We start from the raw sequence: 55,702 nt of genomic DNA, 5'->3' as shown, positions 1-55,702 counted from the left end.
CGCGAACAAGGCCAGGCCGTGGTCACGGTGGGCGCCCTGCGCCTGGACTTCAGTGCCCGCGAAGTCACCCTCGACGGGCGCCGCCTGGCGCTGACGCCGCGGGAATATGCGGTGCTCTGTCAATTGGCCCGGCACCCGGGGCGGGTGGTCACCCAACGCCAGCTGCTGGCCGAGATCTGGGGCGCGACGCATCAGGACGACACCCATTACCTGCGCGTGGTGGTCGGCCACCTGCGGCAGAAACTCGGCGATGCATCGGCGGCGCCACGCTACCTGCATACCGAGGCGGGAGTGGGGTATCGGTTGGGCGATGGCGAGGCATCATGCTGAAAGGCGGGCACTAAAAAGCCGGCTTGTGGCCGGCTTTCGGCGGTGGTCCTGACCTACTTTTGGTAAGCCACGGCCACCTGCAAAGGGTGATCGGCCATCAAGGCCTCAGGGGGCGTGCCGCGAAGTGCGCGGTGGCCCGGTCGCTGCCTGGGCAGAAGCCGACAGTGACGCAAAGCAGGCGCCAGGATACCTGCCCCCGTCGCCGTTGCCCAGTGGCAATTGTCACGTCTTGTCCTGCCGTGCGCCATCGAGGTGCGACCACCAGAACACGCGGCCGATCACCTCGATGCCATGGATGCGCCGCTGGGTCAGGCTGTAGTACTCGCTCGGGTATTCGTCGGCGTCGTGGTTGTGCAGGCACAGGACGTTGTCCCGGTCCAGGGTGACCAGGTGCACCCGCAGGAGGCCCAGGTGAAACAGGGCATAGAGACCGCCATCGACGATCCGGGCCTGGCGGCGGTCGACCGCCAGGGTAGCGCCCGCGGCCAGGCGCGGCTGCAGGTTGTTGCCCGGCAAGGTGAGGCAGATCGCCTGCGCCAGGTCGACGCCCTGCGCGTCGAGCAGGGGGCGCGGCAAGGCCAGGAAGCGTTCGGGTGTCGGCTGCAACTTGCCCTCGCAGACCGTCTGGTGGGGCAGGCGCACGATCTCGTCGTCTTGCGCGACCAGCTCCGGCGACGGCGGGGGCGGTCGCTGAGGGTGGCTGAGGCCAGGCGCGGGCTGGACCAGGCGTGGGTGCTTGCGCCCCTGGCCCGACAGCAGCCAGCGACGATTGACCGACAGCAGCTGGGCGAACTCGTCGAGACGGGCCAGGGGAACACCGCGCTTGAACCAGTTATGGACGTGCTGGGGCGTGACGTCGCGGTGCGCCGCGAAGTCGGCAGCGGTCAGGTTGTATTCTTGCAGGAGAGCCTTGAGGCGGTCGCCGGATGTCTTCATGGCGCCGAGTCTAGCGAGCAGGCGAGGGCGGGGAAATAAACGCGGTGTTTAAGACGAATGACAGGCCGTAGGACGCGTCTGAACGGCGTGCAGCGCTGGCCGAAGGAATCGGGGCCAGGCGGCCCCGATCGTCGCACGCAGGGCCAGGGCTCGCCTGGCCACTGCATCAGCCCTTGTAGGCCGCTGCCGACTTGGTGATCGCTTCACGGGCGGCGTCAGCGCCGGCCCAGCCTTCGATCTTGACCCACTTGCCCTTCTCCAGATCCTTGTAGTTGGCGAAGAAGTGCTCGATCTGCTGGATCAGCAGCGGCGGCAGGTCGGTGTATTCCTTCACGTCGACGTACAGCTGCGACAGCTTGTCGTGTGGCACGGCGATGACCTTGGCGTCGCCGCCGCCGTCGTCGGTCATGTTCAGCACGCCAACCGGACGGGCACGGATCACCGAGCCTGGCGCGACCGGGTACGGGGTGACGACCAGCACGTCCAGGGGATCACCGTCGTCGGCCAGGGTGTTGGGGATGAAGCCGTAGTTGGCCGGGTAGAACATCGGGGTGGCCATGAAACGGTCGACGAACAGGGTGTCGCTGTCCTTGTCGATCTCGTATTTGATCGGCGCGTGGTTGGCCGGGATCTCGATGGCAACGTAGATGTCGTTCGGCAGGTCTTTGCCCGCCGGAATCTTGCTGTAGCTCATTGGGCTGTGCCCCCATGTTTGACCAGAAAAATTGGCCGCGATTATAGGCACATTCCCACAGGCCATGCCACGCCCGCCAGGCCGGGGACGGGCTCAGGCCGGGTCTGGGCGATAGTGAGGGTGCGCGGCCTGGAGCCGATCCAGGCGGGCGAGCGGATCCTGCCGGTAGAACCGCTGCAATTGTCGGTACACCTGAGGGTAGGCTTCGTGCAGCAGGTCCGGCGCGCTGAAGAAGTACTCGCTGGTCACGGCGAAGAACTCGGCCGGGTTTTCGGCGGCGTAGGGGTCGAGGGCGGTCTGTGCCTCAGGGTCGGCGTCCAGCTGGCGGTTCAGGTCGTCGTAGGCGCCCTGCATGGCCTGGGCCCAGTCTTCGACCGACATGTCGCGGTGCAGCGGCGGCAGGCCGTTGGCGTCGCCGTTGAGCATGTCGAGCTTGTGCGCCAGTTCATGGATGACCAGGTTGTAGCCATCCCAGCCACCGCTGGCCAGCACCCCTTGCCAGGCCAGGATCACCGGCCCCTGCACCCAGGCCTCGCCACTGTGCTCGCCCTCCCACGCATGCTCCACGCCACTGGCGTCGCGGTGCCGCTGCGGGCTGCGAAAGTCGTCGGGGTAGAGGATCAGCTCGTGAAAGCCCTGGTACCAGTTCAGCTCGCCCAGGTGCAGCAGCGGCAACTGCGCCTGGGCCGCCAGGAACAGACGCTGGTCGGCGTCCAGCTCGAGCCCGGACAGGCTGGTCAGGTGCTTGTCGTGGAGGAACAGCACGCTGGCTTCGCGCAGCCAGAGGTCTTCCTCGTCGCTCAAGCCGTCGAGCAACGGCAGGCGTTCACGCACTGCCTGCCACCGCGAAGCGTCGAGGGGATAGCGGGCCAGGGTGCGCTGGCGCCGCCAGGCGCGCAAGGACCACATGGGCGTGTCAGTGCGCCTTGGCCGCGCGCGCGCCGCGGCCACGCACCAGGCCGATGATCATCGGCACCAGCGACACCAGGATGACCACCACGACCATCAGCGACAGGTGCTGCTTGATGAACGGCACGTTGCCGAAGAAGTAGCCGAGCGTCACCAGGCTGCCGACCCACAGCACCGAACCGGCGACACTGAAGCCGAGGAAGCGCGGGTAGTTCATGTGCGCGATGCCGGCCACGAAGGGGGCGAAGGTGCGCAGGATCGGCAGGAACCGCGCCAGGGTGACGGTCTTGCCGCCATGGCGAGCGTAGAAATTGTGGGTCTGGGCCAGGTAGTCACGGCGGAAGATCTTCGAATTCGGGTTACGGAACAGCCGCTCGCCCGCGGTACGACCGATCACGTAGTTGGTGCTGTCGCCGAGAATCGCCGCCGCCATCAGCAGGCCACCGAGCAGGACCGGGTCCATGCCACCCCCGGCGGCCACGGCACCCGCGATGAACAGCAACGAGTCGCCCGGCAGGAACGGCATCACCACCAGGCCGGTTTCACAGAAGATCACCGCGAACAGGATGGCGTAGATCCAGGGGCCGTAGTTGTTGACCAGCAGGTCGAGGTAGGCATCGAGATGCAGGATGAGATCCAGCGGGTTGAAATCCATGTACAGCACCTGTTCTGGAGCCACGTCGGAGCGACTCGCGATGACGGAAAGGGCCTCGGTGTAGGCAGGTATACCCAGGGGTGGGTAATTTTTCACACAAGACAAACGGCATTATACGGTCAGATGACGTTTATGCCCGGAGAGATTGTAGCGAGGGATTACCGGGCGGGACGGCGGGGTCAGCGAGCTGCAGGCGAAAGCGAGGTGCGCTGATTCTACGGGTCCTGCGGACCCGATCGCGGGCGAGCCCGCTCCCACTCAGATCTCTGCAGTCTGTTGGTGTAGGCATGGCTGCGCGAACAGCTTGTGGGAGCGGGCTTGCCCGCGATGGCGCCCGGTCCGTCGCCGCCTGCATCGCGGGTAAGACCGCTCTCACAAACGAGTGCGGCGGTCTGCCAGACCAGCCATGCAGTCCAGGCTATCGGGCCGCTGCTGAGGCAATCGGGTCCGCGGGCACCCTGAATGCGCCCGCCCTTACGCCCGTTCACTCCAGTAGAAAATTCCCGGCCGTCCGGGTCGCGTCCCCCTCGACCTGCTGCAACTGCGCTTCATCCTTCAGCTTCACCCCCGACAGCTGGCGCACACAGGCCTCGCGCATCAGGTACAGCAGTCGGTGCGCGGCCAGCCCGTAGCTCAGCCCTTCCAGGCGCACATTGGAAATGCAGTTGCGGTAGGCATCGGTCAGCCCCACCCGGGGACCATAGGTGAAATAGATCCCCAGGCTGTCAGGCGAGCTGAGGCCCGGCCGCTCGCCGATCAGCATCACGGTCATGCGCGCCCGCAGGCGTTCGCCGATCTCGTCGGCCACGGCCACGCGGCCTTGTTCCACCAGCGCCACCGGCGCCATCGACCAGCCCTCGCTCGCCGCCTGCTCCTCGAACCGGGCCAGCAGGGGCAGGGCATGACGATGCACGGCCAGGGCCGACAGGCCGTCGGCGATCACCACCGCCAGGTCGACGGTGTCCGGGTGTGCGCCGACGTACTCCTCCAGTGTGGCTATCGAGGCCTCGTCCAGCCGCCTGCCCAGGTCCGGGCGTTGCAGGTACTGGTCGCGGTCATGGGCGGCGCTGTGCAGCGACAGGCTGGGCCGCCCCTGCTGCGCCAGGGCGTCGCGCAAGGTGGTGTGGTCGAAGGCCAGGTGCACCGCGTCGCGTGCCTGGGCGTGGGCGAACTGGAAGTCCAGTTGCGCCTGGGTCGGCAGGCTGGTGCCGACCCGGCCCAGGGCGATGCGCGCCGAGGTCAGATTGCGCAGCGATGACCAGGGGTTTGCAGGGGTGTTGTCCATGTCCAGCTCCTATCCCAGTTGCGCCAGGGCCTGGCGGAAGGCCGGCGGCAGCTGCTCGCCGAAGCGCACCCGGCCATCGGCCTGGGTGAAGATCCCGGTACGCGCCAGCCACGCCTCGAACTCCGGCGCGGGTCGCAGGCCGAGGGTCTGGCGTGCGTAGAGCGCATCGTGGAACGACGTGGTCTGGTAGTTGAGCATGATGTCGTCCGACCCCGGGATGCCCATGATGAAGTTGATGCCCGCCACCCCCAGCAGGGTCAGCAGGGTGTCCATGTCGTCCTGGTCGGCCTCGGCATGGTTGGTGTAGCAGATGTCGCAACCCATCGGCACGCCCAGCAGCTTGCCGCAGAAGTGGTCCTCCAGGCCGGCGCGGATGATCTGCTTGCCGTTGTAGAGGTACTCCGGGCCGATGAAACCGACCACCGTGTTGACTAGGAACGGCTTGAAGTGCCGGGCCACGGCATAGGCGCGTGCCTCGCAGGTCTGCTGGTCGACGCCATGGTGGGCGTTGGCCGACAGCGCGCTGCCCTGGCCGGTCTCGAAATACATCAGGTTCTGCCCCAGCGTGCCGCGCTTGAGGCTCAGCCCGGCCTCGTAGCCCTCCTGCAGCAGGCTCAGGCTGATGCCGAACCCGGCGTTGGCGGCCTCGGTGCCGGCGATCGACTGGAACACCAGGTCCAGCGGCACGCCCCGGTTGATCGCCTCGATCGAGGTGGTGACGTGGGTCAGCACGCAGGACTGGGTCGGGATCTCGTAGCGCTGGATGATCGCGTCGAGCATCTCCAGCAACGTGCAGATCGACGCCGTGCTGTCGGTGGCCGGGTTGATGCCGATCATCGCGTCGCCGTTGCCGTACAGCAGGCCATCGAGAATGCTCGCGGCGATCCCGGCCGGGTCGTCCGTGGGGTGGTTGGGCTGCAGCCGGGTCGACAGTCGGCCGCGCAGGCCCAGGGTGCCGCGAAACTGGGTGACCACGCGGATCTTCTGCGCGACCAGCACCAGGTCCTGCACACGCATGATCTTCGAGACCGCGGCCGCCATCTCCGGGGTCAGCCCCGGCGCCAGGGCGCGCAGGCTGCGCTCGTCGGCCTGCTCGCCCAGCAGCCAGTCGCGCAAGCCACCCACGGTGAGGTGGCTGACCGGCGCGAAGGCCTGGGCATCATGGGTGTCGACGATCAGACGAGTGACTTCGTCCTCCTCGTACGGGATCAGCGCCTCGTTCAGAAAGTGCTTGAGCGGAATGTCGGCCAGCGCCATCTGCGCCGCCACGCGCTCGCCGTCGTTACGGGCGGCCACCTCTGCCAGGAAGTCGCCCGAGCGGGCCGGGCTGGCCTTGGCCATGACGTCCTTGAGGCTGTCGAAACGGTATGACTGGTTACCCACCGTGTGTACGAAAGATGCCATCTACAACCTCCAAAGCGGCACCACCTGGGCGCCGCGTGGCTTCCGGCGCTCCGCCAGGCGAGGCGCTCGCACGTCAGTCAATGCAAGGTCTGCTCGGCCTGCTGGATCGCTGCCAGCTCCTCTTCGGGCGTGCCGGCCACCAGGTGGTGGCGGCTGTAGAACGCGAAGTAGGCGATCAGCACCGCGTAGATCACTGCTGCGCCGATCACCACGCGCGGGTCGACCAGGAAGCCGGCCACCACCGCGATGCACGCCAGCACCAGTGCCACACCGGAGGTCACGATCCCACCCGGGGTGCGGTAAGGCCGCTCCATTTTGGGGCGTCGAATGCGCAGGGTGATGTGCGCCGCCATCATCAGCACGTAGGACAAGGTCGCACCGAACACCGCCACCAGGATCAGCAGGTCACCCTGGCCGGTGAGCGACAGCGCGAAGCCGATCACGCCTGGAATCACCAACGCCAGCACCGGCGCCTTGCTCTTGTTGGTCTCTGACAGCTTGCGCGGCAGGTAACCGGCCCGCGAGAGGGCGAAGATCTGCCGCGAGTAGGCGTAGATGATCGAGAAGAAGCTGGCGATCAGGCCGGCCAGGCCGACCAGGTTGACGAAGCTGCCCATCCAGGTCGAGCCGCCATAGGCCTTGGCCAGCGCCTCGACCAAGGGGTTGCCCGACGCCTTGAGCGCTTCGGCACCCGCGCCGCCTGGGCCGATCACCAGGATCAGCAGGGCGAAGCTGAGCAGCACCAGCATCGCGCCGATCAGGCCGCGGGGCAGGTCGCGCCGTGGGTTCTTGGTCTCTTCGGCGGCCAGGGGGACGCCTTCGACCGCCAGGAAGAACCAGATCGCATAGGGGATCGCCGCCCACACGCCGACGTAGCCGAACGGCAGGAAGCTGCTGGCGCCTGCGGCCTGGGTGGGGGCGATGTCGAACAGGTTGGCAGCGTCGAAGTGCGGCACCATGGCCAGCAGGAACACCGCCAGCGCGATGGCCGCCACGGCCGTGATGGCGAACATCAGCTTCAAGGCCTCGCCGACCCCGAAGATGTGGATGCCGATGAACACCACGTAGAAGGCCAGGTAGATCATCCAGCCACCGATGCCGAACAGCGACTGGCAGTAGGCGCCGATGAACACGGCGATCGCCGCAGGCGCGATGGCGTATTCGATGAGAATCGCCGTCCCCGTCAGGAACCCGCCCCAGGGCCCGAAGGCGCTGCGTGCGAAGCCATAGCCCCCGCCGGCCGTCGGGATCATCGAGGACAGTTCGGCCAGGGAGAAGCACATGCACAGGTACATGGTGGCCATCAGCAGTGTGGCGAGGAACATCCCGCCCCAACCGCCTTGCGCCATTCCGAAGTTCCACCCGGCATAGTCGCCGGAAATCACGTAGGCCACGCCAAGGCCCACCAGCAGGACCCAGCCTGCCGCGCCTTTCTTCAGTTGTCGTTGCTGGAAGTACTGGGAGTCGACGTTCTCGAAGTCGACCGCCGCGCCCGCCGGCGCGTGTGCAGCCTGTTCGCTTGGCATAGGTTCACCTTTCTTCTTGTTGGCCAGCATGGCACCGGCCCCGTGGTGATAGGGTGTGCAGGAAGCGGGCCAGGCGAGGGCGGCACGTCGCACGCTGGACGCCTGCCGACTTATGCCGCCTCACCACCGTCCCGCGTTTACGTGCAGCGTGCCGCTAACCGCTCGCCGCTCAGAAGAACCCCAACGGATTGATGTCGTAACTGACCAGCAGGTTCTTGGTCTGCTGGTAGTGGTCGAGCATCATCTTGTGGGTTTCACGGCCGACGCCGGACTTTTTGTAGCCACCGAACGCCGCATGCGCCGGGTACAGGTGGTAGCAGTTGGTCCAGACGCGACCGGCCTTGATGCCGCGGCCCATGCGGTAGGCGCGGTTGATGTCGCGGGTCCAGACGCCAGCGCCCAGGCCGAACTCGGTGTCGTTGGCGATCGCCAGGGCCTCGGCCTCGTCCTTGAAGGTGGTCACGCTGACCACCGGGCCGAAGATCTCTTCCTGGAACACGCGCATCGCGTTGTTGCCCTTGAGCAGGGTCGGCTGGATGTAGTACCCGGTCGACAGGTCGCCTTCGAGTTTCTCGACCTTGCCGCCGACCAGCAGCTCGGCGCCTTCCTGCTGGGCGATCTCGAGGTAGGAGAGGATCTTGTCGAACTGCTGTTGGGACGCCTGGGCGCCGACCATGGTGTCGGTGTCCAGTGGGTCGCCCCGTTTGATTTTCTTCACCTTCTCCATCACCACCTGCATGAACTGCGGGTAGATCGACTCCTGCACCAGCGCGCGCGACGGGCAGGTGCAGACTTCGCCCTGGTTGAAGAACGCCAGCACCAGGCCTTCGGCGGCCTTGTCGATGAACGACGGCTCGGCGTTCATGACGTCCTCGAAGTAGATGTTCGGCGACTTGCCGCCCAGCTCGACGGTGGAGGGGATGATGTTCTCGGCGGCGCACTTCATGATGTGCGAGCCCACCGGGGTGGACCCGGTGAAGGCGATCTTGGCGATGCGCTTGCTGGTGGCCAGCGCTTCACCGGCTTCGCGGCCAAAGCCCTGGACGATGTTGAGCACGCCCGGTGGCAGCAGGTCGCCGATCAGCTCGACCAGTACGGTGATGCCCAGCGGCGTCTGCTCGGCGGGCTTGAGCACCACGCAGTTGCCGGCGGCCAGGGCCGGGGCCAGCTTCCACGCGGCCATGAGGATCGGGAAGTTCCACGGGATGATCTGCCCGACCACACCCAGCGGCTCATGGAAGTGATAGGCCACGGTGCCTTCGTTGATCTCCGCGGCGGCGCCTTCTTGCGCGCGCAGGCAACCGGCGAAGTAGCGGAAGTGGTCGACCGCCAGGGGAATGTCGGCATTGAGGGTTTCGCGGACCGGCTTGCCGTTGTCCCAGGTTTCGGTGATGGCCAGCAGCTCCAGGTTGGCCTCGATGCGGTCGGCGATCTTGAGCAGGGTGTTGGAGCGGTCCTGCACCGAGGTGCGGCCCCAGGCGTCGGCGGCGGCGTGGGCCGCGTCCAGGGCCTTGTCGATGTCTTCGGCCGTGGAGCGTGGGAACTCGGCGATCGGCTGGCCATTGACCGGCGAGGTGGTGGTGAAGTACTCGCCCTTTACCGGCGCGACGAACTCGCCACCGATGTAGTTGCCGTAGCGGGCCTTGAAACTGACCTTGGCGCCCTCGGTGCCGGGGTGTGCATAACGCATGGTGTGTCTCCTGGCTCTTGTGTTGTGGTGGAGTCCAGAAGCGTAGAGCAAACCTCGGGCCAATGCCGTGGAAGGCTCTGGAACAAGGGTTTTCCGGTAGGGAGGCAGGCGTCGACCACGGTGCTGTGCCAGCCTTGGCGCAGCACCTCGCCACAGTCTGTACCGTTTCTGACACGCTTTGCAGGCGTCGGACGTGGGCTTCATTGCAAACCCGGCGTGGGTGGAGGATGCTGGCCGCACGAGTCATCTGCGGAGAACAACAACCATGCAGAGCACGTCTTTGAGCCGCCATGCCAGCCAGGTGCTGACGGTGGCGCGGGGCGCGAAGGGCGACGCCGTCAGCGACCCCTCCATCGCACGTTCCTGGCTACGCTGCCTGGACGACTACCACCTCGACCCGACCGTTTTGCAGGACCCGGTGGTGCTGGAACAGGCCAGCCTCCAGGAACGCCGCGAGCGCCTGCAGCAGGTGCTGGACATCGCCAGCGGCGAGTTGAACAGCCTGCACCAGCAACTCTCCGGCGCCGGGCACGCGGTGCTGCTGACCGATGCCCGCGGCATCATCCTCGAGTGCGTCACCGCACCGGCCGAACGCCGCGTGTTCGAACGCGCCGGGCTGTGGCTGGGCGCGGACTGGAGCGAAGCGCGCGAAGGCACCAACGGGATCGGCACTTGCCTGGTCGAGCGGCAGCCGCTGACCATCCACCAGGATGAGCACTTTCGAGGGCGGCACACGGGGCTGACCTGCTCGGCAAGCCCCGTGTTCGACCCTCATGGCGACCTGCTCGCGGTGCTCGACGTGTCCTCGGCCAAGGCCCAGGTCTCCCGGCAGAGCCAGTTCCACACCATGAGCCTGGTGAACCTGTCGGCGCGGATGATCGAAAGCTGCTACTTCCTGCGTCAGTACGCGCACCAGTGGCTGCTGCGGTTCCATCCCCGCGCCGAGTCGGTCGGGCTGTTCAGCGAGGGGCTGCTGGCCTTCGATGACGCAGGCCGCGTGTGCGCCGCCAACCAGAGCGCCCTGAACCTGCTGGCGGTCAGCCGCGAGGCGTTGCTGGGGCAGCCCCTGACGCAGTGGTTCTGTGGTGACCCGCAGGGGCTGATCCAGCGCGCCATGCCGCAAGGCTGCGCGGTCTGGCCGCTGCACACTCGTGACGGCCGCGCGCTGTTCGCCAGCGTGCGCGGGCGCGCCGTCGCTCGGCCACAGGTGGCACCGCGCCTGGCCCAGGCCACCGGAGAGGGGTTGTGCCTGCTCGATGCCGGGTTGAGCGAGCAGTTTCGCCGGGCGTTGCGGGTCTTCGAGCGCGACGTGCCGCTGCTGCTGCAGGGCGAGACCGGCGTGGGCAAGGAGGCGTTCGCCAAGGCCGTCCACCAGGCCAGCACCCGTCGGCAGGCGCCGTTCGTGGCGATCAACTGCGCCTCGTTGCCCGAAAGCCTGATCGAGAGCGAGCTGTTCGGCTACCGCGGCGGCAGCTTCACGGGTGCGCGCAAGGAGGGCATGCCGGGCAAGCTGCTGCAGGCCGACGGCGGGACGTTGCTGCTGGACGAGATCGGTGACATGCCGCTGGCCTTGCAGACGCGCTTGCTGCGGGTGCTGGAGGAGCGTCAGGTGGTGCCGATCGGCGGCCAGGCGCAGGCTTTGAATGTGCGCATCGTCAGCGCGACCCACCGCGACCTGCTCGCGCTCGTCGCCCAGGGCCGTTTTCGCGAAGACCTCTACTACCGGCTCGCCGGCCTGGACGTCGAGCTGCCGGCCCTGCGCGAGCGGTCGGACACGGCGCACCTGCTGGAGGCGCTGCTGGCCCAGGAGGCCGGCGACCATCCCGTGCGACTGGAGGCAGCGGCGCGCCAGTGCCTGCTGGCCTTCGCCTGGCCCGGCAACGTCAGGCAGCTGCGCACGGTGCTGCGCACGCTGGTGGCCTTGTGCGACGACGGGCTGATCCGGTTCGAGGACCTGCCGCCTGCGATCCGTCGGCCAGGCGTGGCGGGCGCCTCGTCACCCGCGTCCCCCCACAGCCTCGAGGACGCCGAACGGGGCGCCTTGCTGAGCACGCTCGAGGCCCATCGCTGGCACATGACCCGTGTTGCCGAGCAGCTCGGCATCAGCCGCAACACCCTGTACCGCAAGTTGCGTCGACACGGCATCGAGCGCCGTCGCTGAGCGAAACAGCGGGTGCGATTTGCGCCCGCCTGGGCTACCCTGCCTCGACGTTTTGCGAGGTCGATCATGCACATTCACATTCTCGGTATCTGCGGCACTTTCATGGGCTCTCTGGCGGTGCTCGCCAAGGCATTGGGCCACCGGGTCACCGGCTCCGACGCCAATGTCTACCCCCCGATGAGCACCCAGCTCCAGGCCCAGGGCATCGAACTGACCCAGGGCTATGACGCCGCGCAGCTCGACCCGGCACCGGACCTGGTGGTGATCGGCAATGCGCTGTCGCGCGGCAACCCGGCCGTCGAGCACGTCCTGAACGCCGGGCTGCCCTACGTGTCCGGCCCGCAGTGGCTGGCCGACCACGTGCTGCAGGGGCGCTGGGTACTGGCGGTGGCCGGGACCCACGGCAAGACCACCACCAGCAGCATGCTGGCCTGGGTGCTGGAGCATGCCGGGATGAGCCCGGGCTTTCTCATCGGCGGCGTGCCGCAGAACTTCGCGGTGTCCGCGCGCCTGGGCGACACGCCGTTCTTCGTGGTCGAGGCCGACGAGTACGACAGCGTCTTCTTCGACAAGCGCTCGAAGTTCGTGCACTACCGTCCGCGCACGGCGATCCTCAACAACCTCGAGTTCGACCATGCCGACATTTTCCCGGACCTGGCGGCCATCGAGCGGCAATTCCACCACCTGGTGCGCACCATTCCGAGCGAAGGGCTGATCATTCACCCGACCACCGAACCGGCCTTGGAGCGGGTGATCGGCATGGGGTGCTGGACACCGGTGCAAACCACCGGCGAGGGCGGGCAATGGCAGGCCCGTCTGCTGAGCGCCGACGGTTCGCGCTTCGAGGTGCTGCTCGACGGCCAGGTGCAGGGCACGGTCGCCTGGGCCCTGACCGGCCAGCACAACGTCGCCAACGCCTTGGCGACCTTGGCGGCGGCTCGTCATGTCGGGGTCGCCCCGGCCATGGCCATCGACGGCCTCAGCGCCTTCAAGAGCGTCAAGCGCCGGATGGAAACGGTCGCCGAGGTTGCCGGTGTGACGATCTACGACGACTTCGCCCACCACCCGACCGCCATCGCTACCACCCTCGACGGCTTGCGCAAGCGGGTCGGCGAGGCGCCGGTGATCGCCATCATCGAGCCACGCTCCAACTCCATGAAGCTGGGGGCGCACCGGGACGGGTTGCCCGAGAGCGTGGTCGCCGCCGACCAGGTGATCTGGTACGCGCCGCCCAACCTGGGCTGGGACCTGGCCGGAACGGCAGCGGACTGCCAGGTACCGGCCGTGGTCGCCGACAGCCTCGAGGCGATCATCGAGCGCGTGAAGGGCCAGGCACGGCCCGGCACCCACGTGGTGATCATGAGCAACGGCGGCTTTGGTGGCCTGCATGGCAAGCTCGCCGAGGCCCTGCGATGAGCGGGCCGCAGCGCGTCACCCTGGCCATGACCGGCGCCTCGGGCGCGCAGTACGGCTTGCGTCTGCTGGACTGCCTGGTGCGTGAAGACCGCGAAGTGCACTTTCTGATTTCCAAGGCCGCGCAACTGGTGATGTCCACCGAGACCGACGTGATCCTGCCGGCCAAACCGCAGGCCATGCAGGCCTTCCTCACCGAGTACACCGGTGCAGCGGCAGGGCAGATCCGCGTGTACGGCAAGGAAGACTGGATGTCGCCGGTGGCTTCCGGTTCCGGGGCGCCGGCAGCCATGGTGGTGGTGCCGTGCTCCACCGGCACCTTGTCGGCGATCGCCACCGGCGCCTGCAACAACCTGATCGAGCGTGCCGCGGACGTCACGCTCAAGGAGCGCCGGCAACTGATCCTGGTGCCGCGCGAGGCGCCGTTCTCGACCATTCACCTGGAGAACATGCTCAAGCTCTCGCAGATGGGCGCGGTGATCCTGCCGGCGGCGCCAGGGTTCTATCACCAGCCGCAGACCCTCGACGACCTGATCGACTTCGTCGTCGCGCGGATCCTCAACCTGCTGGAGATTCCGCAGGACATGCTGCCGCGCTGGGGCGAGCACCACCTGGGCGCCGCCGAGGAGTGAAACCGAACCGCAGCATCGCCCTGGCCCTGGTGCTGGCCTTGAGTTGCGGCTGCGCCACCGTGCGCACCCTCGATGCGGCTCACCCAGGCGCGCCGGTGGTGTATGCGGGCACGCGCCTGGACCTGTATGCCCTGAACGGCGGGTGCTGCGCGCTGCAGCGCTTCGGCACCGAGGCACCTGCCTGGCCGCGCCTGGACCTGCCGGGGAGCCTGGTGCTCGATACGGTACTGCTGCCGTTGTCGGTGCTGACGGTGCTGGGGGTTGGGTATCAGGCGCGGGGTGGGTTGTAAGGCACGTGAGTGGGGTGGCCAATACCTGGCACGTGCAGGGTGGTCCAGGCGGCGTGTCCCGGGTATTGCCGCTGGGCACATGGATTCACTGATCGATGGAGCGTGCTGCCTGCACAGGCGGCGTGGCTGATTTCACGGCCCCTGCGGGCCCGATCGCGGCACAGGGGCCGCTCCCACAGGGGATCGCGATGGCCTGCGACGCCGTGGTGCGGCTACGGGTGTAGGCGCGGCCCTGTACTGCGATTGGGCCCACATAACACTTGGCAGAAACCATAGAATCTCCCACACCCGTATTCACACCTCAGTCGTACAGGCTGCCGCGGTCCTCTGTAGGAGCGGCCCCTGTGCCGCGATTGGGCCCGCAGGGCCCACAAAACCAGCGACCCCTTGTTCAGTACAGTGAAGATTGACCGCCACGACCAGCCCCGAAGCGCCCACATGCCCTGCCAGTACGCTGAAGCCTCAATCGAACAGAAAAAGACAGTCCTTATCAGAAGAACAGCGCTGTCCGCTCAGACAGTTACCAGCCCGCACGCCCTCACCAAGCACGTTCCAGCCGCTAATCACTTCCCCAGCCGCCGCAATTCATCCGATTCCACCACCCGCACACCGTCCTGCTCTTCCAGCGCCAGGCGCCACAACGCCCGCGCCAGGACACAGGCTTCGATCCCGTGGTACTTGCCCGGCACCAGGCGCGACAGCGGCGCGGCGATGCGCTCGGCCAGGCGGGGCTCCAGGCGCTCGCCGATGAGCAGCGAAGGGCGAGCCAAGGTCAGCTGCGGCCAATCCTGCGCACGCAGCGCCTGCTCCATCTCGCCCTTGACGCGGTTGTAGAAGATCGACGATTCCGGGTCGGCGCCGATGGCGCTGATCACCAGCAGATGCCGGGCGCCCAGCGCACGCGCACGGGCGGCGAACGCCACGACCAAATCCAGGTCGATCGCGCGAAAGGCCGCTTCGGAGCCAGCCTGCTTGAGCGTGGTGCCCAGGCAGCAGAAGGCGATGTCCACCGGGCCTTCGAGCTGATCGAGCACCTGGGCCGGCTCGCCCACCGGGTTCTCGAGACGCGGATGCGCCACCAAGGGACGACGGCTCGGGGCCAGCACTCGACTGACGGTCGGCTCGTTCAACAGACGGTCGAGCAGGTGCTCGCCGGTCAGTCCGGTGGCGCCGGCGAGCAGGACGTGCTGAGGGGTCAGGTACATGGCAGTTCTCCCAAAGGGGCGACGCGGTCTAGCGGCGGACCGTGGTGCGCGCGTGTGACGAGGCCGGCTTCGAGGCGACGTTGCGCAAGGCCTCCTCGGCCTGCTGGTGCCGCAGTCGCCGCCAGTGGGCAAGCACCGGCTCAGGTGCCCAGATCTGCGGCTCGGACGCTTCGAAGCCTTCCTTCTGTTCCCGTTCGGCAACGCTCTGGCGCGCCAGTTCAAACGCCTGTTCGAGATCGTCGGTCTGGTTCAGCGCCTGGGCGAACAGCGCATCACCGAAGTAGGTGAAGTCCGCCTCTTCCGAGCAGCCGAACGACACCCGGTCGGCTCGCGCCGCAGTCATGATCAACGTGTGCTCGTCCTTGAGCGGCGCCAGGTAGCCGCCCGAATAGCAGGCAGAGATCACGATCACCTTGTTGCGCGACTTGAGCGGCGCCAGGGCGCTGGCCAGTTGGTCGGCCGACAGGTCGGCCAGTTGCAGGCGCGGCTGGTCCAGCACCAGCTGGTGATCGCTGCTGCCATGGCTGGTCAGGTAGATGAACAGCAGGTCGTTCGGCCCGCTGCGCTCGGCCAGGGTGCGCGCGGCACGGGTCAGGTTCTCGCGGGTGGCCATCGGCCGGTCGGCCAGGTGGTCGCGGTGATTGACCAGGGTGACCTGGCTGCGTGCCCCGAAGCGTACCTTGAGCAGGTTGCTGACGTAGTCGGCCTCGCGCAGGAACACGCTCTGCTGGCCGTCGCCGGCCACCACCAGGCTGTACAGCTGGATCGCCGGACCGGACCGGGTGACCGCGCCCAGTGCCTTGTCCAGCAACGCACCCTGGTTGAGCAGCGCCAGCTCGAGCGGGTCGGGCAGCAGCGCACCCTTCTCGTCACGCACGCGCACGCCGTTGATCCATTGTCCGCTCTCGATCCGCCCATCGGCCAGCAGCAGCCGACCGTGACCGTCGTACGCATCATTGTCGAAGCCGCCGACGTACTGGCTACCGTCGGCCAGCTGCAGCCGGCCTTCGCCGCTGAACCGCCAGTCACGGAAGCCACCCTTGTAGCGGCTGCCATCGCTGCCGAGCAGCTCGCCTTCGCCGGTCAGTGCGCCGTCCTTGAACGTCCCGATCCAGACGTCGCCGTCGGCGTTCTCGTAGCGGCCACGGCCCTCCAGGCGACTGTCCTTGAATTCACCGATGTACTGCTCGCCCTCGACGCTGTTGTAGGTGCCGCTGCCCTGCAACAGGCCATCGACGAACTGGCCGCTGAACTGGTTGCCGCTCGGGTCGCTGCGCATCCCGGCCCCGTTGGGCTTGCCGTCGCTGAACAGGCCCTGGTAGCGACTGCCATCGGCCAGGTCGAGCTGCCCGGCGCCGGAATACTGGTCGTCCTTGAACTGGCCGCGGTAGGTCGCGCCGTGTTCCTTGAGCGTGCCTTCGCCATCGCGGCGCCCGTGCTGGAAGGTGCCTGCATAATGGCTGCCCGGCGTGACCAGATCGCCCAGGCCGTGGAACAGCCCCTGGGCGAATTCGCCGCGGTACACCTCGCCGTTGCTGCCATGCCATTCGCCCTGGCCATGCCACTGGCCGTTGACGAAGTTGCCGGCGTACCAGCTGCCATTGGGGTAGTCGATGCGTCCTGCGCCCTGGAGCAGGCCGTTCACCACCTCGCCGCGGTAGCGGCCGCCGTCCGGCAGACGGGCGTCGGGGGGCGCGAGTGACTCGCCCTCGCCACAGGCGGCGAGCAGCAGGATCAGGGACAAGGGCAGCAATGGGCGCATGACGGCTTCCGGGCACAGGATGGCGCGAGTATGCCGCAGAACGGGCGGGCGCAGACAGTCACCGAACGTCTACCGATGGCTGTGTTCGGACGAAACGCGGCCTTGCCGTAAAAAAGGAAGGGCATGGTTATAATGCCCCGTCATGCGAAGGAGGTCCTCGATGCTGTTGCGCGGTCTGACATGGCTGGTGCTGTTCCAACTCTTGGGCACGGCGCTCAACCACCTGCTGGTACCAGTCTTGCCCGGGCCGATCATCGGCCTGCTACTGCTGTTGGTGTTCCTGATGCTGCGCGGCGAGGTCGGTACGCCGCTGAGCGAAGCCTCGGCCAGCCTGCTGCGTTACCTGCCGTTGCTGCTGGTGCCGCCTGCGGTGGGCGTTATGGTGTATGCCGCTGCCATCGCCGCCGACTTCTGGGCGATCGTCGGTGCGCTGGTGGTGTCCTGCTTGGTGACCTTGGTGTTCGTCGGCCTGTTGATGCAACGGCTGATGCGTCGTCACGCCCATCCCGAGGACCGACCATGATGCTCGACTGGCAAGGCGCGGCGGGCGCCGTGACCCACCACCCCCTGTTCGGCATCGGCGTGACGCTGGGCGCCTACCAACTGGCCCTGGCGCTGTACGAGAAGACCCGCTGGATCTTCCTGCAGCCGGTGCTGTTGTCGATGTTGCTGGTCATTGGCGTGCTGCTGGCCTGTGGCATCGACTACCGTGAGTACCGGAGCAGCACCGAGATTCTCAACATCCTGCTCGGGCCGGCGACCGTGGCGCTGGCGGTGCCGCTGTACCTCAACCTGCGGCGCATCCGTCAGCTGTTCTGGCCGATCCTGATCACGCTGGCGCTGGGTGGCGTCTTCGCCACCGGGGCCTGCCTGGTGCTGGGGTACGGGTTCGGTGCCGAGCACATGATCCTGATGACCATGGCACCCAAGTCGGTGACCTCGCCCATCGCCATGCTGGTGGCCGAGCAGATCGGCGGCGTGGCGGCCCTGGCCGCGGTGTTCGTGCTGATCACCGGGGTGCTGGGGGCGATCTTCGGCCCGGCGCTGCTGACCCGTTGCGGCGTGCTCAGCCCCGAAGCGCGAGGCATGGCCCTGGGGGTGACCGCCCATGCGGTGGGCACTTCGGTGGCCTTGCAGGAAAGTGACGAATGCGGCGCCTTCGCCGCGCTGGCGATGAGCCTGATGGGCGTGGCCACGGCGGTGTTCCTGCCGCTGGCGGTCAGCCTGGCGACCTGAGGAATGATGATGAGTCTACCGCTGTTTCCCCTCGATACCGTGCTGTTTCCTGGTTGCTGGCTGGACCTGCAGATCTTCGAGGCACGTTACCTGGACATGATCGGCCAGTGCATGAAGCAGGGAGATGGCTTCGGCGTGGTCTGCATCCGCGAAGGCGAGCAGGTCGGCCAGGCGCCGCTGGCGGTGGCACCGATCGGCTGCGAGGCGGTGATCCGCGACTTCACCCAGCAGGACAACGGCCTGCTGGGCATCCGCATCGAGGGGCGCCGACGCTTCGAGCTGATCGACACCCAGGTCGACAAGCGCCAGCTGATGCAGGCCGAGGTGCGTTGGCTGGACGAGATGGCCGACAGCCCGCTGGCCGAGCAGGACGATGACCTGCTGGCGCTGCTGATGGCGCTGGGCGAGCACCCGATGGTCGAGGCGCTCGGCATGCCCACCGCAGTGACCGGCCGCCAGGCGCTGGCCAACCAGCTGGCCTACCTGCTGCCCTTGATGGACGAAGACAAGCTCGAACTGTTGGCCATGGACGCGCCCGGCCAACGCCTGGACCGTATCCAGACCTTGCTCGAGCGCTTGCAGGGCGAACTGTTCGCCTGAGGCGCACGGCTCAGGGCAGCGGCGCCTCGATCAGCTCGTAGCGGTAGCGCGCCACGGCATCGGGCAACGCGTACAGCGCGAAGAACGACAGCAGCGCCACACAGGCCGGGACGATCAGCCACCACACGCGTGGCGCCAGGGCGGGCAGCGGCTGGTGACGCTGGACCACGGCCAGGCTGGTCGCGCAGACGCAGCAGGCCAGCAGCGCGCCAGCCAGGATGTCGGTCGGCCAGTGCGCGCCCAGGTAGACCCGCGAGGTCGCGATCGCCAGGGCAGGCAGGCAGCCGAGCACGATCCAGGTCAGGCGCAGGCGAACCGGCTGGCTGCGCCCGGCCAGTACCGCGACCGTCAGGAAGAAGGCGAACGAGGCCGAGCTGTGGCCGCTGGGCATGCTGTAACTGGTCAGCGGGTCGCTCAGCACTTCCGGGCGGGCGCGGGCGAACAGCCACTTGAGCGTGCCATTGGCCACGGCGGTGCCCAGCAGCGCGCCACAGGCGAACAGCGCATGGCGCCACTGCCGGGTGACCAGCAGCAGCACGGTCAGCAGGGCCGCCAGGACGAACTGGGTACGGAAGTCGCCAAGCCGGGTGATCACCACCATGACCTGATCGAGCGTCTGACGGCGATGCTCCTGGATCAGCGTCATCACCCCCTGGTCGAAGTGCAACAGGTAGGGCCAGCCCAGGAACAGCGCCGCCAGCGCCACCAGGCTGATGCCTGCGATCAGGCGCGTGCCGTGGCGCTGCTTGCGCACACTGCTGTTGATGCTCAGGCCGATCAGCACCGCCAGCACGGCCGCGATGATCCCGGCCTGCAGCCAGAAGCCTTCAGGCAGCGGCAGGCGCATCGCCGCGCCCGTGGCCCAGCCCGGCAGCAGGTAGGCGACCGACCAGCCGGCGGCGGCCACCACGCTGACGCCGATGAAGCGCGCCAGCGGCATGTCGAACATGCCAGCGACCATGGGCAGCATCGGTCGCAGCGGGCCGATGAAACGGCCGACCAGCAGGCTGGCGATGCCGTAGCGGTGGAAATAGGTCTCGGCGCCGCCGATCCACTCCGGGTGATCGCGCAGCAGCGGCAATTGCCGAATGTTCTGATGGAAACGCCGGCCCAAGGTGTAGGACAAGGCGTCCCCCAGCAGGCCGCCAGCGAACCCCAGCAGCAGCGTTTCGCTCAGCGACATCGCGCCGCTACCGGCCAACACCGCCACGGCGAACAGCAAAACCGTGCCGGGCACGATCACCCCGGCGATGGCCAGGCATTCGATGCAGGCCACCAGAAAGATCGCGACGCCAAGCCACTGTGGGTTGGCGCTGAGCCAGCCCGTCAGGCTGTCGAGCCATTGGCCCATGGTTCAGTTCCCTTGTTCGAGTATGAAGAAGTCCCGGCCTTCGACCTGACCGCGCCGAAGCGGGTTGCGCGTGCAGTGGCGGGCATGCTCGGCGTCGACGAAGCGGTAGAGCAGGTGCTCGTCGCGGCCGTGGGGGATGCCCAGGCGGGTGGTCTGGATGATCCGTTTGACCTCGATGCCACAGTCTTCGACGTAGAACCGCTCGGGGTCGAAGCGCTGGGCATCCCACTGCGGCACCTTCAGGCCCAGTGCCCGGCACAGCAGGGTCTGGCCTGCGCACAGGCGCTCGGGGGGGCGAGGCTGGCCGCTGGCGTCGGGATTGTTGAGCTGCATCTGGGCGAGGCTGTTGGCATCGGACACGGCATCGACCCAGGGGTAGGCGGACTTGATCAGCACCGCATTGCCCGGGCCGTGGGCGCTGAAGTTCACCGAATCGCCACCGCGGGCGTAGTACATGTAGATGTGCCCGCCGTCGAGAAACAGTGCCTTGCGCTTTTCGGTGTAGCCCAGCGACGCATGGCTGCCCTTGTCGGTCAGGTAATAGGCCTCGGTCTCGATGATCCGCGCCGCCAGCCACAGGTCGCCCTGGCGGTGACGGATGACCTTGCCCAGCAGCGCCTGGGCCAGTGTCTGGGCATCACGGTCGAAGAACGTGTCGGGCAGGGCGACCGCAGGGCGGGGGGTATCAGGCATGCGGTCGGCTCGGCTGGAAGGTGTGGAGATCATAGCAAGTCGTCGGGGTCCGGTGGATGAGGCGGCGTGCGTTGGACGCCTTCAAGGGCCTAGACCACGGTAGGCGGAAAAACTCACCGGGGCGATTGTATCGAGGCACGTCGTGGGGGGCGTGGCGTTACGATGGCTGTGAATGCAGCGTCCCTGGCAGGACTGCACAACGTAGGCTGCATGGCCGATCTGACAGGCCGACAATGCCTATGTGGGAGCGGGCTTGCCCGCGATGCAGGCGATGACGGACCGGACGCCATCGCGGGCAAGCCCGCACAGGTGACTGAGATAGCCTGCCATGCCGCGGTGGGGCTACGGGTGTAGGAGCGGCCCCAGTGCCGCGATTGGGCCCGCCAGGGCCCACATTAGCACTTGGCAGAAACTATAGAATCTCCCACAGGGCCGGTGACCGCCGACCTCGTTGTGGCGTGGTCATGGAGGAGCGGCCCCGGCTGGAGCGCCGGATCGGCTGCGGTTGGGCCCGCAGGGTTTCCCCCCAGGTATGATCCTGCCCTGTGCGAAGGGGCGCCTCACGGTCTTCAGGTCAACCTCGGTTACATCTTTCGTACAGATTATTCCTACACATCATCTGCCATCGGCCTGCCACCGCTGGGCGTATACCCATGCGGCAGTTATAATCAACCGCTTTCCCCATCGCCAAGACACAGAACCCATGACTGAGTCCGTTCTTGACTACATGACCCGTCTCGGTCAGGCCGCCCGTGAAGCCTCCCGTGTGATCGCCCGTGCCAGCACCGCGCAGAAGAACCGCGCGCTCAACGCGGCCGCTGACGCACTGGACGCCGACCGCGATGCCTTGGCCGCCGCCAACCAGCGTGACCTGGACGCAGGGCGTGCCAATGGCCTCGAGCCGGCGCTGCTCGACCGCCTGGCGCTGACGCCGGCACGCATCGACGGCATGATCGCCGGGCTGCGCCAGGTTGCCGGGCTTCCGGATCCGGTGGGGGCGATCCGTGACATGAGCTACCGCCCGTCGGGTATCCAGATCGGCAAGATGCGGGTGCCCCTGGGCGTGATCGGGATCATCTACGAGTCGCGGCCGAACGTGACCATCGATGCGGCGAGCCTGTGCCTGAAGTCCGGTAACGCCACCATTCTGCGCGGCGGCTCCGAGGCCATCCACTCCAACCGCGCCATCGCGACCTGCATTCAACGTGGTCTGGCCTCAGCCGAGTTGCCGCCTGCCGTGGTGCAAGTGGTCGAGACCACCGATCGCGAGGCGGTCGGCGCGTTGATCAGCATGCCGCAGTTCGTCGACGTGATCGTGCCGCGTGGCGGCCGGGGCCTGATCGAACGTATCAGCCGCGACGCGCGCGTGCCGGTGATCAAGCACCTGGACGGCATCTGTCACGTCTACGTCGGCGAGCACGCCGACCTGGACAAGGCCTGGCGCATCGCCTTCAACGCCAAGACCTACCGCTACGGCATCTGCGGCGCCATGGAAACCCTGCTGGTCGACCAGCGCCTGGCCTCGGCCTTCCTGCCGGAGATGGCCCGTCGCTTCCAGGACGAGGGCGTCGAGCTGCGCGGGTGCGAACGCACGCGCCAGTTCATCGAGGCGCTCCCGGCCAGCGAGGACGACTGGAGCACCGAGTACCTGGCGCCGATCCTGTCGATCCGCGTGGTCGAGGGCCTGGACGCGGCGATCGAGCACATCAACCATTACGGCTCGCACCACACCGATGCCATCGTCACCGAGCACCAGGGCCAGTCGCGGCGCTTCATCGCCGAGGTCGATTCGGCCTCGGTGATGCTCAATGCACCGACCTGCTTCGCCGACGGGTTCGAGTACGGCCTGGGCGCGGAGATCGGCATTTCCACCGACAAGCTGCATGCGCGCGGCCCGGTCGGGCTGGAAGGGCTGACGTGCGAGAAGTACGTGGTGATCGGCGACGGTCAGCTGCGCGGCCAGGAGCCTTGCTAAGGTGAGTGGCGCGCAGGCGGTGCGACGCATCGGGATTCTCGGTGGCACGTTCGATCCGGTGCACATCGGGCACCTGCGCGGTGCGCTGGAAGTGGCCGAGTTCATGGGCCTGGACGAGCTGCGTCTGTTGCCCAACGCACGCCCCCCGCACCGCGACACGCCGCAGGTGACGGCGAACGACCGTCTGGCGATGGTCCGGCACGCCGTGGAGGGCGCCGAGCGTCTGAGCGTCGATGCCCGGGAGCTGTCGCGCGACAAGCCGTCGTATACCATCGACACCCTCGAGTCGATCCGCGCCGAGCTGGCGCCGGACGACGTCCTGTTCCTGCTGCTGGGCTGGGACGCCTTTTGCGGGTTGCCAAGCTGGCATCGCTGGGAAGCGCTGTTGCAACACTGTCACATCCTGGTGCTGCAACGCCCGGATGCCGACGTCGAACCCCCGGACGCGCTGCGCAACCTGCTGGCAGCGCGTTCACAGAACGATCCCACCGCGCTGCCAGGGCCGGCGGGGCATATTTCGTTCGTCTGGCAGACACCGCTCGCGGTATCGGCCACACAGATCCGACAGCTGCTGGCCAGCGGCAAATCGGTACGGTTCCTGGTGCCGGACGCAGTACTGGCCTACATCGAGGCGCACGGCTTGTACCGTGCGCCGAACTGAAGGCGCGCCACGCGCCTCATCCAATGAGTTGAACGAGTTTTTATGAACAAGCAGAACATTACCGGCGAAGAGCTGGTCGAGCTGGCCAAGTCGGCCCTCGAAGACGTCAAGGCCCAGGACATCCAGGTCATCGACGTGCGCGACAAGCACAGCCTGACCGACTACATGATCATCGCCACGGGTACCTCCACCCGTCAGATCAACGCGATGCTCGAGAAAACCCGCGAAATCGTCAAGCAGAAGGGCGTTCAGCCGCTGGGCGAAGAAGGCAAGGGCGACAGCGACTGGGTCCTGCTGGACCTCAACGACGTCATCGTGCACATGATGACCGCCGCCGCTCGTCAGTTCTACGACCTCGAGCGCCTGTGGCTCGGTGCCGAGCAGAGCCGTGCGGCCGACGGCAAGCACCACAGCCCGGAGAACACCCACAGCTACGCCGACAACCTCAAAGATCGCGGCTGAGGACGGGTCGTGCGTCTACGCCTGATCGCGGTCGGTTCGCGCATGCCTCGCTGGGTGGAAGACGGTTGGCACGAGTATGCCAAGCGTCTGCCGCCCGAGCTGGCATTGGAGCTGGTGGAGATTCCGCTCAATACCCGCGGCAAGAACGCCGATGTCACCCGCCTGATCCGTCAGGAGGGCGAAGCCATGCTGGCCAAGGTCCAGCCGGGGGAGCGGATCGTCACCCTCGAAGTGCATGGCAAGCCGTGGAGCACCGAACAGCTGGCGGTCGAACTGGACCGCTGGCGGCTCGATGCGCGCACCGTCAACCTGATGGTCGGTGGCCCCGAAGGGCTGGCGCCGGAAGTCTGCGCGCGCAGTGAACAGCGCTGGTCGCTGTCGCCGCTCACGCTGCCGCACCCGTTGGTAAGGATACTGATCGGCGAACAGCTCTATCGCGCCTGGACCGTGCTGTCCGGGCATCCTTACCATAAATGAGCCAGTAAGCCTTCCCGATGTCGCAGCCGATTCGTCTCAAGGACCACGAGAAGGACGCCCGCCTGGTGCGCAATCGTGTCGTGGTCGGCGCGAGCGCGGTCATGCTGCTGGTGTGCGTGCTGATCGCGCGCCTGTACTACCTGCAGGTGATCCAGTACGACTATCACTCCACGTTGTCGGAGAACAATCGGGTGCACGTGCAGCCGATCCCGCCGACCCGTGGGCTGATCTTCGACCGCAACGGGGTGATCATCGCCGACAACCGGCCCAGCTTCAGCCTGAGCATGACCCGCGAGCGGGCCGGCGACTGGCAGCAGGTGCTCGATGCGATCGTCGAGGTGCTGGAACTGACCGAGGACGATCGCGCGCTGTTCGAGAAGCGCATGCGCCAGGGGCGCCGGCCGTTCGAGCCGGTGCCGATCCTGTTCGAGCTGAACGAGGAACAGATCGCTCGCGTGGCCGTCAACCAGTTCCGCCTGCCCGGCGTCGAGGTGGTCGCGCAGCTGGTGCGCCATTACCCGCAAGGGGCGCACTTCGCCCACTCGGTCGGCTACGTCGGACGCATCAACGAAAAGGAACTCAAGACCCTCGACCCGGTGAACTACAGCGGCACCCACCATATCGGCAAGACCGGCATCGAGCGCTTCTACGAGCCGCAGCTGCACGGCCAGGTGGGCTACGAAGAGGTCGAGACCAACGCCCGTGGCCGCGTGCTGCGGGTGCTCAAGCGCACCGACCCCAAGCCCGGCCAGGACATCGTCCTGAGCCTGGACATCAAGTTGCAGGAGGCTGCCGAAGCCGCCCTGGCCGGTCGCCGGGGCGCCATCGTCGCCCTGGATCCGCGTACCGGCGAGGTGCTGGCGATGGTCAGCCAACCCAGCTTCGACCCCAACCTGTTCGTCACGGGCATCAGCTTCAAGGCCTACGCCGAGCTGCGCGACTCGATCGACCGCCCGCTGTTCAACCGTGTCCTGCGCGGCCTGTATCCGCCCGGCTCGACGATCAAGCCGGCCGTGGCCATCGCCGGCCTGGACAGTGGCGTGGTGACGGCCGCCAGCCGGGTCTTCGACCCGGGCTATTACCAGCTGCCCAACTATGACCACAAGTACCGTAACTGGAACCGCAGCGGCGATGGCTGGGTCGATCTGGACACCGCGATCATGCGCTCCAACGACACCTACTTCTACGACCTGGCGCACAAGATGGGCATCGACCGTCTGGCCAGCTACCTGAACCGCTTCGGCATCGGGCGGCGCGTCTCACTGGACATGTTCGAGGAGTCCGCCGGGCTGATGCCGTCGCGCGAATGGAAGCGCGCCACCCGGCGCCAGGCCTGGTTCCCCGGCGAGACGCTGATCCTCGGTATCGGCCAGGGCTACATGCAGGCCACGCCCCTGCAGCTGGCCCAGGCCACCGCGCTGATCGCCAACAGGGGCAAGTGGAACCGTCCGCACCTGGCCAGGACCATCGAGGGCCAACCGCCGGTGGACGACGACCCGATGCCGGACATCGTCCTGCGCGACACGTCCGACTGGTCCAAGGTCACCCATGGCATGGAGCAGGTGATGCACAACGCCCGGGGCACCGCGCGCAAGGCCTCGATCGGTGCCCAGTACCGCATCGCCGGCAAGAGCGGCACCGCCCAGGTGGTGGCGATCAAGCAGGGCGAGAAGTACGACCGCAACAAGCTCCAGGAGCGCCACCGCGACCATGCCCTGTTCGTCGGCTTCGCCCCGGCCGACGATCCACGGATCGTGGTCTCGGTGATGGTCGAGAACGGCGAGTCCGGCTCCGGCGTCGCCGCCCCCGTCGTGCGCCAGGTGATGGACGCCTGGCTGCTCGACGAGCAGGGCCACCTCAAGGCCGAATACGCGCCAGCCACCGTCGCCCAGGAAACGGCCCCGTGAAGAACAATTTCGATCGCATGCTCTCCAGCGAGGACGTGATGCGTCGGCGCGCCAGCTTCTTGCAGCGCATCCACATCGACGGCCCCTTGCTGATCATCCTCCTGACCCTGGCCGCCGGTAGCCTGTTCGTGCTGTATTCGGCCAGTGGCAAGAACTGGGACCTGCTGCTCAAGCAGGCCAGCTCGTTCGGCCTGGGCCTGGCCTCGATGTTCGTCATCGCCCAGCTCGAGCCCCGCTTCATGGCGCGCTGGGTGCCGCTGGGCTACCTGGTCGGCGTCCTGTTGCTGGTCGTGGTGGACGTCATGGGCCACAACGCCATGGGCGCCACGCGCTGGATCAACATTCCGGGGGTGATCCGCTTCCAGCCCTCGGAATTCATGAAGATCATCATGCCGGCCACCATCGCCTGGTACCTGGCCAAGCGCACCTTGCCGCCGCACCTCAAGCACGTGCTGATCAGCCTGGTGCTGATCGGGATGCCGTTCATCCTCATCGTGCGCCAACCCGACCTGGGCACGGCCCTGCTGATCCTCGCCTCCGGCGCCTTCGTGCTGTTCATGGGCGGCCTGCGCTGGCGCTGGATCCTCAGCGTGGTGGCCGCGGCAGTGCCGGTGGCGGTGGCCATGTGGTTCTTCGTCATGCACGACTACCAGAAGCAGCGCGTGCTGACCTTCCTCGATCCGGAGAGCGATCCGCTCGGTACCGGCTGGAACATCATCCAGTCGAAGGCGGCGATCGGCTCGGGCGGGGTGTTCGGCAAGGGCTGGCTGCTCGGCACCCAGTCGCACCTGGACTTCCTGCCCGAAAGCCACACCGACTTCATCATCGCCGTGCTCGGCGAGGAGTTCGGCCTGGTGGGCATCTGCGCGCTGCTGCTGATCTACCTGCTGCTGATCGGCCGCGGCCTGATGATCACGGCCCAGGCCCAGACCCTGTTCGGCAAGCTGCTGGCAGGCAGCCTGACCATGACGTTCTTCGTGTACGTGTTCGTCAACATCGGGATGGTCAGCGGCCTTCTACCCGTGGTGGGCGTGCCGCTGCCCTTCATCAGCTATGGCGGAACTTCGTTGGTGACGCTGCTGTCAGCGTTTGGCGTTTTGATGTCGATCCACACGCACCGCAAATGGATCGCACAGGTTTGAATAAGGTGAACACTCATATGCAAGCAGTGCGTGGCTGGGCAGCCCGTTGTATGCCGTGGATCGGCGCGATCGGGCTGGCTGGCGCCGTCCAGCAGGCCATCGCCGGCGACTATGACGGCTCACCGCAGGTCGCCGAATTCATCGGCGAAATGACCCGCGACCATGGTTTTGCCGGCGAACAGCTGACGAGCGTGTTCAGCGAAGTCCAGCGCAAGCAGTCGATCCTCGACGCCATCTCGCGGCCGGCCGAGCGGGTCAAGCCGTGGAAGGACTACCGGCCGATGTTCCTGACCGAGGCGCGCATCGCCCGTGGCGTGGACTTCTGGCGTCAGCACGAGGCCACCCTGGCACGCGCCGAGCAGGCCTATGGCGTCCCGGCCGAGGTGATCGTGGCGATCATCGGGGTGGAGACGTTCTTCGGCCGCAATACCGGCAATTACCGCGTGATCGATGCCCTGTCGACCCTGGGCTTCGACTACCCGCCTCGGGCGGCGTTCTTCCGCAAGGAACTGCGCGAGTACCTGCTGCTGGCGCGTGCCGAGCAGCTCGACCCGTTGGTGCCCAAAGGCTCCTATGCCGGTGCCATGGGCCTGCCGCAGTTCATGCCCAGCAGCTTTCGCGCCTACGCCGTGGACTTCGACGACGACGGTCACATCAACATCTGGACCGACCCGGACGATGCCATCGGCAGCGTGGCCAACTACTTCAAGGCCCATGGCTGGGTCGCCGGCCAACCGGTGGTCAGCCGCGCCGTGGTGCTCGGCGATCGGGTCGACGAAGGCCTGACGCCAGGGATCGAGCCGGCCAATACCGTGGCGCAGTTGCGGGCGCTGGGCTGGTCGAGTCAAGATGCGCTGCCCGACGACCTGTCGGTGACCGCCTTCCGCCTGGACGGCGAGCAAGGCCCTGAATACTGGATGGGCCTGAAGAATTTCTATGCGATCACTCGCTATAACCGCAGCGTGATGTATGCCATGGCGGTGCATCAGCTATCGCAGCAGCTGGTTCAAGCCCGGGGTATCAAGTAATGCGTGCACCGTACATCGTCACTTCCTTCAAGTTGCTCACCTGCCTGGCCCTGGGCCTGGCCGTGGCCAGTTGCTCGTCCAGCCGCTCCACCGCACCGAAGGCCAAAGGGCCGTCAGTGGTGCGCGCCCAGCCGGGGCTGGACATCAACCGCGCGCACAAGGACGGCGCACCCTGGTGGGACGTGGACGTGAGCAAGATCCCCGACGCCACGCCGACGCTGCACACCGGCAACTACAAGGCCAACCCCTACACCGTGCTGGGCAAGACCTACTACCCGATGCAGGACTTCCGCGGCTACCGCGCCGAAGGCACCGCGTCCTGGTACGGCACCAAGTTCCACGGGCAGAACACCGCCAACGGCGAGGTCTACGACCTCTACGGCATGAGCGCCGCGCACAAGACCCTGCCGCTGCCGGCCTACGTCAAGGTCACCAACCTGGACAACCAGCGCAGCGTCATCCTGCGGGTCAACGACCGCGGGCCGTTCTATTCCGACCGCATCATCGACCTGTCCTACGCGGCGGCCAAGAAGCTGGGCTATGCCGAGACCGGTACCGCCCGGGTGCGCGTCGAAGGGATCGACCCGCAGCAATGGTGGGCCTCCCGGGGTCGTCCGGCGCCCCTGGTGCTCAATGAGCCGCAGGTTGCCCAGGCACAGCCGATCACGAAGAGCACCGGCACGGTAGAGCAGTGGACACCGCCGCCCCAGCAGCACGCGGCTGCCGTGGTCCCGGTCCAGGTGTCCAGTGGCGCCGTGCCGAGCACCAACGGAGGCATGTTCCTGCAGGTCGGCGCCTTCGCCAACCCGGACGCCGCCGAGCTGTTACGCGCCAAGCTCAGCACCATGGTCAGCGCGCCGGTGTTCATCAGCTCCATCGTGCGCAACCAGCAGACCCTGCACCGCGTACGCCTGGGCCCGATGAACAGCCAGGGCGAAGTCCAGCAGACCCAGGACAGCGTGCGCCTGGCCAACCTGGGCCAGGCCAAGCTGGTCACGGACTGAAACCACCGCGCGCGGCGGGCACGCTGCCCGTCAGGGCGAACGGCGTTGTTGCACGCTTTTCGCTCTAGTAGGCTTTGCGGCGAGCGGCAGGCCGCCCGCAGAACCGCCACCGCGGTCTGTGCCTGTTTGCCGCGTGCCGCTAAAGCATGCACCTGCGCCTGCCTGCCGCGGCCGTTCCATGTACAATGGCGGCTTTTGCCCACCAGCCGCTGGCCTTTGAACAGGCTGCCCCCAGGGCAGCGAGACCATTAGCCATTTCGAGAGACGGATGAACATCACCTCTATTGCCAAACGCCTTTGCCTGCCCGTTCTGTTATTGATCGCTCCCGTGACCTTCGCGGCCGAGCAGATGATGCCGGCACCCCCGCAACTGGCCGCCAAATCCTATGTGTTGATGGACGCGTCCAGTGGCAACGTGCTAGTCGAGAACAATGGTGACGAGCGCCTGCCGCCGGCCAGCCTGACCAAACTGATGACCGCCTACATCGCCACGCTCGACATCCGTCGCGGGCAGATCGGCGAGAACGACCCGGTCACCGTCAGCGAGAACGCCTGGCGTACCGGTGGTTCGCGGATGTTCATCAAGGTGGGCAGCCAGGTGACCGTCAGCGACCTGCTGCACGGCATCATCATCCAGTCGGGCAACGATGCCAGCGTCGCCCTGTCCGAGCACATCGCCGGCAGCGAAGACGCCTTCGCCGACATGATGAACAAGACCGCCGCCGACCTGGGCATGAGCAACAGCCACTTCATGAACCCGACCGGCCTGCCGCACCCCGAGCACTACTCCTCGGCGCACGACATGGCCCTGCTGGCCCGCGCGATCATCAACGAAGACCCGGCTCACTATGCGATCTACTCGCAGAAAGAGTTCTTCTGGAACAACATCAAGCAGCCCAACCGCAACCTGCTGCTGTGGCGCGACAAGACCGTCGACGGCCTGAAGACCGGCCACACCGAGGAAGCCGGCTACTGCATGGTCGCCTCTGCCGTGCGTGACGGCCAGCGCCTGATCGCCGTGGTGTTCGGCACCAACAGCGAGCAGGCCCGTGCCGCTGAGACCCAGAAGCTGCTGACCTATGGCTTCCGCTTTTACGAAACCCAGACCTTCTACCAGAAAGGCACCGAGCTGGCCCAGTCGCCGGTCTGGAAAGGCGCCACTGGTCAGGTCAAGGCCGGCCTGGCCAACGACCTCACCCTGACCATGCCCAAGGGGCAGCTCAAGCGCCTGGCGGCGTCCATGAGCCTGAATCCACAGCTGACCGCGCCGATCGCCAAGGGCGACGTCATCGGCAAGGTCGAGGTCAAGCTGGACGACAAAGTGGTCCACAGCGCCGACCTGATCGCCCTCGACGCGGTCGAGGAGGGTGGTTTCTTCCGCCGTATGTGGGATAGCATTCGTCTGTTCTTCTACGGGTTGTTCAACTGATCCGTGACCTGCATGCCCCTGCGCGCCGCGCGGGGGCTTTGTTGTCGCCACGCCTTGCGAGGCCGTATCCGCCATGAGCGAAGCAGACGTCAAGTCGCACAAAATCGAATTCCCCTGCGAGGACTACCCGATCAAGGTGATCGGCGAGACCGGTGTCGGTTTCAGAGACAGCGTGATCGAGATCCTCAGCAAGTACGCCAAGGTCGACCTGTCGACCCTGGCCGAGCGCCAGAGCAAGGAAGGCAAGTACACCACGGTGCAACTGCACATCGTCGCCACCAGCGAGGACCAGCTGCAGGACATCAACAGCGCCCTGCGCGCGACCGGCACCGTCAAAATGGTGCTGTGATGTCCGCCTGTCTCGGTGTTCGCGTGCTTGGCCTGCAGCCCTATGAACCGGTGCTGGAGGCCATGCGGCGATTCACCGAGCAACGCGAGGCGTCGACCGTGGACGAAGTCTGGCTGGTCGAGCATCCGCCGGTCTTCACCCAGGGTCAGGCCGGCAAGGCCGAGCACCTGCTGGTGCCGGGCGAGATCCCCGTGGTGCAGAGCGACCGGGGCGGGCAGGTGACCTATCACGGGCCCGGCCAGTTGGTCGCCTATCTGCTGCTGGACGTGCGTCGCCTGGGGTTCGGCGTGCGCGATCTGGTCAGCCGCATCGAGCGCAGCCTGATCGAGCTGCTGGCGGGGTATGATGTCCAGGCCGCCGCCAAGCCGGATGCGCCGGGCGTCTATGTGAACGGTGCCAAGATCGCCTCCCTGGGGCTGCGCATCCGCAATGGCCGCTCCTTCCATGGCCTGGCCCTGAACGTGGACATGGACCTGGCGCCGTTTCGCCGAATCAACCCTTGCGGCTACGCCGGGCTGGCCATGACCCAGCTACGCGATCTCGCGGGGCCGATCGAATTCAACGAGGTCTGCACAAGGCTGCGCGAACAGCTGGTCAAGCACCTCGACTATGCCGAGCAGACGACCCTCACGGGCGGAATCGACTGATATGACAATTGTGCAAGAAGCCGTGCCTAACCTGATCCCGACCACCGACGCCACGGCGCGCCCTGCGCCGCGCAAGGTCGAGGCGGGGGTCAAGCTGCGTGGCGCCGAAAAGGTAGCGCGCATCCCGGTGAAGATCATCCCCACCGAGGAGCTGCCGAAGAAACCCGACTGGATCCGCGTGCGCATCCCGGTATCGCCCGAGGTAGACCGCATCAAGCAGCTGCTGCGCAAGCACAAGTTGCACAGCGTCTGCGAAGAGGCGTCCTGCCCGAACCTGGGCGAGTGCTTCTCCGGCGGCACCGCGACCTTCATGATCATGGGCGACATCTGCACCCGCCGCTGCCCGTTCTGCGACGTCGGCCATGGCCGACCCAAGCCGCTGGACGTGGACGAGCCGAAGAACCTGGCCGTGGCCATCGCCGACCTGCGCCTGAAGTACGTGGTGATCACCTCGGTCGACCGCGACGACTTGCGTGATGGCGGTGCCCAGCACTTCGCCGACTGCATCCGCGAGATCCGCGCCCTGTCGCCGGGCGTGCAGCTGGAAACCCTGGTCCCGGACTACCGGGGTCGCATGGACGTGGCACTGGCCATCACCGCGGCCGAGCCGCCTGACGTGTTCAACCACAACCTCGAGACCGTACCACGCCTGTACAAGGCCGCGCGTCCGGGGTCGGACTACGACTGGTCGCTGGACCTGCTGCAGAAGTTCAAGCAGCTGGTGCCGCACGTGCCGACCAAATCGGGCCTGATGCTCGGCCTGGGCGAGACCGACGAGGAAGTCATCGAGGTCATGCACCGCATGCGCGAGCACGACATCGACATGCTGACCCTGGGCCAGTACCTGCAACCGTCGCGTAGCCACTTGCCGGTGCAGCGTTTCGTGCACCCGGACACCTTCGCCTGGTTCGCCGAGGAAGGTTACAAGATGGGCTTCAAGAACGTCGCGTCCGGGCCGCTGGTACGTTCCTCGTACCATGCCGACCAGCAGGCCCACGAGGCCAAGATCAAGCTCTGATCGGCGTTAGCCTGCGAATGCCGGCGCACGTCCACAGACGGCGCCGGCATTGTGCTGTCTGGAGGACGCATGCGATCTGTGGCGATGGAGCGAAGCAGCTGCCGCTATCGCGGGCAAGCCCGCTCCCACACCCGTAGTCATGCCGCAGTGGTACTGGCGATCGCAGTCTCTTGTGGGCGCGGGCTTGCCCGCGATAGCGCCAGACCCGCCACTGCCTGACCCTGACCCTGCAGGCATTCCCAGTGTCCCCTGTCATGACCACTGCTGTATGGTGAACGCCTTTCCAGCCCCACCGTGCTGCAACCACTGCGCAAAAGGACGCTTCGCATGTCTCTCGCTTCCACGCCTGCCTCCGTTTCCCAACTGCCCAGAGCGCTCAAGGCCAATGCCTGTTTCGCCATCGTCGCGCCTGCCGGCCCGGCTCGGCTGGACGCCGAACGCGCGCGCACCTGGTTCGCGCAACGCGGCTACCGTTGCCGACTCTTCCCGGGCGTGTCCCAGGCTCAGGGTTACCTGGCTGGCTCGGACGAGCAGCGTCTGGCCGACCTGCACGCCGCCTTCGCCGACCCGGACATCGACGCGATCCTCTGCATGCGCGGTGGCTATGGCAGCATGCGCCTGCTCGACCGGCTGGACTTCGACCTGCTGCGCGCCCATCCCAAACCGTTGATCGGCTACAGCGATATCACCGCGTTGCACACGGCCATCCATCGACAGGCCGGGTTTCCCACCTTCCATGGGGCGATGCTCAATGCCGACCTGCTGGCCAACAAGCAGCCGCCTACCAGCAGCTCGCTGTTGCAGCAGCTCACCGGGACGTTGACCGAAGGGTCGATCATCGAGCATCCGCGCGACATGGCGCTGACCAGCGTCGTGCCTGGTGTGGCGACTGGACGGCTGATGGGCGGCAACTTGTCCATGCTCGGTGCGACCTTGGGCACCTGCGCCGAGGTCGAACTCGAAGGTCGCCTCCTGTTCATCGAGGACGTGAACGAACCGCTCTACCGCGTCGATCGCCTGCTCACGCAGCTACGCCTGGCAGGCAAGTTCGAGGGGCTCGAAGGGGTGCTGGTGGGGGACTTCGCCGGCATCACCGTGACGGCCTTGGCACCGTTGCTGCGCGACATCTTCGGGCCGCTGCGCATTCCAGTGCTGGCCGGCTGGCGCAGTGGGCATTGCGACCCTAATGTGTGCTTGCCGCTGGGCGCCCACGTGACGCTCGACAGCAGTGCCAGACGCCTGAGGTTGAACCAGGGGCTCTTCGAGGCGTGATCACGCAAGCGGCCTGCCAGGGCTGACAGGCCGCTTGCATCGCCCACTCACTGTTGACGCAGGCTGTCGAGCAGGGGGTGGGTCGGGTAACCGTCGGCCGGCCAACCCAGGCCCTGCTGGGCATTACGAATCGCCTTGCGGGTATTGGCGCCGATGATGCCATCGGCATTGCCGGCGTCATGGCCCCGTGCATTGAGCAGGCTCTGCAGCTCCATCCGCTCGCTGCGGGTCAGTGGCTTGTCGTCCTTCGGCCAGCTACCTGCGATGAAGCCCCAGCCCGAGAACCGGTCACCCAGCAGGCTGACCGCCAGCGCGTACGACGACGAGTTGTTGTAGCGCAGGATGGCGCGGAAGTTGTCCAGCACCAGGAACGCCGGGCCGCGCGCGCCGGCCGGCAACAGCAAGGCTGCGGACAGCTGCTGGCTGCCTTCGGGAAGGCGCGTGCCGGTTGGCAGTTGCACGCCCATCTGCAGCCACTCGCTCACCGTCTTGCGCTGCGCGCCATCGGCCTGCCAGTAATCGAAGCCACTGGGCACCTGCACCTCGAAGCCCCATGGCTGACCACGCTTCCAGCCGGAGCTTTGCAGGTAGTGCGCGGTCGAGGCCAGGGCGTCGGGCGTGCTGTTCCAGATGTCCCGCCGGCCATCACCGTCGAAGTCCACCGCATGGGTGTTGTAGGTGGTGGGGATGAACTGCGTCTGGCCCATGGCACCGGCCCAGGAGCCGCGCATGGCCTCGGGCTGGATGTCACCGTTCTGCACGATCTGCAGGGCGGCGATCAGCTGGTCGTGGGCGAAGGCCGGGCGTCGTCCTTCGTAGGCGAGGGTGGCCAGTGAGCGAATCACCGACTTGTTGCCCTGGAACTGGCCGAAGTTGCTTTCCATGCCCCAGACCGCCACCAGAATCTGCCGGTCGACGCCATACCGCTGTTCGAGCTGTTCGAGCAGCGCGGCATGCTTTTCGAGCAGCGCCTTGCCGTTGCGCACACGGACCGGCGACAACGCACCGTCGAGGTACTCCCAGACCGGCCGGGTGAACTCCGGCTGGCTGCGGTCGGCCTTGATCACGTCCAGGTCAGGGGTGACACCGACGAAGGCGGCATCGAAGACACTGGCGCGGATGCCGGCCTGCAGGGCTTGCTCACGGAATTGCGCCTGCCACTGCGCGAAACTCTGCTGCGGCTGGATCTCGGTGTCGGACGGCGTGGCGGCCTGCGTCTGCACGGCCGCAGGCACAGGCGTGCTGGCCGGTTGCGAAGTGGCGGGCAGCGGCACCGCATCGGCGGCCGTGGGCTTCTCGGCGCACGCCACCAGCAGGATGAGGCTGGTAGCGGCCACCAGTTGACGAGGCTGTCGACGCAGAGAAAGACAAGAGAGCATGCACGAATCCAGAAAATGCAGATTAGGTGAAGACCATATCATGCCCGGGCGGTTCGTGCCTCACGCGGCCAAACGGCAAGAAGCCTCCCAATCTCTCGATTGGAAGGCTTCGCGGCGGTAGCTGCCTTTGCCCTTGCCGGCGCGCTCCTGGCGACAGCGGAACAGCGGCTGGGCGACGATGGACTTGGCCTTGTTGGGGCGGGTGCTGGACTTCTTGCTCATGGGCAGGGCCTCGTGAGGGGATTGCGAGGCGCACTGTAGAGGCGAGGAGGTGCGGGGGCTAATTGATTGTATGCATCGAAAGCTTGAGGGCGGCTGATTGCCGAGTGCGGGTTAAGCTAACGGGGACCACGTCACCGCATTGACGGTTTTATGGGCCCTGCGGGCCCAATCGCGGCACAGGGGCCGCTCCTACACCCGTAGCTCCACCGCGGGGTTGCAGGCTATCGCGGTCACCTGTAGGAGCGGCCCCGGTGCCGCGATTGGGCCCGCAGGGCCCATGAATCCCGCCACGCCATCCGGCAGATCAGCGCTACGGCAATGATCAGCAGGATAACCCCATCGGGCACCCGTTCGAGCCCGTCACTGCGCCGGCAACGACACCCGCTGCCCGGCCATCAACAGCACCAGCCTTGCCAACCCGACCCAGGGCGAGCCTTCCGACTGGCCCTTGATCTGCGCGTCGATCCGCTGGGCGTCCACCAGCAGCTGGTTCCAGCGCTGCGCCGACAGCCGCTGCAACGCCTTGCTGACCAGTGGCCGACGCTTGTCCCACACGGGAGGCTTGGCCTGGCTGAAAGCCTTGTCCAGGGGGATGCCCTGGCTGAACTGCTGGGCGATACCGGCCAGCAGACGCAGTTCGCGTGCCAGTGCCCAGAGGATGACCGGTGCTTCCACCCCTTCACCCCGCAGGCCTTCGAGCATGCGCAGCCCATGGCTCGCTTCGCCCTTGAGCACCGCATCGACCAGCCCGAAGACGTCGAAGCGCGCGCTGTCGGCCACCGCCGCCTGCACGGTGTCCACCGTCACCTGGTTGCCGTCGGCCAGCAGCTTGAGCTTTTCGATTTCCTGGGCGGCCGCGAGCAGATTGCCTTCGACCCGTGCGGCGATGAGGTCGACCGCCTCCCGCTGCGCAGAAAGCCCGGCACGCGCCAGGCGCTGGTTGATCCACTGCGGCAACTGGTGCGCGTCCACCGGCCAGATCTGCACGAACTGGCACTGCGCGCTGTCGATCAGGGCCTTGCCCCACTTGGATTTCTGCGCGCTGGCGTCGAGCCTGGGCAGGCTGACCAACAGCACCGTGTCTTCGGCCGGTCGGCTGACGTAGTCGATCAGTGCCGCAGCGCCCTTGTCACCTGGCTTGCCGCTGGGCAGCCGTACTTCCAGCAGGCGCTTCTGGGCGAACAGCGACAGGCTCGCGCCGGCGAGCAGCAGGTTACCCCAGTCGAAGTTGGCATCGGCGGAGAACACCTGGCGCTCGTCGTGACCTTGATGACGCGCGGCCGCACGGATGGCGTCGGCGGCTTCCTGGCACAGCAGCGGGTCGTCGCCGCTGACCACGTAGACGGGGGCCAGCGTGCCTTGCAGGTGCTTGTCGAGTTGAGCGGGGGCGAGTTTCATGGGCGGGAGAGCAGGGCACCCGCAGGTGCCCCGCGTGGCCTCACTGGACCGGCAGGTCCAGAGGCGACTGCTGCGGCGTCTCGTCCTGGACGCGGCGTGCATCTTCCAGCGCCTGGGCCTGCGCACGGGCACGGGCGTCGGCGTCCTGCTGCAGCTCGTCCAGACGCGCCGGGGTCAGCAGTTGCAGGCGCACGATCATGGCCTGGATCAGGTCACGGCGCATTTCCTTGCGCACCTGGGCCGCTTCCTGGTCGCCACCGGTGACGTTGTTGCCGTCACGGGTGTAGACGCGGCGCACGGTGACCTTGTCCGACAGCAGCTCGGCGTTGTTCAGGCCGGCGATGGTGTAGTTCAGCACCGTGGTCAGCTCGTAGTCGGCCGACCGGCTGCCGCCGGCGTAGGTGGCGGCGCGCTGGTTCTCTTCTTCGCGGGTCAGGATCAGGCGATAAGGGGCGCTGCTACGCACGGCCACACCGTCGTTCTCCAGGGCCTGGCGCAGTTGCTTCACCGTGTCGCCATAGGCGTTGCGGGCGCTGACGTCCAGCTCGCGCAGGCTCAGGTCGGCTTCACCGGTACCACGCAGCTGGAAACCACAGGCGCTCAGCAGCACGGCCAGGCCCACTACCAGCAGATTGCGTTTGATCATGTTGTTGCTCCCTTCTGGGCCGATTCCGCCTGCCCGCGACGTTCGCAGGCAGGCGTTGCCATCAATTGGCGACGATGTTGACCAGCTTGCCTGGCACCACGATGACCTTGCGGATGGTCAGGCCTTCGGTGAAGCGCAGCACGTTCTCGTTGGCACGGGCAGCGGCTTCGATCTCTTCGCGGCTGGCGCTGGCAGGCATGTCGACCTGGCCGCGCAGCTTGCCGTTGACCTGCACCACCAGCACGAGGCTGTCCTGCACCAGGGCCTGTTCGTCCACGGCCGGCCAGGCGGCGTCGATCACCGGCTGTGCATGGCCCAGCTGCTGCCACAGCTCATGGCTGATGTGCGGCGTGATCGGTGCCAGCAGCAGCGTGACGGCTTCGAGGCCCTCGTGCAGCAGGGCGCGGTCCTGTTCGGTGGCCTGTGGGGCTTTTTCCAGCACGTTCATCAGCGTCATCACCTGGGCGATGGCGGTGTTGAACTTGTGGAACTGACCCACGTCGGTCCCGGCCTGCTTGATGGCGGCATGGATGGCACGGCGCACGACCTTCTGTGCATCGTCCAGCGCGGCCACGTCCAGCGTGCCCGGCAAGCCGGCGTTCACGTGGGCCTGGGCCAGGCGCCAGACACGACGCAGGAAGCGGCTGGCGCCTTCGACCCCGGCATCGGACCATTCCAGGCTGGCATCGGGCGGCGAAGCGAACATCATGAACAGACGGCAGGTGTCGGCGCCGTAGACCTCGATCATCGACTGCGGATCGACGCCGTTGTTCTTCGACTTGGACATCTTCTCGGTACCGCCGATTTCCACCGGCAGGCCGTCGGTCTTCAGGCGCGCGCCGATGACCTTGGCCTTGGCGTCACGTTCGATCTCGACGTCGGCCGGGTTGAACCAGTCCTTGCCGCCGTTGCTGGCCACACGGTAGTAGGTGTCGGCCACCACCATGCCCTGGGTCAGCAGATTCTTGAACGGCTCGTTCGAGGTGACCAGGCCTTCGTCGCGCATCAGCTTGTGGAAGAAGCGCGCGTAGAGCAGGTGCAGGATGGCGTGCTCGATACCGCCGATGTACTGGTCCACCGGCAGCCAGTGGTTGGCGGCCTTGGGGTCGACCATGCCGCCTTCGTAGTGGGGCGAGGCGTAGCGGGCGAAGTACCAGGACGATTCGACGAAGGTGTCCATGGTGTCGGTTTCGCGCTTGGCCGCGGCGCCGCAGGTCGGGCAGCTGCAGGCGTAGAACTCGGGCATGCGTGCCAGGGGCGAACCGGCGCCATCGGGCACCACGTTCTCCGGCAGGGTCACCGGCAGCTGGTCTTCCGGCACCGGCACGTCACCGCAGTTCGGGCAGTGGATGATCGGAATCGGGCAGCCCCAGTAGCGCTGGCGGCTGATGCCCCAGTCACGCAGGCGGAACTGGGTGCGCGACTGGCCGAGGTCCTTGCGGATCAGGGCGGCTTCGATGGCGTCGAAGGCGCCTTCGAAGTCCAGGCCGTCGAACTCGGCAGAGTTGATCAGTTGGCCATGCTCGCCGTAGGCCGGCTGCCACTCGTCACCGACCGTGTCGCCCGCGCTGGTGCGCACCACGGCCTTGATCGGCAGCTGGTACTTGCGGGCGAACTCGAAGTCGCGCTCGTCATGGGCCGGGACCGCCATCACGGCGCCGTCGCCGTAGTGCATCAGCACGTAGTTGGCGACCCAGACCGGCAGCTTCTCGCCGGTCAGCGGGTGCTCGACGAACAGCGACGTCGGCATGCCCTTCTTTTCTTGCGTGGCGATGTCGGCTTCGGCGACGCTGCCGCTCTTGCAGGCGTCGATGAACGCTTGCAGTTCAGGGTTGCCTTCGGCGGCCTGGGTGGCCAGCGGGTGCTCGGCGGCCACGGCCACGTAGGTGGCGCCCATCAGCGTGTCGGGGCGGGTGGTGAAGACCTTCAGCGCGCCGGCATGGCCGATGCTGGCCAGGTCGTGCGGGAACTGCACTTCCATGCCGCGCGACTTGCCGATCCAGTTGCGCTGCATGGTCTTGACCTGCTCGGGCCAGCCCGGCAGCTCGTCGAGGCTTTCCAGCAGCTCGTCGGCGTAGTCGGTGATGCGGAAGTAGTACATCGGGATCTCGCGCTTCTCGATCAGCGCGCCCGAGCGCCAGCCGCGCCCGTCGATGACCTGCTCGTTGGCGAGCACGGTCTGGTCGACCGGGTCCCAGTTGACGGTGCCGTTCTTGCGGTAGATGACACCCTTCTCGAACAGGCGGGTGAACAGCCACTGCTCCCAGCGGTAGTAGTCCGGCTTGCAGGTGGTCACTTCGCGCGACCAGTCGATCGCCAGGCCCAGGCTCTTGAGCTGGGTCTTCATGTACTCGATGTTCTCGTACGTCCACTTGGCCGGCGCGACGTTGTTCTTCATCGCGGCGTTTTCCGCCGGCATGCCGAAGGCGTCCCAGCCCATGGGCTGCAGGACGTTCTTGCCGAGCATGCGCTGGTAGCGGGCGATCACGTCGCCGATGGTGTAGTTGCGCACGTGCCCCATGTGCAGCTTGCCGCTCGGGTACGGGAACATCGACAGGCAGTAGTAGGTGTCCTTGCCTGGCTGTTCGGTCACGGCGAACGACTGGTTCGCTTCCCAGGCCTGCTGGGCGGCGGCTTCGATTTCACGGGGCTGATATTGTTCGTGCATGGCTACTTTGCGCTGAGAGATGAAAGACCCTGTCCAGGCAGCGAAAACCTCGCTGCGACGGCAATCCGGCGTCGGTGGAGTGAACGCCGTAGCATACATGAGCGCCGCCTACCGTGGGAAACCCTGATTGCGTCGGGGCCTTGCCGATGGCCGTTGGTCGCGGCGCCCGGCTGCCGTCGCAGGTGACGCTAAGCTCAGGGGTGCAACGAGACTGTCATCCCCAACGAGGTGCCCGCATGGGAGAGCCGCACACCCCCAACCCCCCAACCGATGTCTACGAACGTCTGATCGACCGACTTGGCCTAGCCCTGGAGACGGCCCGCACGTCGGTGCGATTGCGTGACGAACAACCGACCGAACTGGAGCTGCGCGGCTTGAGCCGCGCCGAGTACGACGTGCTCAAGACCTACCTGGACGCACTGCCCGCCCACCCGGGCCCGGCCGCCGAGGGGCCTCGACAGCGCCCCGCCAGACGCACCGCCGAGGTCGTCTGGCTGCGCGATCGCAAGCGCCGCGACACGTCGATACCCGCACAGCGCCTGCCGGTGCGCTGACCGGTCTCGGCACCGGGCCACGACTTGTGGACCGGTGCCGATCCCCCTAGGCTGCGCGCACCGAAACGAGGTGCGCCATGCCGATCCGCTTTTTCCTCAAACACCTGTTGCTGCCCCCGGGCGGGCTGTTGCTGCTGGTCCTGGCCGGCTGCTGGCTGCGCCGTCGTCGCCCGCGCCTGGCGAACGTGTGCCTGGCCCTGGGGCTGGGCGGGCTGTGGCTGATGAGCCTGCCGCTGGTGGTGCAGCAGGCGGCGCGGCTGCTCGAACGCGAACCGCCCCTGCCCACGGCGCAGTGGGCGACGCTGGCTGCCGAGGCCCAGGTCATCGTGGTGCTCGGTGCGGGCCGCGAGCGGGGCGACCCGGCCTGGGGCGGGGACGACCAGCCCACCGGCGTAGCCCTGGAGCGCATGCGGTTCGCCGCGCAACTGGCCAAGGCCTCCGGGTTGCCGCTGCTGACCAGCGGCGGCCTGCACGAAGGCACGCCCCCCAGCGAGGCCCGGTTGATGGCCGAGCGCCTGCGTCAGGATTTCGGGGTGACGGTGACCTGGGAGGAGGGTGCCAGCCGCACCACCTGGGAAAACGCCCAGCTGACGGCGCGGCTGCTTCGGCCACTGGGGATTCGCCGGGTGGTGCTGGTCACGCAGGCCTGGCACATGCCCCGTGCGCGCTGGAGCTTCGAGGCCAACGGCCTGACGGTCGTGGCAGCGCCCGTGGGCTTTCTCGGTCATGCCTCAGTAGGACCTTTCGCCGGATTGCTGCCGGAGGGGCGAGCCGTCTGGCGCAACGGGCAACTGCTCAACGAGGCGGCAGGCCTGGTGGGCTACCGCCTGTTCGAGGGCCGCTAGGGGCGCGCCGCGCGACGCCGGGCCAGTGCGGCCCAGCCCAGCAGCACGGCGCAGACCAGCGCCAGTGGCCATGAGCGCCAGCGCAGGTAAGGGGTGAGGTCCTGCATCGGCACGACCTCACCGTACAGCACGGCCTGCTGGAACTGCGGCACGCGCTCGGTGATCTGGCCGAACGGGTCGATCAGCGCGGTGACGCCGTTGTTGGTGGCGCGGATCATCCAGCGTCCGGCCTCCAGGGCACGCATCTGCGCCATCTGCAGGTGTTGCAGCGGGCCGATCGAGGTGCCGAACCAGGTGTCGTTGCTGATGGTCAGCAGCAGGTCGCTGCGCGCGGCCAGGCCGGCGGCGAATTCCGGGTAGACCACCTCGTAGCAGATGTACGGCGCGATCATGTGCCCCTTGGCCTGCAACAGCGCCTGCTGCGCCGGGCCACGGGCGAAATCGGACATCGGCAGGTTGAAGAACTCGATCAGCCCGCGCAGCATGTCCTGCAAGGGCACGTACTCGCCGAACGGCACCAGCTTCTGCTTGAGGTAGGTGCCTTCGCCGCCGCCGGCCACGGTGATGCCGTTGTAGTAGCGGCGCTGGCCGTCGACCACTTCACGCACCGGGACGCCGGTGATCAGCGCCGCGTGACGGTCGCTGGCGAATGTCCCCATCATGTCGATGAAGCCTTGGGCCTGGTCCTTGAGCACCGGCACGGCGGTTTCCGGCCAGATCAACAGATCGACCGGCCGCGAGGCGAAGCTCAGGTCGCGGTACAGCGCCAGTTGCGCATTGACGTGCGCCGGGTCCCACTTCAGGTCCTGCTCGACGTTGCCCTGGATCGCCGCCACCGTCAGGGGCTTGCCCGACGGCTGCGTCCAGGCGTGGCCCTTGAGTGCCCAGCCGAGTACCCAAGGCGCGATCAACAGGGCCAGACCGCCTGCCAGCAGTGCTCCCCGGGCCCGCAGGCGCGGCAGGTTGCACAGCAGCGCCGCACTCAGGGCCAGCACGAACGACACCAGCCAGACGCCACCGACCGGGGCCAGCCCGGCCAGCGGACCATCGAGCTGGCTGTAGCCTGCGTACAACCACGGGAACCCGGTCAGGAACCAGCCACGAAACGCTTCCTGCAGCAGCCACAGGGCCGCGAAGCCCAGCGCATCGGCCAGTGGGGCCTCGCTGCGCCGTAGCCAGCGTGCCCAGAGCCAGGCGGGCAGGGCGAAGAACCAGGCGATGGCGGCGAAGAAGGCCAGCAGCAGCAAGGTCGCCAGCAAGGGCGAGGCGCCGCCGTAGGTATTGATGCTGACGTAGATCCAACTGGTACCGGCGCCATACAGACCGAAGCCGTAGCACCAGCCACGGCCCAGCGCCTGGCGCGGGCTGAGCTGGCGCAGGCCCAGGTAGAACAGCGCGATCGCCAGCACGGCGAGCGGCCAGGCGTCGAACGGCGCCAGGGCCAGGGACGTGCTGGCGCCGGCCGCCACGGCCAGCAGGTTACCGGGCCAGCCGGGGCGGGTGATCCAACGCATGACTATCCTTGGCGATTGATGGGGGTCAGACGCAGCAGGTGGATGCGGCGGCTGTCGGCGTTCAGGACACGGAAGCGGTAGGCCCCGATCGCGGTGGTCTCGTTGCGCTTGGGCATGTAGCCGAAGGCTTTCATGACCAGCCCGCCGACGGTGTCGAATTCGTCGTCCGAGAAGTCGCCGTCGAAGGACTCGTTGAACTGCTCGATCGGCGTCAGCGCCTTGACCAGGAAGTCGCCATTGGGCAGCGGCTTGATGTAGCTGTCTTCCTCGACGTCGTGCTCGTCCTCGATGTCGCCGACGATCTGCTCGAGCACGTCCTCGATGGTCACCAGGCCGGCCACACCGCCGTACTCGTCGATGACGATGGCCATGTGGTTGTGGTTGGCGCGAAACTCACGCAGCAGCACGTTCAGGCGCTTGGACTCGGGCACGAAGGTGGCCGGGCGCAGCAGGCTCTTGATGTCGACGCTGTCGCCGTTTTCCTTGAGGATCAGCGGCAGCAGGTCCTTGGCCAGCAGCACGCCGAGCACGTCGTCGTGACTCTCGCCGATGACCGGGTAGCGCGAGTGCGCCGCGTCGATCACTGCCGGCAAAAATTCGCGCGGGGTCTGGGTGGCGCGGATGCTGATCATCTGCGAGCGCGGCACCATGATGTCGCGCACCTGCAGGTCAGCGACCTGGATGGCGCCCTCGACGATGGCCAGCGCTTCGCTGTCCAGCAGTTTGTTCTGGTGGGCTTCGCGCAGCAGCTCGAGGAGCTCCTGGCGGTTCTTCGGCTCATGGGCAAAAGCCTGGGTCAGTTTGCCCAGCCATGACTTCTGCCCATTGCTCGATCGGTCTTCGCTCATGGCGGTTACTCGTGATCCTTGCAGGTATCGGGGTGTGAAGGGTCGGTGTCGTCGTCGGCGTACGGATCGGGGTGGCCGAGCTCCGCCAACAGGGTGCGTTCCAGTGCTTCCATCTCCTCGGCCTCATCGTCGTCGATGTGGTCGTAGCCGAGCAGGTGCAGGCAGCCGTGTATGACCAGGTGCGCCCAGTGCGCTTCCAGGGCCTTGCCCTGTTCGGCGGCCTCGCGCTCGACCACCGGCACGCAGATCACCAGGTCGCCGAGCAGCGGAATGTCCAGCAGCTCATCGGGCACATCGGCCGGGAAGGACAGCACGTTGGTGGCGTAGTCCTTGTGCCGGTAGGTGTGGTTGAGCGCGCGGCCCTCGTCGAGATCGACCAGGCGAATGGTCATCTCCGAGTCGGCGCTGCGCTGGCGCAGGGCCAGCTCGCACCAACGGCGGAAGGCGGCGTCCTCCGGCGCAGCGGCCTCGGTGGCCCGCTGCAGGTCGAGTTCAAGCATGTTTGCCGGGCACCTCGGGCTTGGCCTGCTGGGCGTCGAAGCGCTCGTAGGCTTCGACGATGCGCTGAACCAGCGGGTGACGCACCACGTCCTTGGGCTGGAAGTGCGTGAAGCTGATGCCGGGCACGTCGCGCAGCACCTCGATCACGTGGGCCAGCCCGGACTTGGTGCCGCGCGGCAGGTCGACCTGGGTGATGTCGCCAGTGATGACCGCCGTGGAGCCGAAGCCGATACGGGTCAGGAACATCTTCATCTGCTCGAGCGTGGTGTTCTGGCTCTCGTCGAGAATGATGAAGCTGTTGTTCAGCGTGCGACCGCGCATGTACGCCAGAGGGGCGATCTCGATCACCTGGCGCTCGATCAGCTTGGCCACGTGCTCGAAGCCGAGCATCTCGTAGAGGGCGTCGTACAGCGGACGCAGGTAGGGGTCGATCTTCTGGGCCAGGTCGCCGGGCAGGAAGCCCAGCTTCTCGCCTGCTTCGACCGCCGGACGCACCAGCAGGATGCGCCGCACCTGTTCACGCTCCAGCGCATCCACCGCAGCGGCCACGGCCAGGTAGGTCTTGCCGGTACCGGCCGGGCCAATGCCGAAGTTGATGTCGTTGGCCAGGATTTCCTTCACGTACCGCTGCTGGTTGGCACCGCGCGGGCGAATGTTGCCCTTGCGCGTGCGCAGCGACACGCTGACTTCGTTCGTTGCCGGGGTTTCGAGGGCTTCCACGGTCGACTCCTGCAGGTACAGGTGAACCATTTCCGGCGACAGCTCGGTCGCTTTCGCTTCGCGGTAGAGCCTGCGCAGCAGCTGTTCGGCGGAGAAGGTGGTCTTGGGCTCGCCAATGAGCTCGAACTGATTGCCGCGGTTGCGGATCTCGATGTCCAGGCGCTGTTCGATCAGGCGCAGGTGCTCGTCGAACTGTCCGCACAGGTTGGCGAAACGATGGGCCTCGAAGGGCTCGAGGATGAAGCGATGGGGTTCTATGGGTGCGTTCAAGGTGGTCTTGGGCCGCTCGCCGGCTAGGGAATGTGAGATCAAGAATAACCCTTGATCGGCAGTGGCGAAAGGTCCGCTGCGATCAAGGGTTGCCAAGGGTCGCTCGTGTCTGTTTGGAGCGCACGCGCACGCGATGGTTTCATGGGTTGGACAGCGTGGGCAGGCGCCGTCTGCTATGCTGCGCGCCCCTTTTCCGCACCGTTGACCTTGCCGCCATGACCAAACGCGACGCGCCGCTGTTCAAAGTGATCTTCCTCAACCAGGGCCAGGTGTTCGAGATGTACGCCAAGCAGATCTACCAGAGCGACCTGTGGGGCTTCCTGGAGGTGGAGGAGTTCGTCTTCGGCGAGCGCACCCAGGTCGTGGTCGACCCCAGCGAAGAAAAGCTCAAGGCCCAGTTCGACGGCGTGGTGCGCAGCTTCGTGCCGATGCACGCCATCGTGCGCATCGACGAGGTGGAGCGGGTCGGTGCGGTGAAGATCAGCGAGGCCCGGCCGACCGGCAACGTCATGCCGTTCCCGATGCCGATGCCGGAGAAGTGAGCCCCGTGTGAAGCGCGTGCCGCTCAGGGCAGGGGCGAGAAGGGTGTGCGACCGTCGGCGCTCTGCAGCTCCAGCAGGTATTTGCGGAAGATCTGCCCCAGCACCTGGGTCGCCCGCTCGAGTTCTTCGCGCGGCATGCTGGCCGACACCTCGTCGGCCATGTCCAGCGCATCCTCGGCGCCATTGACCGCGGCCATCTTCAGCAGGATGTAGGCCTGCACCTTGTTGGCCGCCACGCCCTCGCCCTGGAAGAACATGGCGCCCAGCCTGGACTGCGCCTCGGCATGGCCCAGCAGCGAGGCCTGCTCGTAGTAGTCCAGCGCCTTGTGCAAGTCCTTCGGGACCTGGTCGCCCGCATGGTACAGCTCGGCCAGCTCGTACTGCGCCTGGGCGTCGCCCGAGGTCGCCAGCTGCTCGCACGCCTTGATGGCCCTGTCCACGTCCTGCGGCCGGGTGTCGAACGTGCAACGTCCCGTGGTCGGGATCAGCAGCGAGTTGCCGCCCTCCGCCAAGGCCGCCAAGGGCTGGAGGAGCAGCAGGCAGCCCAGGCTGAGGGCGCGGCCGGTGCGGTTCATGGGGATCGACTTACCTCTGCAAAGCTGCGGCCAATGTCTCTGGTGGCTCATTATGGGATAAGCCACCCGTACCTTACAAAGTTTTACTCGATTTTCTGGCGAATGCAGGGACAGGCTCCCCGACCACCGGCGCAAGGACGCAAGGGCCAGGGAGGGCGTTCGCTCATTTCAGCGCGGCGAAGGCCTTTTCCGCGGCGTCCAGCGTGATCTTCAGCTCGGTCTCGCCATGAGCGATCGAGGTGAAGCCGGCTTCGAAGGCGCTCGGGGCCAGGTACACGCCGCCCTCGAGCATCAGATGGAAGAACCGCTTGAAGCGTTCCGCATCGCTGCCCATCACGTCGTCGAAGGTGACGATGTCGTCGGCGCCGGTGAAGTACAGGCCGAACATGCCGCCAGCCTGGGTGGTGACGAACGGCACGCCCGCGGCATCGGCGCGCTGCTGCAGGCCGTCGAGCATGCGGCTGGTGAAGGCGCTCAGCTCGTCGTGGAAGCCCGGACGGCTGATCAGGCGCAGGGTGGTCAGGCCCGCGGCCATGGCCAGCGGGTTACCGGACAGGGTGCCTGCCTGGTAGACCGGGCCCAGTGGCGCGATGCATTCCATGATCGCGCGCTTGCCGCCGAAGCAGCCCACCGGCATGCCGCCGCCGACGATCTTGCCGAAGGTCGACAGGTCGGGGGTGATGCCGTAGTGGCCTTGCGCACCGCCCAGCGACACGCGGAAACCGGTCATCACTTCGTCGAAGATCAGCACCACGCCGTGCTTGTCGCACTGCTCGCGCAGGCCTTCGAGGAAGCCCGGTGCCGGGGGCACGCAGTTCATGTTGCCGGCCACCGGCTCGACGATGATGCAGGCCACGGTCTGGCCCACGTCGGCCAGGGTCTTTTCCACCGCGGCCAGGTCGTTGAACGGCAGGGTCAGGGTGTGCTTGGCGAAGTCTGCCGGCACCCCGGCCGAGCTGGGCACGCCGGAGGTCAGCAGGCCGGAGCCGGCCTTGACCAGCAGGCTGTCGGAGTGGCCGTGATAGCAGCCTTCGAACTTGATGATCGCATCGCGGCCGGTGTAGCCGCGGGCCAGGCGAATGGCGCTCATGGTCGCCTCGGTGCCGGAGCTGACCATGCGCACCATCTCCATCGACGGCACCAGCGAGCAGACCAGGTCGGCCATCTCGGTTTCCATCGCGGTCGGCGCGCCGTAGGACAGGCCGTGCACCAGCTGGCGACGCACCGACTCCAGCACCTCCGGGTGACCATGGCCAAGGATCATCGGCCCCCAGGAACCGACGTAGTCGACGTAGCGCTTGTCGTCCTCATCGATGACGTAGGCGCCCTCGGCGTGCTTGAAGAACAGCGGTGTGCCGCCGACGCTGCGGAACGCGCGCACGGGCGAGTTCACGCCACCGGGGATGTGTTTCTGGGCTTGGGCGAACAGGGATTCAGAACGGGACATAAGAAGGCTTCTCTCGAATCAGGAGGCGAACAGGGCGTTGAAGGCGCGGGCGCGACGGGTGACGTCTTGCGCGCTGTCGGCACCGAACAGGCCGTGGATCACCGCCAGCAGGTCGGCACCGTGGGCGACCAGCGGGGCGGCGTTGTCGAGGGTGATGCCGCCGATCACCGCGATCGGCAGTGGCAGCTCCGCGCGCGCCTGGGCCAGCAGCTCGAGGCTGGCCGCCGGGGCGCCGGGCTTGGTCATCGAGTGGAAGAAACGGCCGAAGGCCACGTAGCTGGCGCCTTGCTCCAGCGCCTGGTGCGCCAGGTCGAGACGGTCATGGCAGGTCGAGCCGATCACGGCCTGCGGCCCCAGCTGCGCGCGCGCCGGGTGCAGCGGCCCGTCGGTCTGGCCCAGGTGCACGCCGACGCCCAGCCGGGCCGCCAGCGCCACATCGTCGTTGATCACCAGTGGCGTGCCGTAGCGCTGGCACAGCTCGCGCAGCGCCTCGGCCTCGTCCTGGCGACGTGACGCGTCGCCGCTCTTGTCGCGGTATTGCAGCAGCGCCAGGCCGCCTTCGAGTGCCGCTTCGACGTGGGACAGCAGCCGCCCGGCCAGGAGCTGGCTGTCGGTGATCGCATACAGACCGCGTCGTGTCATGTCGCCCTCGTGGCAGGTCAGGAACAGAAATCCAGCGGCAACCGGCGTGGCACGTACTGGCCCCGGCCCAGCTGTTCGGCGTCGCGCAGCGTGCGCCAGGTGTAGTCCAGCGCGCTGCGTACCGCGCTGTGCAGGTGTTCGCCCTGGGCCAGGCGACCGGCCAGGGCACTGGCCAGGGTGCAGCCCGACCCGTGGTAGCTGCCCGGCAGGCGCTCGCAGGTCCAGACCTGGCAGTCGCCGTCGCGGCTGTAGAGACGGTTGTGGATCTGCTGCTCGTCGCCGTGCCCGCCGGTGATCAGCAGGTGCTGGCAGTAGGGCAGCAGCTTGTCGGCGCACTGGTCCGCCGTGCCGTCCGGCAGCTCGGCCAGGATACGTGCCTCGGGCAGGTTGGGCGTGGCGATCGTCGCCAGGGGCAGCAGGTGCTCGCGCACGGCATAGCCGACCTCGTCCTTGCCCAGGCGCCCACCGCCGCCGGCGCGCAGCACCGGGTCGCAGACCATCGGCAGGTGCGGGTGTGCCCGCAGCAGCTCGGCGACCGTGTCGACCATCTCGAGCGAGCCGAGCATGCCCAGCTTGACCGCCGCCACGCAGGCGTCGGCGAGCACGGCGTTGGCCTGGGCCAGCACCCACGCGCGGTCCAGCACCCGGAAGTCGGACACATTGACGGTATCCTGCACGGTCAAGGCGGTGACGGCGGGGGCCGCATGGCAACCTTGGGCGATCAGGGCTTCGATATCTGCCTGCAGGCCGGCGCCACCACTGGGGTCATGGCCGGACAGACAGAGGACAACGGGGCGAGAGCTGTAGATAGTCATGGAGGGCGAGCTTACCACCAAACGGTTCCAGGTGCCTCCGTCCCATGGTCGTGACGCAAGGCCCTGGGGCCACGCGCGGCGCGTGCCGAGCCACCTGCTTGAGCATCCGGCCCGGCGCTGCTTCACTGTCCTGACCTGCCCCGGATCGGGAGTCGCCCCATGCCTTTGCACGCGTTCGCCGAGACCCATGTGGTCACCAACCAGCCCCCGCCGCTGGACGGCGCCAACCTCTATCGGCTGGACCTGCCGTTGCAGCAGGGGATACGGCGCCACGGTGCCGCCTGGGCCGAGGCACGCCTGGACGCCTACGGCGCGCTGGCCGGTGGCCCGCTGATGGACGCCGGCGTGCTCGCCGAGCGTCACCCGCCGCGTTTCAGCAGCCATGATCGCTACGGCCACCGCATCGACTGGGTGGAGTTCCACCCGGCCTATCACACGCTGATGCGCACCGCAGTCGAGCACGGCCTGCCGGCATTGCCGTGGGCCGCGCCTGGTGACGGCGCACACGTCGCGCGCGCGGGCCTGGTCTACCTGCACATGCAGGCCGACGCCGGCAGTGGCTGCCCGCTGACCATGACCTTCGCCGCCGTGCCGGCCCTGCGCCGCCAGCCGAGCCTGGCCGCCGACTGGCTGCCGAAGGTCCTGGCGCCGACCTATGACCCGCGCAACATCGGCGTGGGGCACAAGGCCGGGGTCACCCTGGGCATGGCGATGACCGAAAAGCAGGGCGGCACCGACGTGCGTGCCAACACCACCCGCGCCTGGCCGGTCGGGCAGCCCGGTCCGGGCCAGGCCTATGAACTGGTCGGGCACAAGTGGTTCTGTTCGGCCCCGATGAGCGACGCCTTTCTGACCCTGGCGCAGACCGACCAGGGCCTGAGCTGCTTTCTGCTGCCCCGGCACCGGCCCGACGACAGCCGCAACCTGCTGTACATCCAGCGCCTGAAGGACAAGCTCGGCAACCGCTCCAACGCCTCCAGCGAAATCGAACTGCGTGGCGCCCTGGCCTGGATGGTCGGTGAGGAAGGCCGCGGCCTCGCCACGATCCTCGAGATGGTGAGCCTGACCCGCTTCGACTGCCTGCTCGGCTCCAGCGCCCTGATGCGCCAGGCCCTGACCCAGGCAACCCATCACTGCGCGCACCGCCAGGTCGGCGGCCGCCCGCTGGCCGAGCAGCCGTTGATGCAGAACGTGCTCGCCGACCTGGCGCTGGAGAGCGAGGCGGCGTTGGCTTTGAGCCTGCGCCTGGCCCAGGCCCTGGACCAGCAGAGCGATCCGCGCCAGGTGGCCTTCGTGCGCCTGGCGACGGCGGTGGGCAAGTACTGGGTCTGCAAGCGTGCGCCGGGCATGATCAACGAGGCCGCCGAATGCCTGGGCGGCGCCGGCTACGTCGAGGATAGCGTGCTGCCACGGCTGTACCGCGAGGCGCCGGTCAACTCGATCTGGGAAGGCTCGGGCAACGTGCAGTGCCTGGACGTGCTGCGCGCCCTGGCCAAGACGCCCGGCTGTGCCGACGCGCTGTGGCTCGAACTGGACGGTGGCCATGGCGATGCACGACTGGCCCGGCACGTGGCCGCGTTGCAGCAGGCGTTGGCCGACCCCGACCAGTTGCCTTACCGCGCCCGTCAGCTCAGCGAGGCCATTGCCCTGGCCCTGCAGGCCAGCGTGTTGCTCAAGGCGGGCGACGACACGGTCAGCGAGGCCTTCATCGGCAGCCGACTGGCGCCGGGCGGGCGCGCCTACGGCTGTCTGCCGCGCGGGATCGACGTACAGGCGCTGCTGGCGCGGGCGACCCCCACCTGGCCGGGCTGAGAGGGGGGTGTATTTGCCGGTGAACCTAGGCAAGATGGAACGCTTGCAAGTCCAGACAGGAAACACAGTGTGAGCCAAGCGTTCGTTGTCGTTGATACCCCCGAGCAGGCCGTCGACCGTCTCGCGGCGCTGCATGAACAAGCCACCGGCGCCCTCAGCCAGGCCCTGAAACGTTACCTCAAGGACCGCACCGAACCGGATGCCGACGAGCGCGCGCTGTACCGTTACCCCGCGCTGCGGCTGACCTACTACTGCCAGGGCGATGCACCGGTCACCACCCGCGCCTACGCCAAGGTCCAGGTCGCCGGCACCTACAACGTGACCATCACCCAGCCCAAGGCCTTCCGCAACTACCTGCTCGAGCAGCTGCGCCCGCTGATGAGCGACTTCAGCGTCACCGTCGAGGTCGGCGCCAGCGCCCAGGACATCCCCTACCCGTACGTGGTCGAGCAGGGCGACGAGCTGGCCGGCAGCGGCATCACCGCCGCCCAGCTGGCGCGGGTGTTTCCCAGCACCGACCTGTCGGCGGCCACCGACGACATCGCCGATGGCCTGTACGACTGGGACGGCGCCGAGACCTTGCCCCTGGCCCTGTTCGACGCGGCGCGGGTGGATTTCTCGCTGCGCCGCCTGGTGCATTACACCGGCAGCGACTGGCGGCACGTGCAGCCCTGGATCCTGCTGACCAACTACCACCGCTACGTCGACCAGTTCATCGCCCATGGCCTGGAGCAGTTGCGCCAGGACCCGCGCTTCGTGCGCATGGTGCTGCCTGGCAACGTGGTGATCGAGAAGGACGTGCCGGAAGACCAGGTGCAAGCGCTGGTCAGTGGCGTGGTCTGGCACCGCTTCCAGATGCCGGCCTACCACCTGATCGCTGCCGACGGCGACGGCATCACCCTGGTCAACATCGGGGTGGGCCCGTCCAACGCCAAGAACATCACCGACCACCTGGCCGTGCTGCGCCCGCACTGCTGGCTGATGATCGGCCATTGTGGCGGGCTGCGCCAATCGCAGACCATCGGCGACTACGTGCTGGCGCATGCCTACATGCGCCGCGATGGCATCCTCGACCGTGTGGTGCCGCCGAACATCCCGATCCCGGCGCTGGCCGAAGTCCAGCTGGCCTTGCAGGAAGCGGCGGCGCAGATCACCGGCGAGCGCGGCGACCAGCTCAAGAAGCGCCTGCGCACCGGCACCGTGCTGACCTACGACGACCGCAACTGGGAGCTGCGCTGGGCCCAGGAGCGCCCGCTGATCAACCTGTCGCGTGCCGTCGCCGTGGACATGGAAAGCGGTACCATCGCCGCCCAGGGCTATCGCCTGCGCGTCCCTTACGGCACCTTGCTGTGCGTGTCGGACAAGCCGCTGCACAGCGAGATCAAGCTGCCCGGTTCGGCCAACGCCTTCTACAACCGCGCCGTCAGCCAGCACCTGAAGATCGGCATCGCCGCCCTCGACCTGCTGCGCACCGAGCTCGACGCCCTGCATTCGCGTAAACTGCGCAGCTTCGATGAGCCGCCGTTCCGCTGAGGTTGCATGCCACCGCCGTCCCGCCCCACGCCGCGTCGTCCCTCGACGCGGCCCACCGGTCCCCGCCGCCCGGCCAAGGCCGCGCCCGCTGAAACGCGGTTGATCCTGTTCAACAAGCCGTTCGACGTGTTGACGCAGTTCAGCGACGGCGAAGGGCGCGCCACGCTCAAGGACTACATCGACGTGCCTGGTGTGTACCCGGCCGGGCGCCTGGACCGCGACAGCGAAGGTCTGCTGCTGCTGACCAACGACGGGCGCTTGCAGGCACGCATCGCCGACCCTCGGCACAAGCTGCCCAAGACGTACTGGGTGCAGGTGGAGGGCGAGCCGAACGACGAGCAGTTGCAGCGCCTGCGCGACGGCGTGCAGCTCAACGACGGGCTGACCCTGCCAGCCGAGGCCCGTCGCCTGGACGAGCCGACCCTCTGGCCACGCAACCCGCCGGTACGCTTTCGCAAGAACGTGCCCACGCACTGGCTGGAACTGGTCATCCGCGAAGGCCGCAACCGCCAGGTCCGGCGCATGACCGCCGCCGTCGGCCTGCCCACCCTGCGCCTGGTGCGCGTGCGCATCGGCGACTGGACACTGGACGGGCTCGAGCCTGGGATGTGGAAGGACGGCAGGGTGTGAGCGGCACGCTGCGCGCTACGAGCGAACGGTAGTGCGCAGCGTCAGGTGTCGACAGGGCGTTGAGGCGACGCTGCGGCTTGCGACCCCCGCACTTACCGCAAGTGGGTCAGGGGCATCTCGGTGCTGGCCAGCACCTGGTTGAGCACGAAGCTCGAGCGCACGCTGGTGACGCCTTCGATGCGGGTCAGGCTGCCCAGCAGCAGCTTCTGGTAGTGGTCCATGTCCGGCACCACGACCTTGAGCTGGTAGTCGGCATCGATCCCGGTGACCAGGCAGCACTCGAGCACCTGCGGCAGGCTGCGGATCGCCGCCTCGAAGGTCTCGAAGCGCTCGGGCGTGTGGCGGTCCATGCCGATCAGCACGTAGGCGGTCAGGCTCAGGCCCAGTTTCTTGCGATCGAGCAGGGCGACCTGGCGCGCGATGTAGCCATCGTCTTCCAACTGCTTGACCCGGCGCGAGCACGGCGAGGGCGACAGGCCGATGCGCTCGGCCAGTTCCTGGTTGGAGATGCGCGCATCGCGCTGCAATTCGGCAAGAATGCTCAGGTCGTAACGGTCGAGTTTGCTCATGGAAGAAGCCTTTTCTATCTGGATTGCGGCGAATTATTGATCTTGAGTCAAAAATTGCGCAAGTCCTATTTAATCCAGCAATCTTCGCAATCCTCTGCCGCCGTCGATCCCTTATCGTTATCCACAGAATCACTGCCCGGACATCAGTCCACGGCGACCGGCCTTATGCAGGCGGTTGCGGCCAGACGCTCTCACAGGAGTCGCCAGGCCCCCGGGCTACGCCCCGTCCAGAAGACGAGGCGAGGTGAGCCGGCGCCACAAGCGTCGAGCACGGACGACATCTTTCGAAAGGGAGGCCCTCGGGCCTCCCTTTTTTCGTGCCTGGAATTCGTCCGCGAGCCCCGATGGCGTTATAGACTGCGCCTTATCGAACGATCCCCTATCGAGGGCAATCCCATGACGTTGCGTGTATGGCAGTGGGCGGCACTGACGGTGTGCTGCATGGTCAGTGGTTTGTCTGCCTGGGCCCAGGATCCGAACGCCGGGCCAGGCCCCGGCCATTCCCCATTGCAGTCGCGCGACGAAGTACGCCAGACCCAGCCGCCGCGCCCAGGCTATTACCAGGACATCCCACGGCGTCCCGGCGACGGGCGCGGCTGGCAGGCGGGCGGCCCTGGGCAGCGTCCGGGTGACGGCTGGGGAGGGCGGCCTGGCGAACCTGGGGACGGTTGGGGGCCGGGGCCGCGCTACCGTCCGGGTCAGGCCATCGGGCAATTTCCCGACCGCTACTGGAAAGTCCCTTACCGCGGGCGGGACTACTTCTTCTCGGGCGGCTACTGGTACCAGCCCCAGGGGCCGGGCTACGTCGTGGTGCGTCCACCGTTCGGCGCGCGGGTCGGCTACCTGCCGCCCTATGCCCGTGAAGTGTGGGCGGGCGGTACGTTGCTCTACGGGGTGGCCGATGCCTACTACCAGTATCAGCCCGAGAGCGGGGAGTACGTGGTGGTCAACCCGGCCCAGGTGGGGCAGGGCGCTGCCAATGCCGAGGGACAACAGGGCAACGGCTACGATGTCATCGCCTATCCGGCGCAAGGGCAGCCGCCCCAGCAGCAGGAACAGGATCGCTACCAGTGCCATGGCTGGGCAGTGGAGCAGTCGGGGTTCGATCCGGCTGGTGCGGGGTATGCACCGCCGGGTGAGGGCGCGCAGGTGTACAGGCGAGCGTTGGGGGCGTGTCTGAGCGGGCGCGGTTACAGCGTCAACTGAGGTACGGCGGCGGTATCATGTCGCTGAGCCTGTTCGGGTTGACTGCCGCCACCCCATCGCTGGTTTTACGGCCCCTGCGGGCCCGATCGCGGCACAGGGGCCGCTTGTATGGTAGGACTTGAAGGGAGGAGGAGGGACTAGATCCGCTTCTGACTGTTCGCGCAGTACAGACCGTGGGAGATTTCGCCCCTCCTCCCTTCACCCAAGCGCCGATAAGGAATGC

The 55,702-nt window shown here is 67.1% G+C and carries 54 protein-coding genes (1 of these 54 cut by a window edge); 28 read left to right on the top strand and 26 right to left on the bottom strand.

What is annotated here, in order from left to right:
• Positions 1-330, top strand: partial view of a response regulator gene (locus G7Z99_RS12290; RefSeq protein ID WP_181094179.1) — the end only. Its footprint begins 372 nt before the window's first position; only the last 330 of its 702 coding nucleotides appear in the window; its start codon lies off the left edge, out of view; its stop codon occupies positions 328-330.
• A gap of 222 nt (positions 331-552) precedes the next feature.
• Here G7Z99_RS12290 and G7Z99_RS12285 read toward each other — a convergent pair whose 3' ends face one another.
• The 8 genes from G7Z99_RS12285 to exaC form a co-directional block, all read right to left on the bottom strand.
• Complete coding sequence (locus tag G7Z99_RS12285) at positions 553-1,266, bottom strand: XRE family transcriptional regulator (protein WP_181094177.1); 714 nt, start codon at positions 1,264-1,266, stop codon at positions 553-555.
• A 166-nt stretch (positions 1,267-1,432) separates the two neighbouring features.
• Complete coding sequence (gene ppa, locus G7Z99_RS12280; RefSeq protein WP_060392365.1) at positions 1,433-1,960, bottom strand: inorganic diphosphatase; 528 nt, start codon at positions 1,958-1,960, stop codon at positions 1,433-1,435.
• A 93-nt stretch (positions 1,961-2,053) separates the two neighbouring features.
• Complete coding sequence (locus G7Z99_RS12275; RefSeq protein WP_181094175.1) at positions 2,054-2,869, bottom strand: M90 family metallopeptidase; 816 nt, start codon at positions 2,867-2,869, stop codon at positions 2,054-2,056.
• A 7-nt stretch (positions 2,870-2,876) separates the two neighbouring features.
• Positions 2,877-3,524: a DedA family protein gene (locus tag G7Z99_RS12270; protein WP_181094173.1), complete on the bottom strand. Its 648-nt coding sequence runs from the start codon at positions 3,522-3,524 to the stop codon at positions 2,877-2,879.
• A gap of 484 nt (positions 3,525-4,008) precedes the next feature.
• On the bottom strand, positions 4,009-4,809 hold the full coding sequence (eutC, locus tag G7Z99_RS12265; RefSeq protein ID WP_181094171.1) for an ethanolamine ammonia-lyase subunit EutC: 801 nt from the start codon (positions 4,807-4,809) through the stop codon (positions 4,009-4,011).
• Between the two features lie 9 nt (positions 4,810-4,818).
• Positions 4,819-6,213, bottom strand: a complete 1,395-nt coding sequence (locus G7Z99_RS12260; protein WP_181094169.1) for an ethanolamine ammonia-lyase subunit EutB — start codon at positions 6,211-6,213, stop codon at positions 4,819-4,821.
• A 77-nt stretch (positions 6,214-6,290) separates the two neighbouring features.
• Complete coding sequence (gene eat / locus G7Z99_RS12255) at positions 6,291-7,739, bottom strand: ethanolamine permease (protein WP_181094277.1); 1,449 nt, start codon at positions 7,737-7,739, stop codon at positions 6,291-6,293.
• Positions 7,740-7,908: 169 nt separating this feature from the next.
• Entirely contained in the window at positions 7,909-9,429 is a 1,521-nt protein-coding gene (exaC, locus tag G7Z99_RS12250) for an acetaldehyde dehydrogenase ExaC (RefSeq protein WP_181094168.1), read from the bottom strand.
• A gap of 265 nt (positions 9,430-9,694) precedes the next feature.
• On the opposite strand from exaC, the gene G7Z99_RS12245 reads away from it, so the two are divergent.
• From G7Z99_RS12245 to G7Z99_RS12230, 4 genes are all read left to right on the top strand, one after another.
• Positions 9,695-11,590 carry a sigma-54-dependent Fis family transcriptional regulator gene (locus G7Z99_RS12245; RefSeq protein WP_181094166.1) on the top strand — a complete coding sequence of 632 codons (1,896 nt, stop codon included), beginning with the start codon at positions 9,695-9,697 and terminating at the stop codon, positions 11,588-11,590.
• 66 nt (positions 11,591-11,656) lie between these two features.
• Positions 11,657-13,006, top strand: coding sequence for a UDP-N-acetylmuramate:L-alanyl-gamma-D-glutamyl-meso-diaminopimelate ligase (mpl, locus tag G7Z99_RS12240; protein WP_181094164.1), 1,350 nt, complete (start codon positions 11,657-11,659; stop codon positions 13,004-13,006).
• A complete protein-coding gene (ubiX, locus tag G7Z99_RS12235; RefSeq protein WP_181094162.1) occupies positions 13,003-13,635 on the top strand; it encodes a flavin prenyltransferase UbiX in 633 nt (210 codons plus the stop codon). The genes mpl and ubiX overlap by 4 nt, the downstream gene beginning before the upstream one ends.
• A gap of 14 nt (positions 13,636-13,649) precedes the next feature.
• Complete coding sequence (locus G7Z99_RS12230) at positions 13,650-13,925, top strand: YceK/YidQ family lipoprotein (RefSeq protein ID WP_375139151.1); 276 nt, start codon at positions 13,650-13,652, stop codon at positions 13,923-13,925.
• Between the two features lie 563 nt (positions 13,926-14,488).
• On the opposite strand, the gene G7Z99_RS12225 is transcribed toward G7Z99_RS12230, so the two are convergent.
• The gene (locus G7Z99_RS12225; protein ID WP_181094159.1) at positions 14,489-15,130 is read right to left on the bottom strand and encodes an NAD(P)H-binding protein; all 642 of its coding nucleotides are present in this window, start codon (positions 15,128-15,130) and stop codon (positions 14,489-14,491) included.
• A 28-nt stretch (positions 15,131-15,158) separates the two neighbouring features.
• Entirely contained in the window at positions 15,159-16,892 is a 1,734-nt protein-coding gene (locus G7Z99_RS12220; protein WP_181094157.1) for a C13 family peptidase, read from the bottom strand.
• Between the two features lie 160 nt (positions 16,893-17,052).
• On the opposite strand from G7Z99_RS12220, the gene G7Z99_RS12215 reads away from it, so the two are divergent.
• Genes G7Z99_RS12215 through G7Z99_RS12205 form a run of 3 tightly spaced genes read left to right on the top strand, consistent with a single transcriptional unit; the run spans position 17,053 to position 18,728 of the window.
• On the top strand, positions 17,053-17,415 hold the full coding sequence (locus tag G7Z99_RS12215; protein ID WP_181094155.1) for a CidA/LrgA family protein: 363 nt from the start codon (positions 17,053-17,055) through the stop codon (positions 17,413-17,415).
• Complete coding sequence (locus G7Z99_RS12210) at positions 17,412-18,128, top strand: LrgB family protein (protein ID WP_181094152.1); 717 nt, start codon at positions 17,412-17,414, stop codon at positions 18,126-18,128. Before G7Z99_RS12215 ends, G7Z99_RS12210 begins: the two co-directional genes overlap by 4 nt.
• 9 nt (positions 18,129-18,137) lie before the next feature.
• A complete protein-coding gene (locus G7Z99_RS12205; RefSeq protein ID WP_181094150.1) occupies positions 18,138-18,728 on the top strand; it encodes an LON peptidase substrate-binding domain-containing protein in 591 nt (196 codons plus the stop codon).
• Between the two features lie 10 nt (positions 18,729-18,738).
• On the opposite strand, the gene G7Z99_RS12200 is transcribed toward G7Z99_RS12205, so the two are convergent.
• Both G7Z99_RS12200 and G7Z99_RS12195 read right to left on the bottom strand, forming a co-directional pair.
• Positions 18,739-20,079, bottom strand: coding sequence for a bifunctional DedA family/phosphatase PAP2 family protein (locus G7Z99_RS12200; RefSeq protein ID WP_181094148.1), 1,341 nt, complete (start codon positions 20,077-20,079; stop codon positions 18,739-18,741).
• Positions 20,080-20,082: 3 nt separating this feature from the next.
• Entirely contained in the window at positions 20,083-20,772 is a 690-nt protein-coding gene (locus G7Z99_RS12195; protein ID WP_181094146.1) for a DNA-3-methyladenine glycosylase, read from the bottom strand.
• 703 nt (positions 20,773-21,475) lie between these two features.
• Between G7Z99_RS12195 and G7Z99_RS12190 the strand changes: the two genes are divergently transcribed.
• From G7Z99_RS12190 to G7Z99_RS12130, 13 genes are all read left to right on the top strand, one after another.
• The gene (locus tag G7Z99_RS12190; RefSeq protein ID WP_181094144.1) at positions 21,476-22,747 is read left to right on the top strand and encodes a glutamate-5-semialdehyde dehydrogenase; all 1,272 of its coding nucleotides are present in this window, start codon (positions 21,476-21,478) and stop codon (positions 22,745-22,747) included.
• 1 nt (position 22,748) lies between these two features.
• Positions 22,749-23,408: a nicotinate-nucleotide adenylyltransferase gene (gene nadD, locus G7Z99_RS12185; protein WP_181094142.1), complete on the top strand. Its 660-nt coding sequence runs from the start codon at positions 22,749-22,751 to the stop codon at positions 23,406-23,408.
• Positions 23,409-23,450: 42 nt separating this feature from the next.
• Positions 23,451-23,870 carry a ribosome silencing factor gene (gene rsfS, locus G7Z99_RS12180; protein WP_181094140.1) on the top strand — a complete coding sequence of 140 codons (420 nt, stop codon included), beginning with the start codon at positions 23,451-23,453 and terminating at the stop codon, positions 23,868-23,870.
• Positions 23,871-23,879: 9 nt separating this feature from the next.
• Positions 23,880-24,347, top strand: a complete 468-nt coding sequence (gene rlmH / locus G7Z99_RS12175) for a 23S rRNA (pseudouridine(1915)-N(3))-methyltransferase RlmH (RefSeq protein ID WP_060392386.1) — start codon at positions 23,880-23,882, stop codon at positions 24,345-24,347.
• Between the two features lie 17 nt (positions 24,348-24,364).
• A complete protein-coding gene (gene mrdA / locus G7Z99_RS12170; protein ID WP_181094138.1) occupies positions 24,365-26,254 on the top strand; it encodes a penicillin-binding protein 2 in 1,890 nt (629 codons plus the stop codon).
• Between the two features lie 38 nt (positions 26,255-26,292).
• Complete coding sequence (rodA, locus tag G7Z99_RS12165) at positions 26,293-27,396, top strand: rod shape-determining protein RodA (protein ID WP_181094275.1); 1,104 nt, start codon at positions 26,293-26,295, stop codon at positions 27,394-27,396.
• A gap of 17 nt (positions 27,397-27,413) precedes the next feature.
• A complete protein-coding gene (gene mltB, locus G7Z99_RS12160) occupies positions 27,414-28,424 on the top strand; it encodes a lytic murein transglycosylase B (RefSeq protein ID WP_181094136.1) in 1,011 nt (336 codons plus the stop codon).
• Positions 28,424-29,428, top strand: coding sequence for a septal ring lytic transglycosylase RlpA family protein (locus tag G7Z99_RS12155; RefSeq protein ID WP_181094134.1), 1,005 nt, complete (start codon positions 28,424-28,426; stop codon positions 29,426-29,428). The genes mltB and G7Z99_RS12155 overlap by 1 nt, the downstream gene beginning before the upstream one ends.
• Before the next feature lie 268 nt (positions 29,429-29,696).
• Positions 29,697-30,857 (top strand): D-alanyl-D-alanine carboxypeptidase family protein, encoded by a 1,161-nt coding sequence (locus G7Z99_RS12150; RefSeq protein ID WP_181094132.1) that lies wholly within the window; start codon positions 29,697-29,699, stop codon positions 30,855-30,857.
• A gap of 73 nt (positions 30,858-30,930) precedes the next feature.
• On the top strand, positions 30,931-31,206 hold the full coding sequence (locus G7Z99_RS12145; protein ID WP_060392391.1) for a DUF493 domain-containing protein: 276 nt from the start codon (positions 30,931-30,933) through the stop codon (positions 31,204-31,206).
• Positions 31,206-31,853, top strand: coding sequence for a lipoyl(octanoyl) transferase LipB (gene lipB / locus G7Z99_RS12140; protein ID WP_181094130.1), 648 nt, complete (start codon positions 31,206-31,208; stop codon positions 31,851-31,853). Before G7Z99_RS12145 ends, lipB begins: the two co-directional genes overlap by 1 nt.
• A gap of 1 nt (position 31,854) precedes the next feature.
• Entirely contained in the window at positions 31,855-32,871 is a 1,017-nt protein-coding gene (lipA, locus tag G7Z99_RS12135; RefSeq protein WP_060392393.1) for a lipoyl synthase, read from the top strand.
• Between the two features lie 327 nt (positions 32,872-33,198).
• Complete coding sequence (locus G7Z99_RS12130) at positions 33,199-34,143, top strand: S66 peptidase family protein (protein ID WP_181094128.1); 945 nt, start codon at positions 33,199-33,201, stop codon at positions 34,141-34,143.
• Between the two features lie 47 nt (positions 34,144-34,190).
• On the opposite strand, the gene G7Z99_RS12125 is transcribed toward G7Z99_RS12130, so the two are convergent.
• The 5 genes from G7Z99_RS12125 to leuS form a co-directional block, all read right to left on the bottom strand.
• Positions 34,191-35,522 carry a lytic murein transglycosylase gene (locus G7Z99_RS12125; RefSeq protein WP_181094126.1) on the bottom strand — a complete coding sequence of 444 codons (1,332 nt, stop codon included), beginning with the start codon at positions 35,520-35,522 and terminating at the stop codon, positions 34,191-34,193.
• A 60-nt stretch (positions 35,523-35,582) separates the two neighbouring features.
• Positions 35,583-35,744, bottom strand: coding sequence for an alternative ribosome rescue factor ArfA (arfA, locus tag G7Z99_RS12120; protein WP_181094124.1), 162 nt, complete (start codon positions 35,742-35,744; stop codon positions 35,583-35,585).
• 360 nt (positions 35,745-36,104) lie between these two features.
• Positions 36,105-37,142 (bottom strand): DNA polymerase III subunit delta, encoded by a 1,038-nt coding sequence (gene holA, locus G7Z99_RS12115; RefSeq protein WP_181094122.1) that lies wholly within the window; start codon positions 37,140-37,142, stop codon positions 36,105-36,107.
• A gap of 40 nt (positions 37,143-37,182) precedes the next feature.
• Positions 37,183-37,788 (bottom strand): LPS-assembly lipoprotein LptE, encoded by a 606-nt coding sequence (locus G7Z99_RS12110; protein WP_181094120.1) that lies wholly within the window; start codon positions 37,786-37,788, stop codon positions 37,183-37,185.
• Between the two features lie 61 nt (positions 37,789-37,849).
• Positions 37,850-40,456: a leucine--tRNA ligase gene (gene leuS / locus G7Z99_RS12105; RefSeq protein ID WP_181094118.1), complete on the bottom strand. Its 2,607-nt coding sequence runs from the start codon at positions 40,454-40,456 to the stop codon at positions 37,850-37,852.
• 236 nt (positions 40,457-40,692) lie between these two features.
• On the opposite strand from leuS, the gene G7Z99_RS12100 reads away from it, so the two are divergent.
• Entirely contained in the window at positions 40,693-41,010 is a 318-nt protein-coding gene (locus G7Z99_RS12100; protein WP_181094116.1) for a hypothetical protein, read from the top strand.
• Positions 41,011-41,087: 77 nt separating this feature from the next.
• Positions 41,088-41,855 carry a YdcF family protein gene (locus G7Z99_RS12095; RefSeq protein WP_181094115.1) on the top strand — a complete coding sequence of 256 codons (768 nt, stop codon included), beginning with the start codon at positions 41,088-41,090 and terminating at the stop codon, positions 41,853-41,855.
• Here the strand turns inward: G7Z99_RS12095 and lnt are convergent.
• The 4 genes from lnt to G7Z99_RS12075 are packed head-to-tail and all read right to left on the bottom strand — an operon-like array spanning position 41,852 to position 45,708.
• On the bottom strand, positions 41,852-43,369 hold the full coding sequence (lnt, locus tag G7Z99_RS12090) for an apolipoprotein N-acyltransferase (protein ID WP_181094113.1): 1,518 nt from the start codon (positions 43,367-43,369) through the stop codon (positions 41,852-41,854). The two genes, G7Z99_RS12095 and lnt, sit on opposite strands and share 4 nt — an antisense overlap.
• Positions 43,370-43,371: 2 nt before the next feature.
• The gene (locus tag G7Z99_RS12085; RefSeq protein ID WP_181094111.1) at positions 43,372-44,217 is read right to left on the bottom strand and encodes an HlyC/CorC family transporter; all 846 of its coding nucleotides are present in this window, start codon (positions 44,215-44,217) and stop codon (positions 43,372-43,374) included.
• A 5-nt stretch (positions 44,218-44,222) separates the two neighbouring features.
• On the bottom strand, positions 44,223-44,717 hold the full coding sequence (gene ybeY, locus G7Z99_RS12080) for an rRNA maturation RNase YbeY (RefSeq protein ID WP_181094109.1): 495 nt from the start codon (positions 44,715-44,717) through the stop codon (positions 44,223-44,225).
• On the bottom strand, positions 44,710-45,708 hold the full coding sequence (locus G7Z99_RS12075; RefSeq protein ID WP_181094107.1) for a PhoH family protein: 999 nt from the start codon (positions 45,706-45,708) through the stop codon (positions 44,710-44,712). Before G7Z99_RS12075 ends, ybeY begins: the two co-directional genes overlap by 8 nt.
• A gap of 215 nt (positions 45,709-45,923) precedes the next feature.
• Between G7Z99_RS12075 and G7Z99_RS12070 the strand changes: the two genes are divergently transcribed.
• Positions 45,924-46,250 (top strand): DUF1820 family protein, encoded by a 327-nt coding sequence (locus G7Z99_RS12070; RefSeq protein ID WP_060395557.1) that lies wholly within the window; start codon positions 45,924-45,926, stop codon positions 46,248-46,250.
• Between the two features lie 23 nt (positions 46,251-46,273).
• Here G7Z99_RS12070 and G7Z99_RS12065 read toward each other — a convergent pair whose 3' ends face one another.
• From G7Z99_RS12065 to G7Z99_RS12050, 4 genes are all read right to left on the bottom strand, one after another.
• Positions 46,274-46,825, bottom strand: coding sequence for a tetratricopeptide repeat protein (locus G7Z99_RS12065; protein ID WP_181094105.1), 552 nt, complete (start codon positions 46,823-46,825; stop codon positions 46,274-46,276).
• 163 nt (positions 46,826-46,988) lie between these two features.
• On the bottom strand, positions 46,989-48,272 hold the full coding sequence (gene hemL / locus G7Z99_RS12060) for a glutamate-1-semialdehyde 2,1-aminomutase (protein ID WP_181094103.1): 1,284 nt from the start codon (positions 48,270-48,272) through the stop codon (positions 46,989-46,991).
• Between the two features lie 18 nt (positions 48,273-48,290).
• A complete protein-coding gene (thiE, locus tag G7Z99_RS12055; RefSeq protein WP_181094101.1) occupies positions 48,291-48,914 on the bottom strand; it encodes a thiamine phosphate synthase in 624 nt (207 codons plus the stop codon).
• A gap of 17 nt (positions 48,915-48,931) precedes the next feature.
• Positions 48,932-49,729 (bottom strand): hydroxymethylpyrimidine/phosphomethylpyrimidine kinase, encoded by a 798-nt coding sequence (locus G7Z99_RS12050; protein ID WP_181094099.1) that lies wholly within the window; start codon positions 49,727-49,729, stop codon positions 48,932-48,934.
• A 159-nt stretch (positions 49,730-49,888) separates the two neighbouring features.
• Here G7Z99_RS12050 and G7Z99_RS12045 point away from each other — a divergent pair, with 159 nt between their 5' ends.
• The 3 genes from G7Z99_RS12045 (at position 49,889) to G7Z99_RS12035 (ending at position 53,704) form a co-directional block, all read left to right on the top strand.
• Positions 49,889-51,541 (top strand): acyl-CoA dehydrogenase family protein, encoded by a 1,653-nt coding sequence (locus G7Z99_RS12045; protein WP_181094097.1) that lies wholly within the window; start codon positions 49,889-49,891, stop codon positions 51,539-51,541.
• Between the two features lie 69 nt (positions 51,542-51,610).
• On the top strand, positions 51,611-53,074 hold the full coding sequence (gene amn / locus G7Z99_RS12040) for an AMP nucleosidase (protein WP_181094095.1): 1,464 nt from the start codon (positions 51,611-51,613) through the stop codon (positions 53,072-53,074).
• 6 nt (positions 53,075-53,080) lie between these two features.
• Complete coding sequence (locus G7Z99_RS12035; protein ID WP_181094093.1) at positions 53,081-53,704, top strand: pseudouridine synthase; 624 nt, start codon at positions 53,081-53,083, stop codon at positions 53,702-53,704.
• Between the two features lie 92 nt (positions 53,705-53,796).
• Here G7Z99_RS12035 and G7Z99_RS12030 read toward each other — a convergent pair whose 3' ends face one another.
• Positions 53,797-54,273 (bottom strand): Lrp/AsnC family transcriptional regulator, encoded by a 477-nt coding sequence (locus G7Z99_RS12030; RefSeq protein ID WP_060392414.1) that lies wholly within the window; start codon positions 54,271-54,273, stop codon positions 53,797-53,799.
• A gap of 396 nt (positions 54,274-54,669) precedes the next feature.
• On the opposite strand from G7Z99_RS12030, the gene G7Z99_RS12025 reads away from it, so the two are divergent.
• The gene (locus G7Z99_RS12025) at positions 54,670-55,479 is read left to right on the top strand and encodes a DUF6515 family protein (protein WP_181094091.1); all 810 of its coding nucleotides are present in this window, start codon (positions 54,670-54,672) and stop codon (positions 55,477-55,479) included.
• Positions 55,480-55,702 lie beyond the last annotated feature (223 nt).

This window comes from Pseudomonas entomophila (assembly GCF_013523165.1).
Classification (GTDB): Bacteria; Pseudomonadota; Gammaproteobacteria; order Pseudomonadales; family Pseudomonadaceae; genus Aquipseudomonas; species Aquipseudomonas entomophila_A.
The sequence above is the reverse complement of the archived record's forward strand: the minus strand, read 5'-3'. Positions and strand labels throughout refer to the sequence as shown.

Excerpts from the sequence above, each read along its gene's own strand:
- G7Z99_RS12100 (WP_181094116.1), top strand. The coding sequence starts at position 40,693 with ATGGGAGAGCCGCACACCCCCAACCCCCCAACCGATGTCTACGAACGT.
- G7Z99_RS12275 (WP_181094175.1), bottom strand. The coding sequence starts at position 2,869 with ATGTGGTCCTTGCGCGCCTGGCGGCGCCAGCGCACCCTGGCCCGCTAT.
- ppa (WP_060392365.1), bottom strand. The coding sequence starts at position 1,960 with ATGAGCTACAGCAAGATTCCGGCGGGCAAAGACCTGCCGAACGACATC.
- ybeY (WP_181094109.1), bottom strand. The coding sequence starts at position 44,717 with ATGCTTGAACTCGACCTGCAGCGGGCCACCGAGGCCGCTGCGCCGGAG.
- G7Z99_RS12285 (WP_181094177.1), bottom strand. The coding sequence starts at position 1,266 with ATGAAGACATCCGGCGACCGCCTCAAGGCTCTCCTGCAAGAATACAAC.
- rsfS (WP_181094140.1), top strand. The coding sequence starts at position 23,451 with ATGAACAAGCAGAACATTACCGGCGAAGAGCTGGTCGAGCTGGCCAAG.
- G7Z99_RS12210 (WP_181094152.1), top strand. The coding sequence starts at position 17,412 with ATGATGCTCGACTGGCAAGGCGCGGCGGGCGCCGTGACCCACCACCCC.
- lnt (WP_181094113.1), bottom strand. The coding sequence starts at position 43,369 with ATGCGTTGGATCACCCGCCCCGGCTGGCCCGGTAACCTGCTGGCCGTG.
- G7Z99_RS12045 (WP_181094097.1), top strand. The coding sequence starts at position 49,889 with ATGCCTTTGCACGCGTTCGCCGAGACCCATGTGGTCACCAACCAGCCC.
- G7Z99_RS12190 (WP_181094144.1), top strand. The coding sequence starts at position 21,476 with ATGACTGAGTCCGTTCTTGACTACATGACCCGTCTCGGTCAGGCCGCC.
- ubiX (WP_181094162.1), top strand. The coding sequence starts at position 13,003 with ATGAGCGGGCCGCAGCGCGTCACCCTGGCCATGACCGGCGCCTCGGGC.
- G7Z99_RS12095 (WP_181094115.1), top strand. The coding sequence starts at position 41,088 with ATGCCGATCCGCTTTTTCCTCAAACACCTGTTGCTGCCCCCGGGCGGG.
- mrdA (WP_181094138.1), top strand. The coding sequence starts at position 24,365 with ATGTCGCAGCCGATTCGTCTCAAGGACCACGAGAAGGACGCCCGCCTG.
- mltB (WP_181094136.1), top strand. The coding sequence starts at position 27,414 with ATGCAAGCAGTGCGTGGCTGGGCAGCCCGTTGTATGCCGTGGATCGGC.
- G7Z99_RS12110 (WP_181094120.1), bottom strand. The coding sequence starts at position 37,788 with ATGATCAAACGCAATCTGCTGGTAGTGGGCCTGGCCGTGCTGCTGAGC.
- thiE (WP_181094101.1), bottom strand. The coding sequence starts at position 48,914 with ATGACACGACGCGGTCTGTATGCGATCACCGACAGCCAGCTCCTGGCC.
- G7Z99_RS12225 (WP_181094159.1), bottom strand. The coding sequence starts at position 15,130 with ATGTACCTGACCCCTCAGCACGTCCTGCTCGCCGGCGCCACCGGACTG.
- G7Z99_RS12220 (WP_181094157.1), bottom strand. The coding sequence starts at position 16,892 with ATGCGCCCATTGCTGCCCTTGTCCCTGATCCTGCTGCTCGCCGCCTGT.
- exaC (WP_181094168.1), bottom strand. The coding sequence starts at position 9,429 with ATGCGTTATGCACACCCCGGCACCGAGGGCGCCAAGGTCAGTTTCAAG.
- G7Z99_RS12200 (WP_181094148.1), bottom strand. The coding sequence starts at position 20,079 with ATGGGCCAATGGCTCGACAGCCTGACGGGCTGGCTCAGCGCCAACCCA.
- G7Z99_RS12145 (WP_060392391.1), top strand. The coding sequence starts at position 30,931 with ATGAGCGAAGCAGACGTCAAGTCGCACAAAATCGAATTCCCCTGCGAG.
- mpl (WP_181094164.1), top strand. The coding sequence starts at position 11,657 with ATGCACATTCACATTCTCGGTATCTGCGGCACTTTCATGGGCTCTCTG.
- G7Z99_RS12085 (WP_181094111.1), bottom strand. The coding sequence starts at position 44,217 with ATGAGCGAAGACCGATCGAGCAATGGGCAGAAGTCATGGCTGGGCAAA.
- hemL (WP_181094103.1), bottom strand. The coding sequence starts at position 48,272 with ATGTCCCGTTCTGAATCCCTGTTCGCCCAAGCCCAGAAACACATCCCC.
- eutC (WP_181094171.1), bottom strand. The coding sequence starts at position 4,809 with ATGGACAACACCCCTGCAAACCCCTGGTCATCGCTGCGCAATCTGACC.
- G7Z99_RS12125 (WP_181094126.1), bottom strand. The coding sequence starts at position 35,522 with ATGCTCTCTTGTCTTTCTCTGCGTCGACAGCCTCGTCAACTGGTGGCC.
- eat (WP_181094277.1), bottom strand. The coding sequence starts at position 7,739 with ATGCCAAGCGAACAGGCTGCACACGCGCCGGCGGGCGCGGCGGTCGAC.
- G7Z99_RS12130 (WP_181094128.1), top strand. The coding sequence starts at position 33,199 with ATGTCTCTCGCTTCCACGCCTGCCTCCGTTTCCCAACTGCCCAGAGCG.
- G7Z99_RS12025 (WP_181094091.1), top strand. The coding sequence starts at position 54,670 with ATGACGTTGCGTGTATGGCAGTGGGCGGCACTGACGGTGTGCTGCATG.
- leuS (WP_181094118.1), bottom strand. The coding sequence starts at position 40,456 with ATGCACGAACAATATCAGCCCCGTGAAATCGAAGCCGCCGCCCAGCAG.
- lipA (WP_060392393.1), top strand. The coding sequence starts at position 31,855 with ATGACAATTGTGCAAGAAGCCGTGCCTAACCTGATCCCGACCACCGAC.
- holA (WP_181094122.1), bottom strand. The coding sequence starts at position 37,142 with ATGAAACTCGCCCCCGCTCAACTCGACAAGCACCTGCAAGGCACGCTG.
- G7Z99_RS12150 (WP_181094132.1), top strand. The coding sequence starts at position 29,697 with ATGAACATCACCTCTATTGCCAAACGCCTTTGCCTGCCCGTTCTGTTA.
- G7Z99_RS12245 (WP_181094166.1), top strand. The coding sequence starts at position 9,695 with ATGCAGAGCACGTCTTTGAGCCGCCATGCCAGCCAGGTGCTGACGGTG.
- rodA (WP_181094275.1), top strand. The coding sequence starts at position 26,293 with ATGCGTCGGCGCGCCAGCTTCTTGCAGCGCATCCACATCGACGGCCCC.
- G7Z99_RS12065 (WP_181094105.1), bottom strand. The coding sequence starts at position 46,825 with ATGAACCGCACCGGCCGCGCCCTCAGCCTGGGCTGCCTGCTGCTCCTC.
- lipB (WP_181094130.1), top strand. The coding sequence starts at position 31,206 with ATGTCCGCCTGTCTCGGTGTTCGCGTGCTTGGCCTGCAGCCCTATGAA.
- G7Z99_RS12215 (WP_181094155.1), top strand. The coding sequence starts at position 17,053 with ATGCTGTTGCGCGGTCTGACATGGCTGGTGCTGTTCCAACTCTTGGGC.
- G7Z99_RS12195 (WP_181094146.1), bottom strand. The coding sequence starts at position 20,772 with ATGCCTGATACCCCCCGCCCTGCGGTCGCCCTGCCCGACACGTTCTTC.
- G7Z99_RS12070 (WP_060395557.1), top strand. The coding sequence starts at position 45,924 with ATGACCAAACGCGACGCGCCGCTGTTCAAAGTGATCTTCCTCAACCAG.
- G7Z99_RS12260 (WP_181094169.1), bottom strand. The coding sequence starts at position 6,213 with ATGGCATCTTTCGTACACACGGTGGGTAACCAGTCATACCGTTTCGAC.
- arfA (WP_181094124.1), bottom strand. The coding sequence starts at position 35,744 with ATGAGCAAGAAGTCCAGCACCCGCCCCAACAAGGCCAAGTCCATCGTC.
- G7Z99_RS12035 (WP_181094093.1), top strand. The coding sequence starts at position 53,081 with ATGCCACCGCCGTCCCGCCCCACGCCGCGTCGTCCCTCGACGCGGCCC.
- G7Z99_RS12205 (WP_181094150.1), top strand. The coding sequence starts at position 18,138 with ATGAGTCTACCGCTGTTTCCCCTCGATACCGTGCTGTTTCCTGGTTGC.
- G7Z99_RS12270 (WP_181094173.1), bottom strand. The coding sequence starts at position 3,524 with ATGGATTTCAACCCGCTGGATCTCATCCTGCATCTCGATGCCTACCTC.
- G7Z99_RS12030 (WP_060392414.1), bottom strand. The coding sequence starts at position 54,273 with ATGAGCAAACTCGACCGTTACGACCTGAGCATTCTTGCCGAATTGCAG.
- G7Z99_RS12050 (WP_181094099.1), bottom strand. The coding sequence starts at position 49,729 with ATGACTATCTACAGCTCTCGCCCCGTTGTCCTCTGTCTGTCCGGCCAT.
- G7Z99_RS12155 (WP_181094134.1), top strand. The coding sequence starts at position 28,424 with ATGCGTGCACCGTACATCGTCACTTCCTTCAAGTTGCTCACCTGCCTG.